The following is a 56,774-nucleotide window of genomic DNA, read 5'->3' as shown; positions in this document are numbered from 1 at the left end:
TTGACTGTCCCATCCGGCTGCATGGCGTCCCAGCGTTCCCAGATGGTGGTTCCGCCCTGCTCCACGGCGTAGAGCCAGGATGGGCATCCCTTTTCCATCAGGAGCGCGTAGGCCGCGTCGAGTGCGCCGATGCTGGTCAGGGCATCGGAGATCAGCGGCGTACCGGCGAAACCGGTGGCAATCCTGTTTCCCCCTTCGGCGACCAGCTGCCTAAGCCGCTCTCCCGCCAGGTGCTTCTGGTCTTCGCTGGGGAAGAGGTCGAAAACGATGGCCAGGGCGTAGGCTGTCTGGGCGTCACCGGCGACCGTGCCGGTGGGGTAGATGTACTCATCAGCGAAGGCCTTTGCTACGGCCCGGCCTAGTTCGGTGTAATGCAGTTCGTCTGCGGTGTTGCCGAGAACGCTGGCGGTCTTGCCCAAGTGGAGGGCTGACCAGGCGAAGTAGGCGGTTGCTACGAGGTAGGGATCGGTTTTCGCGGCGGTGGGATCATGTGGAGGAGCTGTGGGGTCCAGCCAGTCACCAAGTTGAAACCCTGTGTTCCACAGGTGTGTCGGGCCTGCCTTGGTATCCATGAGGTCCACCCAGGCTTTGGCACTCTGGTATTGATTCCTGAGGATTTGCGTGTCGCCGAAGCGTTCGTAGAGGGTCCACGGGGTCAGCACAGCCACGTCGCCCCATACGGCGCCGGGTCGGATGGGGGTCCATTCGTCGCCGCCCGGGATTACCGGGACGTACCAGGGGATGGTGCCGTCGGACAGCTGCTCGACGGCGACGTCCTTGAGCCAGGAGCTGAGCATTCCGGAGCAGTCATAGAGGAAGGATGCTGTGGGGGCGAAGACCTGGATGTCGCCGGTCCAGCCCAACCGCTCGTCGCGCTGGGGGCAGTCGGTGGGGATGTCCACAAAGTTGCCTCGCATGCTCCACCGAACGTTTTCGTGAAGCCGGTTCAGGTCCGGGTTGGAGCTTTCGAACCAGCCGGTCCGCTGCATATCCGTGTGGTAGACGCGGGCCACAACATTGTCTTCAATGTCGTCTCCGGTCCAGCCGTCGATTTCGGCGTACCGGAAGCCGTGGATGGTGAACCGCGGCTCCCACGTTTCGGGTCCGTCACCCGCGATGGTGTAGGTGTCGGTGGAGATGGCACGGCGGAGCGGTCGGGTGAACAGTTCGCCGCCCTGAAGCACCTCTGCGTGGCGGAGGGTAACCTGGTCCCCGGGTTTACCCTGGACGGTGATGCGAAGGCGGCCAACCAGGTTCTGGCCGAAATCCACCAGCAACTTGCCAGCGGGGCTTGTGAACACCGAGGCTGGCGACACTTCCTCGGTACAGCGCACGGGAGGGCCGTCCGGGGCCACGAGCGTGGATGGGCCCCGTTCAACTTCGACGACCTGGCTCCAGCCGGCGTCGTCGAAACCGGGCTGGCTCCAGCCGGGCTGAACCTGCCGGGCATCGTAGCTTTCGCCCTCATAAAGCCCGGTGAACCCAATGGGACCGAATGCGGCCTTCCACTGGGTATCGGTACCCACGACGGTGACCGAACCGTCGTCGTGCGTGATGTGGAGCTGGGCCAGCAGGGCGACCTTGTCACCGTAGAGGTTGCGGTAGCCGTCGTGGAAGCCGATGCGCCCCCGGTACCAGCCATCAGCCAACCAGCTTCCGACGGAGTTATCGCCCTGGTGCACGAGTGCTGTCACGTCGTAGGTGTAGTAGCGCAGGCGCTCACCGTAGACGGTCCAGCCGGGTGAGAGGATATCGGTGCCCACGCGGATTCCATTGATTTCCATTTCATACAGGCCATGAGCCGTTACATGAAGCCTGGCCTTGCTGATCGCACGCGGAACCGAGAAATCCCGGCGGAGCAGCGGCGGGCGGCGGTCCGATTCAGGGTCCTCTTTCCAGGCGGGGGCAACGGCTGTTGCCGTCCAATCCTCGGGGGCAAGGAGCCCTGCTTCGACCGTGGAGGGGGCGCTCCAGTCGCTGGCGTCGACGTCGCCCTCGCCCCATACCCGGACACGAACGGTGACTTCCTCCCCGGAGAGCAACGGGGACGAGGGCCAGGGAACCAGAACCGATTCGCCGGAATCGACGCGCGGGCCTACTTCGACAGCGCCCGCACGGGTGGTCTCGATCTGGTACGCGACCGGGGTCCAGCCAGCCGGGGCAGTGGTTTTCCAGGAAATCCGCGGGGTGCTGTTACCAACGCCGATGGCTTCCCGGTAGTGCTCGAAGGTTACCGGATTAGCGGTCGCTGACATGTGTGTTTCTCCTGGAGGTGTTGCAGGCGGATAGGGCCTTGGATTTGGCGGTCATTAGTGGCGCAAAAGGGTCGATGGTGGGATCTAGCCCTTAACGGCGCCGCCGGCGAGGCCCTTCATGACGCGTTGGTTGAGGAAGAGGTACAGGACAAGCGTGCCGAAGACGTTGATGCAGATCGCGGCGAACAGCGGGCCGTACTGCACGGCCCCGAACTCCCCGGTGAAGTTCAGCAGGCCTACCTGGATGGTGTTCAGCTGAGCGTTGTTGGTAAAGGTCAGGGCGATGAGCAGGTCGTTCCAGATGAAGAAGAACTGGACCAGGGCGACGGTGAAGACCGCGTTGCGGACCATGGGGAAGCCGATGGAGAAAAAGGCGCGGATCATGCTGGCGCCGTCCAGGGTCGCTGCCTCGAAGACTTCCCGGGGCACGGCCCGGAAATAGGTGGCCATCATGAATACGGTCAGCGGAAGCCCGGTGGCGGTGTAGGTGATGATCAGGGGCCAGAGGGTTCCGGTCAGCCCAACCTGGAAGTAGGCGGAAAACAGCGGGAGCAGGATCATCTGGCCGGGAACCATGATGCCGGCGAGGAAGGTCAGCAACACGGCATTGCGGCCTTTCCAGACCAGCACTTCGAGGGCGAAGCCGGCCGCGACTCCGAAGAGCACGATGAGGAACAGGGAGGGGATGGTGGCGATAAGGCTGTTGCCGACGTAGGTGGCGAGGTTGCCGGTTGTCCACGCTTCGGCGTAGTTATCGAAGCTGAAGGTTTGCGGAAAGGCCCAGGCGGGGCTGTTGAGGAACTCATCCTGGGTTTTGAAGGAGCCCAGGAAGAGCCAGACCAGGGGAAAGATCTCCACGATCAGCAGCAGGGCCACCAAGAGGTTGATAGGCATGCGTTTGAGGACTTTGAGGTTTTGGGCGCGGCGGCGTGAGGCCGGGACCTCTCGGCTCGTGTTGATGCGGGCGGGAGACGTAACAGGAGCGGTCATCGTCGGTCAGTCCTTGGTGAGGTCACGTCGTGAGGAGCGGAAGATGAAGAGCGTGACGATAAGGCACAGAATCGTCAGCAGCAGGGCGATGGAGCTGCCGTAGCCGTAGTCCCCGTAGGTGAATGAGGTGCGGAACATGTGCAGGGTCAGCGGCGTTGTGGCACTTCCGGGACCCCCGTTGGTCAACGCCACAATCGAATCGAAGACCTTCAGGGTGCCGTTGATGCTGAAGATGATGGAGGAGAGCAGGACCGGCAGGGACAACGGCAGGATGATGTGACGGATGAGCCGCAGCCCTTGGGCGCCGTCGAGGCGGGCGGATTCCAAGATGTCTTCGGGGATGTCCACGAGCCCCGTGTAGAGGAGGACGGCGTAGAAGCCCATGGATCGCCACAGGTCCATGATGACGATGACCCAGAAGGCCCGGGTTCCGTCGCCGAACCAGTCGATGGAGCCCATGCCAAAGACGTTCAGTGCGGAGTTGACCAGGCCATTCTGCGGTGCGATTTCAAACATTTTCTGGAACAGCAGTGCCACGGCGACAGTGGGCAGCACGACGGGGAAAAACACCAGGGTGCGGATGAGGCTTGAGCCGCGTTTGAGCGCGAAAACGTAGAGCAGGGAGAGCAGGTATCCCAGGAACACCTGCCCTGCGGTGATGATGATGGCGTAGCGGACAGTAAACCAGAGGGCTTCCCCGACGGCGGGGTCGGAGAAGAGTTTTTCGAAGTTGGAGAGCCCGGCAAATGTGAAGCCCGTGATGGCGTTACCGGAGAGGAAGGTGTAGCCGAGGGACCAGAAAACTGGTATCAGCATGGCCAGCGTGTAAACCAGCAGCGCGGGACCGAGCAGGACGACGACAGCCTTCTTGTCTCCCAGGACGTTGTTCATGATGCTTCCTTCATTGCTTGCGTGGGCGGGCAGGAAGCAGGGGCCGGCAGTGCACCGGCCCCTGCGGTCCGGCTACTTCGCAGCCAGGTCGTTCTGGACGAGTTCCATGAACTTCTGCGGCGAGATGCTGCCGGAAGCGAGTCCGGCAGCGTTGGTCTGGCTCGTGGTGGTGGCTTTCGTGCTGAAGAGCGCCTCAAACCACAAAACGCTGTCCTTGGTGCTGTTCACCGTTTCCTGGGTGGACTTCACCAGTGGGTCCAGATTCTCCACCGCAGTGTTGACCTTGAATCCTGAGATAGAGGCCTGGTCCTTCAGGGCAGCGGATCCGTAATTCGTGGCAATGCACTTCAGCCAGGCCGAGGCGTTTTCGTCGTACTTCTTGGCGTTGAAAGTCATTGGCAGCCCGACGTTGGCGGCGTACTGGTTCTCAATGCCCTGACCGCCGGAGACCTTGGGGAACGGCAGGAACCCGATGTTTTCCTCGCCGATCTTGTTGGCTTCCTTCTTTGAGAAGTTGGAAAGGATCCAGCTGCCCATGTAGAACATGCCGGCCTTGCCGGTCAGGAACTGGTTCACGGCGGTGTCGTAATCAATCGAACCGACACCCTCACCGAAGTAGCCCTTGCCGCCAAGATCGGCGACAGCCTGCGCTGCCTTGACGTATTCGGGATCGGTCAGCTTCGCTTCGCCGTCGGCGACCTTCTTCAGCGCGTCAGCGCCGAGATCGCTGAAAAGGTATCCGCTGACGAGACGGGTGAGGGGCCAACCCTGCTTACCGGAAGCGGACAGCGGCTGGACACCCGCGGCCTTGAGCTTCTCGCCCGCAGCCACGAAATCATCCCACGTCTTGGGCGCCTCAATGTTGTTGTCCGCGAAGAGCTTCTTGTTGTACCAGATGCCCTCGACGTTGTACTGGTAGGGCAGGACGTTCACTTTGCCGCCATACAGCGCCTTGATCGTCGATGCAGCTCCGGGAAGGATCGCATCGGACATCTTCAAATCACCTAGGGCCTTCTCGAAGTCCAGGATGTTGCCGGACTTGTCCAGGTCAAGGGTCAGAGCCGGTGCGTTCCCCGCGGCGAACTGCACCGGAAGCGAGTTCTGTCCCGCAAGCAGCTGAAGCTTCTGGTCCAAGCTGGTCTGCGGAACGGTCTCCACCTTCAAGGGAGCCTTTTCATTCTCTGCCTTGCACTGATCCTTGCTCAGCGTCTCCAGCTCACCGCGGATGGTGGTGTTCTCCACATTGGTGAGGTAGGTGAACTCCTTGGAGCCCTGTGCGGTAGCACCGCCACCTCCTGCCCCACATCCGGTAAGCAGCAGAGCCAACGCTCCTGCCGACGCGACCAGTGGAGCAAATACTCGGGCCTTCGGCCGCGACGATACAGAAACCACAGTTCCTCCTTGAAGTGTGCTTCTTTTGAAGCGTTTCAATTACAGTAAGGCGTGACGGCTTTTTGTGTCAACCATCACCTACGTACTTAGCCGGAGGCTTGCAGGGCTTATCGAGCTTTCACGCTATTTTTTCCGCATACTGACTGATTCGTCAGGAATGGAGCGCTTCAACTATCTGGTTCGGTACACGCGCGTAACCGCAGACATCAACGACCGAGGCGGCTATCTCTGAGCTCCCCAAGCTTCCTGACGTGGACGTGCGGCTTGGGTGCTTGAAATTGATCCACGGCAGCCTCATGAAGGTCGGGGCCGTTCTGCGCATGTAGTCGCGGGGTCGGCGGCGGGAAGGGAACCATGGACGGAAGAGGGCCCGCGGGGTCCCTTGCGCTGGCGGCCCTGCCTATCTGAGTGTTCGCGCTCTCTTCGAAACCCGGCAGATCTGCCTACACCCCAACCTGACGTCGGGCAGGAACGAAATATGCGTCTGTATAGGGTCCAATCCGACTCTCTCTGACAGGTCGCCCGCAGAGTCCTAGGCCCTAGTCTGACGATTCGCAAATGGACGGCGGCGCAAACGAAGCTGTAGAACCGCCCGTTAGCAGCTTCTCCGGCTCAGCGCAACGGCACCCTGCAGCGCCCGCACAACTCGCTGGATGGAAACCGCAGGGCCAATGGTCACCGAGGGCGACTGCCGGCTGCGGCTCATGGAGCGGGATGGGACCACCGAGACTGCAACCGATACGACCGGCCGGGCAACCGAACGGCAAGGCTAAGACCCGGCCCAAGGAACTGGACAGACAACAACCGGGGGGCCGTATCCCGAAACCCACGGCACCCCATCCCGGCGACCGCCAGACGTTTCCTAGAGCGCGGCCAAGAGGGTTCGGGCGGAGTCGAGGTATGCCGTTTCGGCGTCCTCTCCGGCCAGGGCGGACTGGATGGCGCAGCCCTGGATCAGGCCCATGACTGCCGGGGCGAGGCGGCGGGCCTGTAATTCCGCGTCTTCGGAGGGGCGAGCGGCGCGCAGCCACGCCTCCAAATATGTCTCGATGTGCCCCCGAATTTGGGTAAGGATGCTGCGCGCCACCTCTCCAAGGCGCTCGTTGCGGACGGCTTCGCCCCACACCTGGACCGCGACCCCGGGGAAGAAATCCATCTGCATCAGTCCGGCCATGAGCGCCACAATGGCCTGCTCAGGCGGCGGGACTGAGTCCTGCCCGCCAAGCCCCTCCAGCGCTGCCATCCGTTCGGCGAAAAGCCGCCGGCCCGCATCAACAATCAGTTCTTCTTTGCTGCGGTAGTACACGTACACGGCACCGGCCGAAAGGCCCGCTTCCGCGATGATGTCCCCCATCGAGACATTCGAAAAGCCCTTTTCCGCCACGCACTCCAGCGCAGCCTGCTGGATACGCTCACGCATGGCAAGCCGGTGTTCTTCGCTCACCTTCGGCATGGGTACATGCTATGACAAAAGAAAACGAATGATCATTCTTGACGATTCGGCGAGGATGGATCCAGAATGAAGAACGAACATTCTTTTTCACCATTACGCCTCGAGGGGCAGCCACTCCATGTCTACACTCACTGAACGCAGCCAGGCTCCCGGCCACCGGCAGGCCCCCACGCCGGGCACTCACACCCCATGGCCGCACGCGCTGCGCACCGCCTTGCTTGCCGCAGCTGCCGTCTGCATCGTCCTGCTGGCCTTTGCCTGGCCAAGCGTCACCGCAAAGGTCCAGAATCTTCCCATCGCGGCGGTGGGACACCCAGACCAGATTTCCCAGATCACCGCCAAGGCTCCCGCCGGAAGCCTCAACGTACGCACGGCTTCAAGCCGCGATGAGGCTGTCAAGCTCATCGAACAGCGCGAGGTGTACGGCGCGATTGTCCTGGGTGCTTCACCCGAGATCCTGGTCGCCAGTGCAGGCAGCCCGGTCGCATCGCAGGCACTGACCCAGATGGGTGCCCAGATGCAGGCCCAGATCCAGAGCCAGGCCATCGCCAAGCTTCAGGAGGCCCTCACCCAGACGGCAACGAAAGCTCAGGGCGGCCAAACGGGGCAGGCCCAGCAAGGCACACCGGTCACGGTCCCCCAGGTAACTGTGACCGACGTCGTACCACTCTCGCCTGACGACGCGCGCGGCACCGGACTCGCCGTTGCAGGCCTTCCGCTGGCCATGGGCGGCATGATCGGGGGCGTGCTCATTTCCCTCCTCGTCTCGGGGACATGGCGACGACTAGGGGCGACCCTCGCCTACGGCGTTATCGCAGGCGCTGGCCTCGCCGGAATCCTGCAGGCCTGGTTCCACACCCTCCAAGGCAGCTACTGGACGAATGCGGGCGCGATCGGACTGGGAATCGTTGCAACGGCCGCCACCATCGTCGGCCTCAATGCACTCATCGGGCAGGCGGGCATCGCGGTTGGCGCGATCATTACCCTCTTCATCGGCAACCCGCTTTCCTCGCTGACCCAACCCAAGGAGTTCCTCCCCGCACCGTGGGGTGATGTCGGCCAATGGCTGGTCCCCGGCGCCTCCGGGACGCTCCTGCGCGACCTCTCCTACTTCCCCGACGCTGCCACCGCGTTCCCATGGCTCGTACTGGCCGGCTGGGCCGCCACCGGGGCAGTCCTGATCGCCGTTGGCCACTTTCGCAACGCCCCGGCCATCGCCGACATCTAGGACTGCCCATGGCGTCACAAGCCGGGCTCAGTGGTTGCCCCGGGAATGCCGGATACACAACTCGTGCAACTATTCGGAACCGTCGTCCGCTGCTTCAAGGTGCTTGGCCATGGCTTCAACTGCCTGGTTCCACCGTAGGGTAAGAGCTTGCCTGCTCAGTGGTTCGAACATGCCGGTCAGGACTTTCTCCAGCGCATCATAAGCGGCGTCTTTGACGCGTTCCTGAGCCGCCGGGCTGTAATAGTTCATACCAATGATTCGAGACTCCACCCGCGAAGGATGGCCGCCTGCGGCCATCGGCCCGGGACCCGTCCGCGGGGGCAGCGGGCACGAATTATCAGTAGAGAGGGCGATACCGTATCGGCCAAGACCTTTTGGAGGGGTGTTCTCGTGACGCGACGATTAACCCAAGCGCCAGCATCGCCCTCACGCCGTCTTGTGATGACGGTAGTCGCGGCCGTATCGATGTTCGCTTTGGCAGGATGCGGTGCGGGTCCTGGTAACCCCGCGTATGGTCCAGGCACGTCGGCAGCGGCCCCAGCTGTTGCAAGCTCCCCACCAGCAGCAGCGCCGTCCGATATTCCCGCTACGGACGCTGGTGGGCCGTCGGGGGCTGCATTGATGGTCTGCGGCGACGAGACGCGGGGCAACATCAGCCGGATTCTGGCCCTTTCCTCCGCTCCAGGGACCACCGCATCCTGGGCGGATAAAATCTACACCTGCACCTATGCGCTTCCGGCCGGGTCCCTCGTACTCTCTGTCAAAGAAGCAGCGGACCCGGATACCGCCCGCGCTACGTTCCAGGACCAACAGCGGACCACACCGGCTGCCGCCCCAATCGAAGGATTGGCCAACCTCGGATTCCCGGCATTCCAAACGCCCGCCTCCGCCGTCTTCGCGAAGGACAACTTCGTGTTAACCGTGGACGCGGCAGCCCTCCCGGAAACAGTGGGACCAAACCAAGTCACGCGCGCCGCGTTCGCCTACCAGGTGGCGACGACAGTCCTTGCCTGCTGGTCCGAATAGCACCGCATTCCCCGGCAGGAACTCCATGCCCGCCTGGTTGGGACGAGGCGTTTCCCGGCAGTGACCAATCCGTGATCCAGGCCACAACGAATTGCTGAAGTCACAGTCATGGGCGTGCCCATCAGGGGAGCGTTCACTGTCAACGGAGGAAACTCGTCATGAAGAAATCCGCTTTCCTGATTGCCCCGGTCCTGGCCCTGGGCGCCCTCGCGCTCTCCACCAGCCCGGCCCTCGCCGCAGACAACACGATGTACCAGGCAAACCTCGCAGCTATCAACGGCAGCAATGCCTCTGGAACCGTCATGATCACCGTCAACGGCGACCAGGCCACCGTGACCGAGAAGGTTTCCGGCCTCGCTGCGATGTTCAACGGCAGCCCCTACCCGCACGTCCAGCACATCCATATCGGTGCCAAGGGAACCTGCCCGGACATGTCAGCTGATACCAGCAAGGACGGCGTCATCAGTACCACCGAGGGCGCCCCCTTCTACGGCGGGATCGGCACCACCTTGTCCACCAGCGGTGACACCAGCCCTGCTGCCGGAACCGACCTGAAGGTCGCCGGGATGGGTGCCTCCTACACCTATAACCGGACCTTCACTCTGGACGCAAAGACGGCTGATTCGCTCAAGGCCGGGACCGCCGTCGTCGTCGTCCATGGCTTGGATCCGGCAACCCTGCCCGCCGCCGCGCAAAAAGAACCCAGCGATCTGGTCCCGTCCCTGCCGCTGGCCGCTACCTCGCCGGCCCTTTGCGGGACGCTGAAGGCAATGCCTGCCGGAGCCCCGGGCACAGGCCTCGCCACTCCGGCCCCGGCTGGCCCGGACCTGGGACTCCTCGCCGCCGGTGGCGGCCTCTTCCTGGCAGCCGGCGGAGCCTACGCGCTGCGCCGCAAGATGGCAGCCTAAGGGCCGAGAAGCAAAGGGAATTTCAGGGCTCTGATGGGATCTGAAACGAGCAGCCGCCGCGGACGCCTTGTCGCGTCTGCGGCGGCCGCCATGCTCCTGGCCGGCGGCATCACCGCCATCGGCCTGGGCCTGCACGCCGAACCACCCAACCCTTCTCCAACCAGCAGGGTGACGGCTGCAGCACCATCTCCCGACCCAACGATTCAGGCGCCCCCTTCGTCGCAGGCGGCTGTGGATCCGGCAGCGACCGACCCGACCATGCTTCCCGCGCCGCCGGACGCCGCCCTGCCGGCCTCCGTCCCGGTCCGGGTCCAAGTCCCCTCCATCGGGGTCGATGCAGGCCTGATTCCACTGGGCAAGCAAGCGAACGGCGAAATCCAGACCCCGTCCGGTGAACCGGGTTCTCCCGGGGGCTGGTACCAGGACTCACCCACCCCCGGCCAAACGGGGTCCGCGATAATCCTTGGCCACGTGAACGCCACCAACAGCGATGTCGGGCTGTTCTACCGGCTTCACGAAGTCACCCCAGGCCAGGACATCACCATCACCCGCGCAGACCACACAGCTGCCGTGTTCACCGTGGACAAGGTCGATGTCTACCGCAAAGCCACGTTCCCCACGATCGAGGTCTACCAAAACGCGGACCGCCCCGAAGTCCGGCTCATCACATGCGGCGGCTACAACCCCGCTACGAGGGAATACCTGGACAACACCGTCGTATACGCACACCTCACCTCCAGCCACCCCGCATCCTGATGCCTGCACCGCCCGCCCGTTCACGGTCGGCCTCGGTCCCAGGGCTTTCCGATGCCGATCCCGAAGGCCAACTCCATGAAGACCATCAAGACCAGCCAACGCCTCACCCTGACCCTGATAGGCGCAGCGACGATCATTGGGGCCAGCGCGTGCGGAACCGCCAGCGGCACAAGTTCATCGCCGGCGTCGTCAACAGCGGCCGGATCCGCCAGCGCCTCCATGGATCCAGGCATGAACATGGGCTCCTCCCCAGTGGCTTCGGCAACACCGTCGTCAATGGGAGAGGCCAGCAGTACCGCCGGGACAGCGGCTGAGATGACGATCCACATCAAATCATTTGCCTACACCGGCGCGGACAGTGTCCTCGCAGGGTCAACGGTGACGGTGATGAACATGGACAACGTGGCCCACACCGTGACCGCGGACGACGGATCCTTCGACGCAGTCGTCAAAGCCGGGACCAGCACTACCTTCACCGCCCCGGCAAAGCCTGGCACCTACACCTACCACTGCACCTACCACTCCAACATGCACGGAACACTGAACATCAAATGAGCCGCAGCTTGCCCTAGCGCAGGGCCCTAAGCATACTGATGAAACACCACTGAATGAGTGCGACAGGAGACACATGAATCTCGAACAGGACCCCTATTCCCGCCTGCCTCAACTTCCCGAGTTCACGCTGTCCAGCACAGACATTTCCGACGGCGACAAGCTTCCGGTTGCGCAAGCGAGCGGCAAAATGGGAATAGAGGGAGGCAAAGACCAGTCCCCCAGCTCGCCTGGGAAGGATTCCCTCCGGAAACCCGCAGCTTTGCGGTCACCGTATTCGACCCAGACGCTCCCACCGGCAGTGGGTTCTGGCACTGGGCGGCGTTTAATCTTCCGGTATCCACCACATCCCTGCCCTCGGGTGCGGCAGATTCCGGGCTGCCAGCCGGCGCCGTGCAGTTGGCCAACGACGCCGGCATGCGCGGTTTTGTAGGGGCTGCTCCCCCACCCGGCCACGGCGTGCACCACTATCACGTCGTCGTTCACGCCGTTGACGTCGAACACCTGGACATCCCGGCCGATGCCAGTCCCGCCTACCTCGGCTTCAACCTCTTTACCCACGCAATAGCGCGGGCCCGGATAGTGGCAACCTTCGAGCAGCCCTAGCAGGCGGCCTGGCGAACGAAACAGGTCACTCCTGTGGGGCAGCCACCCAGCCCGCGGTCAGGCCGGTGACCCGGCTGCCGTCCAGGTCGGCCAGTTTGGTGGCCACGAAGTCGTGCGCCCAGGACGAGGTCTGGATCCGGAAGGCCGGCTCAGCGCCTTCCATGGTGGCCAGCACCACCGCCGCGACATCCGCCGGTTGCTGCGCGCTGCTGCTGGCGAACTGTGTGCTGGTTCGTTCCAGGTAGGCCGAGATGGCAGGGGTGTAGGAGCCGGCCGTTTCCAGCAGGGCCGGGACATCGATCCCGGCGTTCGCCACGAAATTGCTGGAAACGGCACCGGGTTCAATGACGTGCACCCCGACGCCAACGGTCTTGGCCACGGGCTGCAGGCTTTCCAGGAATCCTTCAACGGCAAATTTGGCGGCGCAATAGGCTTCGTTGAAGGGCTGGCCCACTATCCCGCCCACCGAACTGATGGTAACGACGCGTCCGCCGCTCTCACGCAGGTGCGGCAAGGCGGCACGGGTCAGGGCCACCACGCCAAAGAAGTTAACCTCCATGGCGCTGCGGAAATCTTCCAGACCCAGCATTTCCACCGTACCCACCGCCGCACTTCCGGCGTTGTTGACCAGGACGTCCAGCCGGCCGTAGGAACTGATGCAATACGCAATCTCACGGTCGATGTCCGCTGTGTCCGTGACGTCAAGCCGACGAACGTCCAGGGATACTCCGGCCTCATCGGCCGCGGCCCGAAGCGCGTCCGCGCGCTGCAGGTCGCGCATGGTGGCAATGGTGGTCCAGCCTGCCCGCGCGGCCTCCACCGCGGTGGCAAGGCCTATGCCCGTGGACGTTCCGGTAATCAGCACCACACCCTTGGCCGGCGTAGGTGACGGGGCAACGTTCTGTTCGCTCACGGGCGCTCCTAGGTGCTGCTGGTGCTTGGGCCATTGAATGCCTTCAGTTTCTCCGGCGTCCCCGGATCCAGCAAGGTGCAGGCTGCCTTACCCCTTCCGCTCCGCCCGGTACGCGCTGGGGCTGACCCCGTGCAGCCGGCGGAACTGGCGGGAAAAGTAGAACTGGTCCTGCAGCCCCACCTCGCGGCCCACCTGCGCGATAGTCAGGTCCGTGGTATCCAGCAGGTGCCGCGCCCGCGCCATTTTCAGGGCCGTGTGGTGTGCCAGCACTCCCCCGCCGGTCGCCTCCCGGAACAGCTTGCTTAAGTGCGGCGACGAGATACCCACCAGCGCGGCCAGGTCAGCCAGCCGGATGGCGCCGTCCGCCCGTTCCTCCAGGTAGTTCATGGCCTGCTGCAGCGGCGTCCCCTTCTCCGGAACCCGGCGGTCCACGGCCAACGTGGCCAGCAGCTTCCATGCCATTCCTGCCGTGGCAACCAGGCGGGCGGGTGACTGGTCCTTCTCCAGGGCGCTGACGATCTCATCCAGCATCGCTGTCAGCCGGTCTGCCGCCACCATAGGAACAATGCACCGGCCGGGCCTGACCCCGGCTCCCTCAACCAGCTCCGCCGCATCCGTTCCGCGGACGTGGCACCACCAGATCGTCCATGGATCATCCGCGGCGGCCCCATACGCGTGGGCCTCGCCCGTGCCGCCGGGAAGGACGACGGCGGTCCCCTTGCCGACGTCGGTCCGCGCACCGGCGGTTTCCACCCACCCGCGTCCGTCAACGCACAGGATGACGATGGTTTCGTCCGCACCCTGCGGCCGGTAGCGGCCATGGTCCGCTGCGGCGGGAAACAATCCTGCGTCGGTGACTACCAGGCGCCGGGTGATGGGACGGTTGAGGGCTTCGAGGACCAAGGGCCGGGGAACCACCACCAGCCGCTGATTCTGGAATCCATGCGCCCGTTCCACCTGCGTCCCCTCCGTCACGAAACGTCCATCCTACGACGGCGGGAGGGCTCAGCCCAGGTCTTCCCGCCAATCGGACCAGCACACCAGCTGCACCCTTTCAACGGCAAGCAAGTCCCCAGACGTGGCGTCCCGCAGGCGCTGGGCCGCGGCGGGCAGCCCCACCTCTGCATCCTTGGAAAGCGGCAGGACCTGGAGCAAGACCTCCGAGCCGGCGCGGATGCCGGCATCACCGGTGTCGATGACCCACGCCGATCCGTCCCAGAAGCGGTCGGCCACCACACGACCGTCCACGAGCAGCCGGGCAACGTCACCCGCCCAGGTGATCTCCAGCTCGGTGGACGCACCGCCGGTGGCGGCGTCCGTCGTCGGAAGTTCAATCCTGTACTCCGCGGAGAGCTCCGCCATCGCTTCCCGGCCCGGCGCGGCAGCCCGGCCCGCCAGCGAGCCGAAGGACGCCGGAATGGCGGCGGCAGCGCGGACCGGCACCAGGGGAACGTCGCGGCGGGCAGGTGCCCTCAACTGCATTGCGGCAGATACAGCCTCAAACCGCCCGGTTTCGCGTGCATACCGCCGGACCGAGGGCGCGCCCAGCGAGCGGCCCGCCAGCAAGCCGCCGGCGTCCATCCACGCCGGTTCGGCGGACAGCACCAGCTCCCGGCCGCGCGGCGTCTCCAGCACCCACGCCTGGTCCGCCAAGGAAGCGGGGAGGACCAGGATCTTCAAGGCACCCCCGGAACACGTCGCCGTCAGCGGAGCCAGGGAGGGGCGGACAGCCCAGGTATTCCCGCCCAGCGGAGCAGCCTCGCCTTCCAGGACCGTTCCCTCCGGCAGGCACAGCCGCGGTTCGATGCCGGCTTCTGCGGCGAGCACCAGCGTCGGCGATCCCCCGGGATCGAGCACTGTTAGCGCGGACGCGGTGGCCCAGAGCAACCGGACGCCCCCAACCTCCAGGTTCACCGGCCAGGCGGCGATGGTGCCTGCGGGGATGTCGACGGGAACGTCGGGAACCGTCACAGGCCCATCTGTCAGACCCAGGCGGAACTGCGCACCACTATATGCCGGAAGCGGTATATGCGGCTGGTGCCAAGTGATGAACACAAAGCCGGACGTCCCGTCGGCGCGCAACGCCCAGCGCAGCATCTCCGTGTCCTCCACGCCGGACGGCTCCCGGTCCGGCAGGGTGGACGGCATCGACGCCAGGAGCTCCCCGAACGCGGCGAGGAACGCGTGGTGCCGGCGCAGCAGGGCAAAGCCCGGCGCCAGCCTGCCGGATGCGCCGATGGGCGCATGGAAGTCGTAATCGAATTCCGGGAGGTCATTTGGGTAGCCCGTCGCCTGGGACTCCTGCAGGCCGGCCGCGGGGTTCGTCCCGCCGGCGAACATGTAATAGCCCTGCCAGCCGGAGCCGCTGCCGATCTTGTTGTTGGCCACGGCCGCCACGTCCTTGCCCGCTGGCCATGGCCGTCGTTGATAGGCCGTGGCCATGCCGCCGGTCAGCTCGCAGGTGGCCGCCGGATAAAGGTCGGAGGTGGACCGGGGCGGCGCGGCCTCGTTTCCGGACAGGTGTTCGCGGAGGTCGGCCCCGATGCCGGGATCGTCCCACTGGTGGCTGAAGAAGTAGTGCTGGCGGAAGGTCGGATCCCACGGCGCGCCGGCATCCACCCAGAATCCGTCCCCGTAACCGCCGAAGACCGGCAGCACCTCGGCCCCGGGCAGGTCCGCCCCGCCCCACGCGGTCGCGGTCCAGAGGGGGGCGCCGAGCCCGGCCGCCCTGGCCAGCTCCTTCAACCGGGAAAGATGGGCCGGCTGGTCGTAGAGCTCGTTTTCCAACTGGATGCCGATCACGTTGCTGTCCGGCCCGCACAAGCCGCGCAGTTCGGCCCCCAGCCGGTTGTACCAGCGCTCCACCATGTCCAGGTAGGCGGGATCATTGGTGCGGTGGCGGACGGGGGCCGCCTGCACCCAGTCCGGAAAGCCGCCGTTGCGGACCTCGCCGTGGGCCCAGGGCCCGATGCGCAGGACGACGTCCAGGTCCAGCGCGGCACAGAGCCGCACGAACGCCGCAACATCGAGGTTGCCGTCAAAGCGCGCACCACCTTCCACCGGCTCGTGGTGGATCCAGAAGACGTAGCAGGCCACTACGGTGATACCGCCGGCTTTCATCAGGCGGAGCCTGTCCTCCCAGCGGTTCCTGGGCAGCCTGCTGAAGTGGATTTCCCCGGAGACCGGGATGGCCGGACGTCCGCCACACTCCAGGTAGTGGTTGGTGACCCGCCACCTGCCGTGCGGATCCTCGGTGTTGCTCATGGCCGGCCGCAGCAAGGCATTGCTGTGCGGCCGGTGGGTGGCGGTCAGGAGGTCAAGGTCCGTGTTCGGGGAGGGCATGGCGGCGTCTTTCAGGTCACGGGTGCGGTACGGATCAGGTGGTTCATGCGGCGCTGCCAGTCTTCGTCGGCCCACAGCGGGTGGTGCGGCGCAGCGTTGGAGCACAGCACCATGCCCCACACGCCGTGCTCCAAGGCGGTGCGGATGCCGTGTTCGGCGAGGTCGCGGCCCACCGGCCCCTCCTCGAAGGTGCCGAGCAGCGGTGTGTAGCCGATCCAGCCCTCGCCCACCACCGCGGGGACGTCCTTCCAGCGGGCCCACGCGGCGATGGCGGTCACCCGCGATTCAATCTCGCGCCGCATCACTTCCCGGTAGGGTCCGTATTCGTTGTACAGCCAGGTGTCCCAGGCATCGGGATCGATCCAGTCGTAGCCGTAGAACATCTGGCCGGTGACCACGGTGGCGCGGTACTTCCACTCGGCCAGCCGGCCGTACTCCGCGACCGACGGAGCGCCAGGCTTCAGCAAAGCCCGCAGGGCCTGGTTGGGAAACCCGCCGCTCCCTTCGGAACGGATGTCGATCTGCTGCTGAAGGGCGTCCAGCACCCCGTAGCTGTACACGTGGAACTGCGCCGCGCCCAGGCCATCGGGCAGGGTGTGCATGGCAAGATGCGGCGGCTTTCCGTAGCTGGCCGTGATCAACAGGTCCGGATGCAGCGAGCGCAGCCGTGCCACTTCACCACTGCCGTTGGCGAGCGCGGGGAGGATGGAGAAGTCCACCTCGTTGTGCAGTTCCACCAGGGCGATGCGGTCCCGATGCCCGGCATCTGACACCTCGCCGATCAACCGGTCCCAGGCGTCGGCCAGGACACGGTACCGATTTTCCAGCGGGACTGCGTCGATGGCTTCGAACCATTCCGGCGATTCTGCGAAGGCGGGTGACTGCTGGTACTCCCAGCTGGCCAGGATCACCACCAGCCCGTGCCGTGCGGCGGCCTCGAACAGGTCCAGGAGCCGCGTCCGCAGGTTGATGCGGTACCCGCCGGGAACGTCATACCAGCGGGTCCCCCTGCCATACATCCCGCCGTCGGACGCCTTTCCCAGTCCTTCGATCACCAGGTCCTCCGCGAGCGCCTCCAGCCCCAGGCCGCCATGGAGCAGCAGCGGTGCGGCGCAGATGCGGACGGCGTTGTATCCGAGCCCGGCGGCCCGTGCGCAGGCAGCGTCCAGGTCCGCGTAGGGTCCGCCCGCCTCGGCGCGGGTATACCAGGAGAAGTCCCAGAGGCTGATGGCCAGGCGGGGCGGAAGGTGCGACGGCGGGACTCCCGTCAGGGAGCACGTGTCCACAGGGACCGTTCCGGAACCGAGGTAACGGGGTTCTGCACTCACAGGGCACCCGTTCCTTCGAGCTGCGGGCTGCGGGCCAGCAGCCGGCCCTGCCCGGCCAACTCCCGGAGTGACGCAGCCGCCGCGCGGCGGGACTCGGCGGTGTCGGTGGCGAACAGCAACAGTTCGGGCAGCGATGTGGCGAAATAGTCGGGCGCGGCGGGGGCAGCTTCCAGTTCGTCGGCCCGTTCCTCCAGCAGGCGCCATAGGATTTCAGCGGCGCCGCCCCTGCCCAGGCGGGACATGGCGACGCCGCGCCAGTAGTCGGCCGGGCCGGCCGGGCCGGGGTCAACGGCCAGGGGGCCGGCCTGCCTGCAGGCCCGAGTCCAGGCCTCCACCGCGGCCGGAGTATCCCCGGCACGTTCCAGCGCATCACCGAGCGCCACGAAGCGTTCAGCCATGCTGTCCCGGGGATGCCGGCCCTCGCCCAGGTTCGCGGGCGCTTCGACGCCCGTGCGCAGCAAGGTGATGGCCGCCGTCGGGTCCTGCCCCATCAACGTCCGCGCATGCTGCACCGCTGCCCGGTCGTAGGCGGCGAGCACCAGGCCCTCACCCCCCTCGAACGGCTGGAACGTGCGGGATCCCAGGAGCGCCAGGGCTTCCTGCGGCCGCCCCGCGTCGGTCAGCAGGTTGGCGTAGAGAACGGCAAGATCGTCCCGCGCCAGGACGGCCGGACCATGCTGTTCGATGGCGGCGAGCCGCTCCTCCGCAGGCAACCCGCGGAGCTTCCGACAGGACGGACCGTTCGAAGACGAGCCGCGCGTCATCCGGGCTCAGTTCCAAGGCCCGCGCAAAATACGCATCAGCGGCGGCGGGATCCCCACCGGAATTGACCGTGGCCAGCGCAGCATTGCGCCACACCACGGGATCGGTGGACCCGTGGATCATCGCTTTCTGCAGGTGGCCCAGCGCATCCTTGGTCCGTTCCGCGTCAAGCAGCCAACAACCCAGCAGCCCGTGCGCCACGGGATCACGCGGGTCGGCTTCGAGGGCCCGGTGCAGCGCATCGAACTCGTCCAGGCCGTACGGGAAGGCATGGGTGGTGTCCGCCCGCCGCGCCTTTGCCCGTTGCGCGGCAGCCTCCTGCGGGTCCAGCAATTCTTCCAGCCACCCGGCGCGCAAGTAGTGGCGGATGGGCGTGGGGTTGCCGAAGGCCGGGTCAGCACCTGCGGGCGGCGCGCTCTCGGTGAGGTCCAGGGCGAGCTGCCACTGGCCTGCGCGGGCCAGCCAGCAGGCGACGGCCAGGCCGGTCTTGGGGTCTGCGACGTCAAGGGATCCGGCGAGCGAGAGGGCCACGGGATCGAGTGGATCCGCGGCCAGGATGTCCTGCAGCAGCCCGGCGCTGTCAGCCGTGCGGCCCAGGTTTTCCAGGGCCAGGTACCGGAGATGCCTGGCTTCCGGGCTGGTTGATTCCAAGGCCAGCGCGGCATCGGCATGACGGAGCGCGGTGGCCGGCTCACCTTCCCGGAGGGCCAGTCGGGCCAAGGCCAGGCGGGCAGGGTGCGCCCAGGCCCTGTCCCAGGCGGCCTTCCCGAAGCGTTCACGGGCCTCATCGAGCCGGCCCGTACGTTCCAGGACCAGGCCCAGCCGGTAGCTTGCCTCCCCGCTGGGCGGGTTCAGGTTGCGGCCGGTCAGCCGGTCCAGGGCGGTTTCAAGGAGTTTCCGGACCCCGGCATAGGCCCCGGCCCGATACTGGGTGGCAGCAAGGGCGGTGGCGGCGCGGGAATCCCCTGGATCCCGGCGGAGCATCTCCTCAAGGTAGGGCTGGGGCCTCCTGGTGGGGTGCCGGTTTTGGGCCAGGTGGGTTGCGGTGACATGGAGCTCGTCAGCGCTTTCGATCTCCCGCGGAGGCGCTGGTTCGGTGGCTGCCCAGGGCTCTGCGGGACGGTCCGTTGGCTGCCGTGGGGTCCAGGAGATGAGTTCCCTGGCGCCTTCCATGACGCTGAGGGCCAGGTCCGTTTCCTCGGCCGGGGCGGGCAGCTGAACCGTGGCGGTGAAGGGCCGGTCCGGGGATAGTCCGGCGGTCCACGTGTGGAGGGTTTCGCCATGCAGGGCCAGGACCACCGTGGCATTTTCCGTATGGCCCGTGCCGGCAACACCCACCGTGGCGGTCCGGCCGGCGTCGTCAAGGGTAAGCGCGACGGCGGCCTCCAGGTTCGCCTGGTGCGCCGGGCCGATGTGCCGGATGGGGTACCAGTACTGGCTGAAGGTGCGCATCTCGCCAGGAGCGAGGTAGCTGAAGTCCGGCTGGTTGTCGGTGAAGACGCCGGCCATCAACTCGACGTACGGGCCGTCGTCGTCCGTTAGGTGCTTGTCCCAGGCCTTGCCCACGGAACCGTTCCCCCACGTCCACTGTTTCTTGCCGGGTGCAATGCTGCGGTCCGCCCAATGCACGAAGCCGGCCTTGGCGTCGTGGTCGTATCCGCCGAAGAAGCTGTCAGCCGTGTCTGTGACCATGTAGGACGTGGGGACGGGGATGTTGGCGTAGAAATCGAGCCGGTCGGCATCCGGGGTTCCATGCTGTCCGGCGAGCGCGGGGTAGTCCACGCCGTAGTAGGGCCGGTCGGCGCGGGGGAAGGCCGTGATGGCGCGGCGTGCATGGTCCGCCACGTGGGACACGTCGGTGGGGAAGAAGGACTGGTAGTTCCCGTGCACGCGGGCGGCGGCGTTCGCCCACCACAGGAAGGTTTGGGGCTCGTCCGTACGGTTGTAGAGCCGGGCCTCCACCTCGATGAGGGAGCTTGCCTGGCCGGAGGCGGACGCCATGGGTTCCGCGCATCCGCTGCAACGGGTCCAGGTCCGTGTGCCAGGCGGTGACGCTGCCGTCGCCGGCAGGCTCCACGGCGGTTTCCACCGGCAGGAACGTGCCGGGCCGGTGGTGCTGGGGCCAGTTGAATTCCACTCCGCCGGAGATCCAGGGCCCGGCCAGTCCCACCAGCCCGGGCTTGATCACGTTGTTCCGGTAGAAGAAGTCATAGCCTGCGGTCTTGTCATATCCCACGTGGATGCGGCCGCCGATTTCGGGCAGCAGCATTAGGCGGACGTACCGGTTTTCCAGGTGGATGGCCTGCCACAGCCTGGGCTTCTTGTCCGGTTCGATGCTGTCGATGAACGGCATGGGGTACACCTTGCCGCTGGATCCCTGGTACACCCGCCGGTCAAGGAACAACGGATACCGGTCCGGCTCCCCTGGGGCGTAGGTGTCGATAAGGACGGGTTCGCTCCAGCAGGCCACGCCGCCTGCATCCAGGATGTCCTGCTGGTCCTGCGGCGCGTCGGGCAGCACAATCCTGCCCGGCGGGGTAAGTTCGTTGGTCACCCCCCCAAGGCTATGAAGGCGCCCTAGGCGGTGGCCATGGCAAAAACGCGCGATTATATGGACGATCGTGTACGCGGCGTTGGCCCCGATGAGCCTAAAGCGCCAGCCGCGGCCCGTCCCCGGCGGGATGGACCGACGGCATGACCGGCAGGGACCCGGTAAGGGCTTCCACCACAGCGAGCTGGCCGGTGCCGTCCGGAACCCCCGGGTACTGGACCTGCGCCGGTTCGAGGGAGGGGGCCGGGTCTTCCTGCCGCATCCGGACCAGCGCCACCGCGGAGATCAGGAACCAGGCCACGTTCGTGACAACGGACGGCCATGCCCCGTGCAGGGTTCCGTTGATGATGAAGGCAACGGAACCGAACAGGTTGGCCGTCTGGAAGCCCTTGCCTGCCTTCAGCCAGCCCATGGAAACGGCCAGGTACGCACTGAGTATCGCAACCGCGCCTGCCCAGTCGGCAATTTCCCACAGCAGTTCCATGGCGTCCTTCCAAGGTGGTGCCTGCGCAGTATCCGGGCAGGGCTCAAGATGGTGAATCAAGGTTTGGTCTCGCCGCGTGCCGGACCCGCAGGACCGCTCACATCCAGCTCTGCGTTGCCTCAAGCCCTGTTCGGGCGAGGACCTCATACGCTGGCCGGCGGCATAATCATACCCCGCACCCCGAGGCACTTTTGACGCCCGTTTCCCCGCCGCCGAGGAGGGTGGACAAGACCCCCGCGGCGTAGCACGATCGGAGCTGTGACCAGCAGTCCAGCCGCCGATCCCTACCTCCGGGAACTCACCCAACTCCGCCGCGTCAAGGACCGGATGGACCGGGAGTACGCGCAGCCGCTGGACGTTGAATCCCTCGCCAGGGACGTGCACATGTCCGCCGGCCACTTCAGCCGCCGGTTCAAGCTCGCCTACGGGGAATCCCCCTACAGCTACCTCATGACCCGCCGCATTGAACGCGCCATGGCGCTGCTCCGCATGGGGGACCTCAGCGTGACGGATGTGTGCTTCGCCGTCGGCTGTTCCTCGCTGGGGACCTTCAGCACCCGCTTCAGCGAACTGGTGGGGATGCCGCCCAGCGTCTACAAGCAGGAGGCAGCGAACTCGACGGCGGGCATCCCGGCATGCGTGGCGAAGCAGGTCACCAGACCGGTCAGGAATCGAGAAGCGCCCGCCCCTGAGCCGTTACTAGCATGACTGCCATGGACATCAACATTTCCTCAACCTTCCTTCCTGCCACCGATCCCGACGCCTCGCTGGCGTTCTACCGCGACGCCCTGGGCTTCGAAATCCGCAACGACGTTGGCAGGGGCACCATGCGGTGGATCACCGTGGGACCTGCCGGCCAGAAGGACGTCTCCATCGTCCTGCATCCACCGGCGGTGGACCCCGGCATCACCGACGACGAGCGCCGCACCATCGCTGAAATGATGGCCAAAGGCACCTACGCCACGATCGTCCTCTCGTCCTCTGACGTGGACGCGGCGTTCGCCAAGGTGGAGGCGACCGGCGCGGACGTCGTGCAGGAACCCATTGACCAGCCCTACGGAATCCGCGACTGCGCCTTCCGCGACCCGGCCGGCAACACCGTGCGCATCAACCAGCAGCCTTAGGCATATAACCAGCAACGTATATAACAGACGACGCCGCGGGAGGCTGCCAACGCAGCCTCCCCGCAGTGCCGCCCAAGACACAGGGGGACACCTTGAGCACCGACACCAGCACCGACGCCGCGCACACCGGAATGCATCTGGCCGACAGCCACGACCTCATCCGTGTCCAGGGCGCACGGGAAAACAACCTCAAGGGCGTCAGCCTTGAGCTGCCCAAGCGGCGTCTCACCGCGTTCACGGGAGTATCCGGGTCGGGCAAGAGCTCCCTGGTGTTCGCCACTATCGCCGCCGAATCGCAGCGCATGATCAACGAGACCTACAGCGCGTTCGTCCAAGGCTTCATGCCCAGCCTGGCCCGGCCGGACGTGGACCGGCTGGAGGGGCTGACGACGGCGATCATCGTGGACCAGGAGCGCATGGGCGCCAACCCGCGGTCCACCGTGGGTACCGCCACTGATGCCAACGCCATGCTGCGGATCCTGTTCAGCCGGCTGGGCCAGCCCTACGTCGGGCCGCCCACCGCCTTCTCCTTCAACGTGCCCACCCGCAAGGCCAGCGGCGTCATGAGCACCGAAAAGGGCGGCCGGGTGGAAAAGAACGTGGTCCGCCAAGTGACCTACCTCGGCGGCATGTGCCCAAGGTGCGAGGGCATGGGCAACATCAGCGACATCGACCGCACCGCCCTGTACGACGATTCGAAGTCCCTGGCCGAGGGCGCCCTCACCGTCCCCGGCTACTCCATGGACGGCTGGTACGGCCGGCTGTTCGAGGGCATGGGCCTGCCCATGGACAAACCGATCGCGACGTTCACGGCGAAACAGCTGGACACGATGCTGTACGCCGAGCCCACCAAGATCAAGGTGGAGGGCGTCAACCTCACCTTCGAAGGGATCATCCCCAAGATCCAGAAGTCCATGCTGTCCAAGGACGTGGAGGCCATGCAGCCGCACGTGAAGCGGTTCGTGGAACGGGCGGTCACGTTCGCCACCTGCCCGGACTGCGGCGGCACGCGCCTCACGCCGGAGGTGCTCGACTCACGGATCAACGGCAAGAACATCGCGGACCTGTGCACCATGCAGATCAGCGACCTCGCGCACTGGATCCGCGGCCTGGACGAGCCCACGGTGCGCCCGCTGCTGGCCGGGCTGCGGGACCTCCTGGACTCCTTCGCGGAGATCGGCCTGGGCTACCTTTCGCTGGACCGTCCGGCCGGCACCCTCTCCGGCGGCGAAGCGCAGCGGACCAAGATGATCCGGCACCTGGGCTCGTCCCTCACCGATGTCACCTATGTCTTCGACGAGCCAAGCATCGGCCTGCACCCGCACGACATCGAGCGGATGAACACGCTCCTGCTGCAGCTGCGGGACAAAGGCAACACCGTCCTGGTGGTGGAGCACAAACCGGAGATGATCGCGATCGCCGACCACGTAGTCGACCTCGGTCCGGGCGCCGGTGCCGGCGGTGGTGAGATCGTCTACGAGGGCGACGTCGACGGGTTGCGTGCCAGCGGCACCATCACCGGGCGGCACCTGGGTGACAAGTCCCGGCTGAAGGACTCCGTCCGGGCGGCCCGCGGCGCGCTGGAGGTCCGCGGCGCCTCCACCAACAACCTGCGCGACGTGGACGTCGACGTGCCGCTGGGCGTGCTGTGCGTGGTGACGGGCGTCGCGGGGTCCGGCAAGAGCTCCCTGATCCACGGCTCGTTGGCGAAGCGTGACGGGGTGATCGTCATTGACCAGGGCGCCATCAAGGGGTCCCGGCGCAGCAATCCGGCCACCTACACCGGGCTGCTGGAACCCATCCGCAAAGCCTTCGCCAAGGCCAACGGGGTCAAGCCCGCGCTGTTCAGCTCAAACTCCGAGGGCGCCTGCCCCACCTGCAATGGAGCCGGCGTGATCTTCACCGAACTCGGCGTCATGGCCACGGTGGAGTCCACCTGCGAGGAGTGCGAGGGCCGCCGGTTCCAGGCCGCCGTCCTGGAGTACACCCTGGGCGGGAAGAACATCGCCGACGTCCTGGACCTTTCCGTGGACGCGGCGCTGGCGTACTTTGCCGACGGCGAGGCCAGGACACCCGCGGCGCACAAGGTCCTGGAGCGGCTTGCCGATGTCGGGCTGGGCTACATCACCCTGGGCCAGCCACTGACCACGTTGTCCGGCGGCGAGCGCCAGCGGCTCAAGCTCGCCTCGCAGATGGCCGAGGCCGGGGAGATCTACATCCTGGACGAGCCCACGGTGGGCCTGCACCTGGCCGACGTCGAACAGCTCCTCGGCCTGCTGGACCGGCTGGTCGACGCCGGGAAGTCCGTTATCGTCATCGAGCACCACCAGGCGGTCATGGCGCACGCGGACTGGATCATCGACATCGGACCGGGAGCCGGGCACGACGGCGGCTCGATCGTTTTCGAGGGGACGCCGGCGGATCTGGTGGCCGGCCGGGCCACGCTCACCGGGCAGCACCTGGCGGCCTACGTCGGAGCTTGATCCGGGCGGTGCCGGCGGTTGCGCCCGCCGGCGGTTGCGCCCGCCGGCGGTTGCGCCCGCCGGCGGTTGCGCCTGCCGGCGGTTGCGCCTGCCGGTGGTTGGCGCCTGCCGGTGGTTGAGTCTGTCGAAACCTAGCTCCGCTGGAGCTGCCCCAGGAAGGACACGGTAGCTGCAGCGATCTGCTGCTGTGCGGCCTGCCGGCTGATGCCGGGTTCGCCGTCGCCGGGCTGCGCCCCGTAGTCGCCAAAGAACGCGTGCACCCCGCCCTGGACCGCGGCGAACTCCGTATCCACGGGGAGGAGGTCCCGGGATGCCTGAATCTTGGCGGGGGTGCTGAGTCCGTCCTGGCTGCCGGAGACGGACAGGACGGACAGGCCGGTCCGCCCGCGCAGGGATTCGATCGGGTAGGAAGCGTAGAGAACCAGCCCGCTGACATCGGTGTTGGCCAGGGCGAAGGACGATGCTGATACCCCGCCAAGTGAGTGGCCGCCCACCGCCCAGGTCCTGATGTCCGGGTTGTCGGCCATGGCGCTCCTGGCCTGGCTTCCGTCCAGCAGGCTTAGCCCCAGCGGTTCCTTCAGGATGACCACCCGGTATCCGGCCCCCACGGCGGGGGCCAGGATGTCCTGGTACGCCTTGGCGTCCACCCGGGCACCCGGGTAGAAAACCAACCCCTTGGTGGCAGTCCTGCCCTCAGGTGACATGGTGATGGCGGTGGCTGACTCGGTGACGGCGAGGTCCGACGTCGGGCCCGCCTCCGCTGCCTGGCCCGGCTGGTAGGCGAAGGGGCTTAGCCAGGCCAGGCCGGCGGCGAGCGCCAGCACGGCGATCCTGCCCGCCCAGGCGCCGACGGCCCGGACACGGGAGCGGGGCCGCGGAACATCGCGGCGCACCCACAGCAGGATGGCCCAGACGACGCCGGACGCAGCCGCCACCAGCAGGATGCCCGGCAGCAGGGGGTGTCCGCCCAGGACTGCGAGATTGCCGGCAAGCATCCACGCGGGAACCAGGATGAGGGCGGCGGCACAGGCCACCGACGCCCAGAAGAGGACGGTCCTGTGCCTGGCGGGCAGAACCCGGGCTGCGGTTGATGAGGTATCCATGGGTCTGATCTTTCCACCGGGCGGCCGGATTGCGGGGAACGGCATACGCTGGCGGTATGGCTGAAAGCTTCCGGTACGACGTCGAGATCCTGCACCTGCTGGTGTCCCCCGCGCACGCCTACTTCGGCCGTGCCCGGGACGGTGCCGCCGATGTTCCGACCGAAGATGCTGCACAGGCTGAGGTGGTGGCCGGGAAGGGCATCGTGGGCGACCGGTTCTTCGGCAAGGCCGCCCACATGGACGCCGCGGTGACCCTGTTCGCCGTCGAATCCCTTGAGGCGATCGCCGCCGAGCTGGGCGCGCAGCCGTTCGATCCCCTGCTGACCCGGCGGAACGTGGTGCTCCGCGGGGCGCAGCTGGCGCCGCTGCTGGGCCACGATTTTTCGCTGGAGTCCGGCGGGGACGTGGTGGAGTTCCATGGCGGCAGGCATGCCCAGCCCTGCGCGTGGATGGACGGGGTGCTCGCCCCGGGCGCCCACCCGGCCATGCGGGGCCGCGGCGGCATCCGGTGCCGCGCCCTGACCGGCGGGTTCCTGCACCGGGGCCCTGCCGTGCTGGCCAGTCCGGTACCGCTGGATCCGGGCCGGGCCGGGGAGTCGAGCTTCCTGCGGCCCTCGCGGCTTCCCTAGTAACGCGTACGACGGCGTCACGCACGGCACGCTTTCGGCCCGCCATCGGCGGGGAAGCCCCGGAAACCCGGCCCACCGCCGTCGTGCGCTGCCTGAAAGCGTGCCCCGCGTGACGCGGGTGCGGCCTAGCTGGCTTTTTGGCCCTCGAGGTCCTCAAGCGACTTGCCTTTCGTGTCCGAGGACATCAGGGTGGCCACGGCGGACACCAGGCAGATCCCCAGCGTGGTCAGGCCAATGGTGAGCGGCACGTTGGTGGAACCGGGAGGAGCGATCGCAGTGAAGATGCTCGGGAAGAATGAAGCGATCATCAGCCCGATGTTCTGCGAGACGGCGAAGCCGGTTACCCGCATCCGCATGGGGAACTGCTCCTGGAAGAACGTGGCGAAGGTGGCGTTCCACATCTGGAAGAAGATGCCCTGCACGATCACGACGCACACGAAGACCAGCGGCAGGCTGCCCTGCTGGATCGCCCACAGGTACCCGGTGACCAGCACGCCGCCAATGACGCCGCCGGCCGCCATGAGCATCCGCCGGCCGATCCGGTCGGACAGTGCACCGAAAAACGGAATGGTGATCACGGCAGCGATGTTGGCCACCAGGGTCACCCAGAGGAACTCGCTGCTGGAGAAGCCGTTGCCGTAGCCCTTCTGGGTGGCGTAGGAGACGCCGAAGATCAGCGTGGCCATGCCGATCACGTTGGTGAACGTCATGGCGACGCAGCGGACCAGGACGCCGGGGCGGGTGCGGAGGAGTTCTATGAGCGGGAAGCGCTGCTTGGCGGGGGCCGCTCCGGACTGCGCGGCGTACGCAGGGGGTTCGGTCACGCGGCGGCGGATCAGGTACCCGGCCAGGATGACGACGGCGCTGAGCAGGAACGGGATGCGCCAGCCCCAGGAGCTGAACTGGTCCGCCGGGAGGAGGGCGGCGAGCGGGAGCAGGACGGCGGTGGCCAGGATCGAGCCCACCTGGGTGCCCTGGAGGCTGAAGCTGGCGAAGAACCCGCGCTTTGCGTCAGGGGAATGCTCCACGATCATGGCGCTGGCACCGCCCAGTTCACCGGCAACGGCGAAACCCTGAATGAGCCGGAGGATCACCAGCAGAGCAGGCGCCAGGAGGCCCACCTGGCCATATGTGGGGAGCAGGCCAACAGCGAACGTCGCGAAGCCCATGAGCAGCATCGCGAAGACAAGCACTTTCTTGCGGCCGTGCCGGTCACCATACGCGCCGAGCACCACGGCGCCGATGGGACGGGAGACGTAGCCGACGGCGTAGGTGGCCAGGGAGGCGATGATGGCGACGGTCGGGTTCCCGGACGGGAAGAAGATGGCGGGAAAGACCAGGGTTGCCGCCAGGGAGTACAGCGCGAAGTCGTAGTACTCGAGGGCGCTTCCGATCCAGCCGCTCATCGCGGCCTTCCTGGGGTCCCGAACGCCGGCTCCAGCCCCTTGGCTGGTGAGGGGCGCGCGGGTGGGGGTGGTGCTCATGTGCTTGTCCTTCGTCTTCATTGGCAAGGAACCGGAACCGCTGGTGGGCAATGTTCAGGGTTTGATGTGCTGCGCCGGAGCCGGATCGGGGCAGGAGAGCGGCAACTCTTGAATCGATTCATCCAATATAGAAGGTGACGCGGACAACGTCAACGGCAAGCGCTATCCCGACGGGCTGGGGCGCCCTGGAAAGGAGCCCTGCTACCTGCTGGCATGATACGCGGCGGCCATGTCCTGCTTGGCGCGGCCCTGGTCCGCCACCCGGTCAAGCCGGGCGGCAGCGGCCTCGGCTCCGTCGAGTTTCAGGCCTTCGGCTGCGGCGGCATCGACAATGAGGTGGGCGTCCTTGCGGGCGGTGTCCACGGCGAAGGACGCCGGCTCCAGGCCGTCGTCAAGGATGAGTCCCATCTTGGTGCGCAGGTAGGGCAGGTCCAGCGGACCGCCGTCGAGCACGTTGAGGAACTGCCCGGGATCGACGGCCAGCGCCTGGGCAAGCGCCACCACCTCGCCCGCGGCGTTGGAGGCGGCAATGACCCAGCTGTTGACCACCAGCTTGAGCCGGGCAGCCGAACCCTTGGCGGGGTCGTCGCCGGTCCAGATGGTGCGTTCGCCGATGGCATCGAGGACCGGCGCTACGCGGGGGCGGATGGCTTCGGGGCCGGCGGCGAGGACCAGCAGCTGGCCCGCCTCGGCGGGGGCGCGGGTGCCGGAGACAGGTGCTTCCACCAGGTCCAGGCCGAGGTCGGCGGCCAAGGCGGCGAGAACGGGAACGTCCTGCACTCCCACGGTGGTGGACTGGAGCCAGGCCGTGCCGGAGCGAATGCCGGGCGCCGCCTGCCGCATGACCTGCGCCACCGCGGCGGCGTCGTACAGCATGGTGAGGACAACGTCGGCGGCTTCCACGGCTTCGGCAGGGCTGGAGGCACGCACGGCACCCTCGGCGGTGAGCGGCTCGGCTTTGGCCGGGTCCCGGTTCCACACCGTCACTTTGTGGCCGGCCCGAAGGAGGTTGCGCGCCATGGCAGCCCCCATGATTCCGGTCCCCAGCACCGCCACGCTCATCCTGTTGTCCATGCGTCCATTCTCCTGCCCCTGCCCTGCTCAGGGCAGACGAACAGCAGGTACCCATGCCGGGATGAGCCCAAACGCGTGAGAATGCGCGTCACATACGGGAGAGGCGCCGCAGGATTGGCGGCAAAGAAGTGGCTACCAGGCCTGGTGTTCCCGGGTGAGGCCGAAGGGGACCGCCTCGCTGAGGGCAACGGTGAATTTGTCCACGCCGTGCCGGGTGACGAGGATACCGTGCCGCTTGCCGGTGAGGGCGTGGGCCTTGGCGGCTGCGACGGCGGCGTCGAGTTCGCTGTCCATGCTCTGGCGGTCGGACACGGTGAGGGTCAGGGGGAAGTTCATGTGATGGTGCCTTATGTCTTTCGTGGGGTTGGGGTGGTCATATGACGCCCTGCGCTCCCCCTGGCTGCATAGGCGGTGGGCACTCACGTGCCTCGCACCATGGTGCCTGAGCAATTAAGTGCCAGCAACTTTAGATAAAGGCCGCAGGTCAGGCGCGTGGAGTCCCGGGCTTGTCCTGACAATTATTGGCGGAGATGCGCCGTGAATTAGAGTTGAACGGGACTGGAACCCGAAATCCAAGGCCTCCAATCTCCATGAGACCCGCTTCGGGGCACGACCCGAGCCATTTTGCGCCGCCGCTGACTGTGCAACGACCTGACAAGGAATCCGCCATTTCCACCGACGCTCTCTTCGGCAACCTCACCCGGATCCGCGACGTCATCCTCCCGGCGAGGGTGCGTACGGCGTTGAACAGCGGGCGCGGGCTGCTGGGCGGCTTCATTGTGGTGCACCTGGTCTTCCTGGTGTTCGGCGCATCCTTGTCCCTGCGCGGCGAGGCCTTCAGCGACACCTTCATTTACCGCGAGTGGGCCATGGCCGGCTTCAACGACGCGAACCTCTCCGGCGGCCCCAGCCCCTGGGTCTACCCCATCCTGGCGTTGATCCCCATGGCTATCGCGGGCGTGGCGGGACCGGGGCCGTTCTTCTTCCTCTGGGTCCTCATGACCACGCTCCTCAACGGCTGGGCGCTGCTGAAACTCACGGCGCGGGGCCGCAACACCAACGCCATCCCCGCCGGCTGGTGGTGGCTGGCCTTCACGTTCCTGATGGGCTGGCTGGGATTCGCCCGCGTGGACGGACTCACCGCCCCGCTGGTCCTGGTAGCCCTGGCGTACGGGGTCCAGCGCCCGTTCGTGGCCTCGGTCCTGCTGGCCATCGGCACCTGGGTGAAGGTGTGGCCGGCAGCCATCATGCTGGCCCTCTTCGCGGTGGTAAAGAGCCGCCTGCTGGTGGTGCTGGCAGGAATCGCGACGACGGCGGGCGTCGTGGCGCTGGCGGCCGCCCTGGGCAGCGTTTCCAAGCTCCTGAACTTCCTCACGCAGCAGGGCGACCGCGGCATGCAACTCGAGGCCACCTTCACCACCCCTTGGCTCTGGCTGTCCGTCCTGAACGCGGGCGGTTCCCGGATGTACATGAACACGGACATCAACTCCATGCAGGTGGACGGCCCGGGCACCGCCACCATGTCCGTGCTGATGCAGCCGCTCCTTGTCCTGGCCGCCCTGCTGGTGGCAGGCCTGGCCTTCTGGGCGCTCCACAACGGCAAGCAGCACAAGGTGGCCGGCGGTGTTGACCGCACGGAACTGCTTCTCGCCGGCGCCCTCGCCCTCGCCGCCGCCTTCGTGGTCTTCAACAAAGTGGGCTCCCCGCAGTTCATGGTGTGGCTGGGACCCGCCGTCGCCGTCGGCCTGGCCCACAGCTGGCGCGAATGGCGCGTTCCGGCGGCGATGCTGATCGCCATCGCCGTGGCCACGTACTTCATCTACCCGCTGTTCTACGACGCCCTCAGCCACAACAACCCGTGGATGGCCCTCGTCCTGACCATCCGCAACGTCCTGCTCGTGGTCCTGTTCCTGTGGAGCGTCCGGCGCCTGTACTCCCTGGGCAGGAAGACCGCAACACCTGCCCCCGCGCTCAAGGAGACCTGAAATTTCCACGAGGTTCTTTGACCGCCTGGTGACGGTCCGCAGCAAAGTCCTCCCGGCCGCCGTGGTGGACTGGTTCGCCAGACCGTCCAGCGTCTGGTGGGGCTTCGCCGTCGTGCACATGTATTTCCTGGGCTGGATGGCGTCCTTCTTCCTGAACGGCAATACGTTCAGCGACACCGAGCAGTACCGTCAGTGGGCCATGGCCGGCTACAACCCGGCGGACCTGACCGGGAAGATCAGCCCCTGGGTCTACCCGGTGCTGGCGCAGATCCCCATCTTCCTTGCCAACATCGCCGGGCCCGGCCCCTACCTGCTGGTCTGGTTCCTGATCATCACGGCGCTGAACGCCGTCGGACTGCTCTACCTGACCCGCGGACCGCGGACCGTCACCGGTGTTGCTCCTGCCTGGTGGTGGCTGTTCTTCACGGTCTTCATGGGGTACCTCAGCTTTGCCCGGGTGGAAGGGATTACCGCCCCGATCGTCCTGATCGCGCTGCTCTATGTGGCGGAACGGCCCGTGGTGGCAGGCGTGCTGCTCAGCATCGCCACCTGGATCAAGGTGTGGCCCGCGGCTGTGCTGGTGCCTATCGTGATCGCCAGCCACAAGCGCGTCCAGGTGGTGCTCGCCGGCGCCGCCGTGACCGCCGTCGTCGGCCTGGGAACCTGGCTGACCGGCGGCCTGCCGCACATCATGGACTTCCTCACCAACCAGGGCGAGCGCGGCATGCAGCTCGAAGCCACGTTCTCCACCCCCTGGGTGTGGCTGAGCGTGTTCCAGATTGCCGGCTCGAAAATGGCCGACAATACCGCCATCAACTCCACCGAGGTCTACGGCCCGGGAGCCAGTACCGCGGCGTTCCTGATGCAGCCGCTGCTGGTCCTGGCGGCCGTCACCGCAGCCATCCTGCTGGTGCGTGCCCTGCGGCGCGGCGCCGAGCGGGAAGAACTGTTCCTCGAGGGTGCCCTGATGATGGTCACCGCGTTCATCGTCTTCAACAAGGTGGGCTCCCCGCAGTTCATCATCTGGCTGGCGCCGGTGATCATCGCCGGCCTCACCCACGACTGGGAGCGCTGGAAGGTCCCGGCAGCGTTGCTGATGGGCATCGCCATGACCACGTTCGTGATCTACCCGCTGTTCTACACGCCGCTCATCCACGCCCACCCGGTCATGGCGGCCATCCTCACCACCCGCAACGTTCTCCTGGTGGTGCTGCTGTGGTGGTCGGTGAAGCGCACCGCGGGCTGGCCGGAAAACCACCGCGCAGGTACCGGCAGGAGCCTAGGGGGCCTCGGAGCGGTCGACGGCGGCGCGGGCTTCAGCCCGTCGCGCAGCCCGGCGTTCCAGTGCCCACGTCCACGCCCGCCGCGCCACATCCAGCGGCCGGCCTTCGATCAGCAGTTTCCGGGTGTGGACATCCAGGACCAGCAGGTAGAACGTGAAGGCCAGGGCGGTGAAGAACGCCAGGGACGAGGCGTCGATGGGCAACTCCACGAAGGACCAGACCGAGAGCTGGTCCTGGGCGCCGAACACCACGAAGAACGTCACGCCCACGTACAGCGAGCGGATCTGCCAGTCGTCCCGGATGCCGGTGACGGCCAGGAACGGCAGGAACCACAGGATATACCACGGCTGGATGATGGGGAAAGCATTACGACGGCGGTGAACGCCAGGGCCATCCGCCGCACCGCCCGCGAGTAGTCGCCGCGGAACATCAGCAGCAGGACCAGGCCGATGGCTGCCCACTTCATGCCGGTCCGCAGCAGGGTGGCCAAGGTTCCGCCCGGCAGGCCCAGGGCGTTGGCCAGCATCTCCACCTGCTGGCCCAGGAAGCCGGAGGGGGAATAACCCGTATAGCCGGGGGTGGGGTCCATGATGGCCCAGGTCCAGCCGATACCCAGGTTGAACGGGATGCCGCTGAGGGCCAGGACGCCAAAACTGATGCCCGCCGTGGCCGCCCACATGAGGAACTTCCGCGGCCAGGTGGCCCCCGGGCCGGCCCACATGAGGCCGATGAAGGGCAGCAGCAGCACCGTGATGGGCTTGATGCCGATCGAGGCGGTCACCAGGAGGATGCCCAGGAGGTACCGGCGGGTGGCGGCCAGGTACACGCCGGCGACGGCGAGCCCCACCATGAGCGCGTCGTTGTGCGCGCTGGCGATGAAGCTGATGAGGAACAGCGGGTTGGCCACGGAGACCCAGAGTGCGCGCGCCCCGTTGATGCCGTGCAGCTCGGCGAGCTTGGGCACGTAGATGACGCAGAGCAGCACGCCGACGCCGGCCAGCAGGCGGAACAGCAGGACGGATGCGTCCGGTTGGGCGCCGGTCAGTCCCACCACCCCGCGCGCCAGCCACAGGAAGTAGGGGCCGTAGGGTGTCCGGTTTTCCGCCCAGGCGGGGTCGGCGCCAAGCGCGAACCAGTTGTTGAGGGTGGAGATGCCAACCTCGTAGGGGTTTTGGCCTTCCATCACCAGCCGGCCCTGGCCCGTGTAGGCGTAGACGTCGCGGGAGAAGACCGGGACGCAGAACAGCAGGGGCAACGACCAGGCGGAGATGGCCACCACCACGGACCGCAGCGACGAATGGCCCCAGTCCCCCAGCCGCTGGCCCAGCCGGAGCCAGGAGCGCATCAGCAGCATGGCCCCGGCGGTCAACAGGACGGTGGAGACCGCCACTCCCCACCCCTCGGTGCGGAGCGCGATCACAACGGGCTGGCGGATCATGGGTGAGCCGTTGGCAATCCAACCCGTGCCGATGGAACCGACGAACATCATCAGGGCGCCGATGAAACCTTCAATGGTTGCCAGGTAGGCGCGGCCCTTGGCAGGCACGGAAGCATTGGCCGGTTCGCCCGGCCGGCTGTCCGATGTCCTGAGGTGTGACCCGCCTGCCGTCATGATGTGTGTGGTCCCCTACCTTGTTACGGCCCTGGCTCAACCAGCTTCAAGGCCGCCCTGCAACCCGGCCATTTTATCAGCCATGCTTATTGCTGCCCGGGCCATCCTGCCGGGCACGAAGCAGCGCAAGGAATTCGTCGGCCATGCCGAGTTGTTCCTCCAGCTTGGCCCGGCGCCGGGCAGCCTCCTCGATGAATTCGTTCAGTTCGGACCTGACACTTGCGTCCTCCACGCCCGGTTCGGCCGCCTCCAGCGCGTCGATGACCCGCAAGAGGCCGGACATGGCCTCGAGCGTGAACCCGAGTGGCTTCATCCGGCGGATCAGGAGCAGGCGCGTGAAGTCACGCTCGGTGTACAGGCGGAACCCGCCTTCGGTGCGCCCCGACGGTTTGAGCAGCCCAACCTCGTCGTAGTGGCGGATGGTCCGTAACGACATCTGGGAACGGTCGGCCAGCTCCCCGATATGCATCGTGGCCACCACTTCTTCAGCGGTCATTTCGTTCACCATCACGTCACCAATCCGGCTCAACCCTCACGTTAGGGTAGTGTTGCAGATGCAGCCGAGAGTTCCCGGCGCATTCTCTCTCCATCCCCATTGTCTTCCATGACCGGGCTGGACCCGCGCGCACCGTGGCGCGCAAAACGTTGACCACCCACCCTCCCTTGAGGGCCCACGTCCCTGGAGCCGCCCCTTGTCCGTCGCCGACAATCCCCGCCTTCTTCGGAAGCCGGTCACGGTCCTGACCGCGCTGCGCTCCCCGCGGCAGCTTTCCCGCGAGGTCCTTGCCGGCATGGTGACCACCCTTGCGCTGGTCCCTGAAGTCATTTCGTTTTCTATCGTCGCCGGTGTCGATCCGATGGTCAGCCTGGTGGCCTCCATCGTGCTGGCCCTGACCATGTCGGTCCTCGGCGGCCGTCCGGGCGTGGTGACGGCGGCGGCGGGCTCCGTAGCCTTGGTGATCGCGCCGCTGGTCCACGAGCACGGCGTCGAGTACGTCCTGCCCACGGTGCTCCTCGCCGGCGTCATCCAGATCGTCTTCGGCCTGGCCGGCCTGGCCCGGCTGATGCGGTTCATCCCGCGTTCAGTGATGATCGGCTTCGTCAACGCCCTGGGCGTGCTGATCTTCATGGCGCAGGTGCCGCACGTCCTCAACGTCCCCTGGCTCGCCTACGTCCTGTTCGGCCTGACGTTCGCGATCATCTTCATCCTGCCGCGCTTCACCAAGGCGGTCCCGTCGCCGCTGGTGGCGATCGTCGTTGTCACCGCCATCGCCATCATCGCCGGCCTCGCCGTTCCGAACGTCGCGGACGAGGACCCGCTCACCGGCAAGATGCCCGGGATCACCCCATTCCAGTTTCCGCTGACCCTGGAGACATTCCAACTGGTTCTGCCCACCGCGCTGAGCGTGGCGTTCGTCGGCCTCATGGAAACCCTGCTCACGGCCAAGCTCGTCGACGACATCACGGACACCCCGTCGCACAAGGGCCGCGAGTCCTGGGCCCTGGGCGTCTCGAACATCTTCGCCGGCCTCTATGGCGGGATCGCCGGCTGCGCCATGATCGGCCAGACCGTCCTCAACGTGAAGACCGGGCAGGCCCGCACCCGCATCTCGACGTTCGTGGCGGGGATCTTCCTTTTGGCCCTGGTGACGGGGCTCAGTTCGATCATGGGACAGATCCCCATGGTGGCGCTGGCGGCCGTGATGATGGTGGTCGCCGTGACCACCGTGGACTGGCACAGCGTCAAACCGTCCACCCTGAAGCGGATGCCGGTCCCCGAGACGCTCGTCATGGGTGTCACGGTCGCGGTCGTGGTCCTGACCGGGAACCTTGCCTATGGGGTCCTGGTGGGCGTGATCCTCGCCATGGTGCTGTTCGCACGCCGCGTGGCCCATGTCATCACCGTTGAGCGGACCTTGGCGGTCGACGGCGGAAGCGTCCGCTACGAGGTGGTGGGGCCGTTGTTCTTCGGCAGCAGCAATGACCTCGTGGAGCACTTCGCCTACGCCGACGACCCCGCTTCCGTGACCATCGACCTCAGCCGGGCCCAAATCTGGGACGCTTCAACGGTTGCCGCCCTGGACTCGATCGAGACGAAGTACGCGGATCATGGCGCCGAAGTGGCCATCGAAGGCCTGGACGAGCGCAGCACCCGGTTCCACCGCCGCCTCACGGGGCATTTGGGCGCCTGATTCCGGACGGCATCCGGTCCGGCAGGCGCAGGCAAAGGGGCGGAGCCGCACTCAGCACGGCCCCGCCCCTTTGACCCGGCCTAGGAGAAGCGTCCCGGCCGGAAGGTGGCCAGCATGGGGTGCTTCCTGCCGGTCAGGATTTCCCCGGCCAGGAGCTCACCGGCAATGAGTCCCAGCGTGGCGCCGGAGTGCGTGAAGGCAACGAAGCATCCGGGCACCTGGCCCAGTTCGCCGAGGACGGGTTCGCCGTCCCCGGGAATGGGCTTGTAGCCCATCTTCCAGGAGGCGGGCTTGAGTTCCGGATTGCCGGCAACAAGCTTCGATGCCTCATCGGCCAGTTCCTGGACCACCTCATCGGGGATGCTGAAGGAGCCGTCCGAGTGCTCGGTAATGCGTTCCTCGTACCAGTCGTGGTCCAGGGCAAACGTCCCGCCCGGGTTGGGCCGCAAGGCTGCGCGCGGGGTGTTCATCACCGCGGCCACATCGTGCTGCACCTGCTTGGTCACCACCAGCATGGACACGGGAGAGCCGTTCGGGATCTGCACTCCCAGGGGTTCGACGACGGCGGGCGTCGCTGCACCGCAAGCCACCAGCACCGCGTCGGCCTGGTATGTCCCGCCCGACGCTGTCTCCACGCCGGAGGTGCGGCCGCCTTCCACCATGACGGAGGCTTTTCCCGCGTTCAGGACCAATTCGCCGCCGCGGGCGTGGAACTCCTCCATGAGGAAGTCGATCAGGTCCGGCAGGCTCACCCAGCCCTCGCCGGGATTGAAAATGGCATTCTCCGGCACGGCGTCCGCATCAATGCCGGGGGTGGTGGCTGCGATATGGCTGGGGGCGAGAAGCCGGGAGTCGTAGCCGATGGACTTTTCGTAGGCGTGCCGGCCCGCCGTGGCCTCGCCCTGCCCGGCAGCATTCCACATCAGGCCGCCGCCAAACTGCAGCCAGTCGCGGCTGGGGTCCGAGGCGAAGAGGGTGCGGTAGCGGTCAACACCGGCCACACGCAGCTGGTGGTACGGGGTGGACCGTTCGCCGGCGGAGTTGAGCCAGGACAGCGAGCGGCCGCTGGCCTCGCTGGCGAGCCCGCGCTCGGTCAGCAGGATCACGGACGCTCCTTCGCGGAGCAGGTGGACTGCGGTGGAGACCCCGAGGATGCCGCCGCCGATGACGGCAACGCGCTTGGTCGCTGGAAGAGAGGACATGTTGTCCCTTTCTGTGAAATTCGTGGTTGCGGAAGACGCTGACGATGTGTCAGGGGAAGTTGGGGGTGGCGTCAGGCCAGGGCGTGGATGCCCTCGATGACCTTCAGCACCTCAAGCGGTTCGGCGGGATCCACCGGCAGCGGCCCGTTTCCGTGCAGGGCGGTGGCCAACTGGACGTAGAACTGCGGGTAGGCGCCGCGTTCGGCGCGGACCGGCGCGGTTGCCCCGTCCACCCCCACGAGCCCCCAACGCTCCTGGGGTTCCACGCCATAGGCGGGGTCCGACGGCGGCATCCCGGCAGCGAGGGCAGGTTCTTGTCCGTCCAGGCCCCACTTGGTGTAGCCGGCGCGGGAACCGAGGACGTGGAACCGCGGCCCGGCCTGGGCGGCCATGCCGTTCATCCAGAGCCGCGTGCGGACGCCGGAGGCGTGCAGCAACGACACGAAGGCTTCGGTATCCGCCGCGTCCGGATGCGGACCGCGATTGGCAGTTTCGCCGTAGCTCCGTTCCACCGGGCCGAAAAGGTGGATGGCCTGGTCGATCAGGTGCGCGCCGAGGTCGTGCAGGATGCCGCCGCCCTCGGAAAGGGACACCGTGTCACGCCAGTTGCCGAAGCCTTCGGGCCGCCACCATTCGAACCGCGATTCGAAGCTGGTGATCCTGCCAAGGCCTCCGGACGCCAACACTTTCTGGAGGGTGAGGAAGTCTGCATCCCACCGGCGGTTCTGGAACACCGTCAGCTGCACCCCGCCGTCGGCCGCCCTGCTGATCAGCTCCGCGCCCAAGTCGGAGGTGGGGACGAAAGGCTTGTCCACCACCACGTGCAGGCCGTGGGCGATGGCTGTCGCGGCCAGGCCGTAGTGCGTGTGCGGCGGGGTTCCCAGGATGACCAGGTCCAGGTCCGCTGCCAGGGCGAACAGCTCCTCCGGGGTGCCGGCAATCCGTGCCTGCGGATAGAGGCGTGCCGCCTCCGCCGCACGGTCCGGCTGGGCCGTGACGATGACGTCCAGCGAGAAGTCCGGGTTGGCCGCGACCAGGGGCGCGTGGAAGACCTTGCCGGAGATTCCAAAGCCGACGACGGCGGTCCGGATGGGTGCCGCTGCAACCGCACCCATCAGAGCACCTCGGAGAGGAAGCGCTGGAGGCGTTCGCTGCGGGGGTTGTCGAAGAGTTGGGCGGGTGTCCCGGCCTCCACCACTTCGCCTTCATCCATGAAGACCACCTGGTCTGCCACTTTCCGGGCGAAGCCCATTTCGTGGGTGACGACGAGCATGGTCATGCCGCGGCGGCCCAGGCCGGCCATGAGGTTCAGGACGCCTTTGACCAGTTCGGGGTCCAGGGCGCTGGTGGCTTCGTCGAAGAGCATCACTTCGGGTTCCATGGCCAGGGCGCGGGCGATGGCGACTCGTTGCTGCTGGCCGCCGGAGAGGTCACGGGGGCGGTGGTCGGCACGTTCGGCGAGGCCAACCTCGGCGAGCCGTTGGCGGGCGCGTTCCATGGCCTGGGCCTTGGGCATGCCTTTGACACTCCAGAGGGCGAGTGCCACGTTTTCCTCGGCAGTGTGGTCCGGGAAGAGGTTGAAGTGCTGGAACACCATGCCGATGCGGGTGCGGAGGGTGTCCGGGTTGACGGTCAGGGTGCTGTCGCCCGCGAGCAGGACGTTTCCGCTTTTTGGTTCGTGCAGCCGGTTGACGCCGCGCAGCAGGGTGGATTTGCCGGATCCCGAGGGGCCGATGATGCAGGTGGTGGTGCCCGGCGCCACGGTGAGGCTGACGTTGCGCAGTACCTCGATGTCGCCGTACGCCATGGTGAGGTTGCGCAGTTCCAGGCTTGAGCCGCGGAACGACTGCGCCTCAGGAGTGGCGGTATTCATGGTGGTGGGGGTGGGGGTGTTCATGTGTTGCTCCCGGCTGTGAGCGGCGAGGCCGCGTCGAGTTCCTTGACTTCCTTCAGTCCGCTGGTGGGTGGTGCGGCGCGGCGGCGGCCGGTGCGGAACTTGTTGTCGAAGTGGTTCACCAGGTGCGTCAGCGGGACGGTGATCACCAGGTAGAGGAGGCCGGCGGCCACCAGGGGTGAAAGGTTCCCGGACAGCACGGCGGCGTCCTGGCCCACGCGGAAGAGTTCGCGTTCGGTGACCAGCAGGCCCAGGAAGTACACCAGGGAGGAGTCCTTGACGATGGCGATGAACTGGTTCACCAGCGCCGGGAGGACCCGGCGGACACCTTGGGGCACCACCACCAGGGCCATGGACTTGGCGTAGCTCATGCCCAGGGCACGGCAGGCCTCGCCTTGGCCCTTGTCCACGCTGAGGATCCCGGCGCGGAAGATCTCCCCAATGTAGGCGCTGGCGATCAGGCTCAGCGCGATGATGCCCAGCGGGTAGGGGGACGGGCCGAAGATCGACTGGCTCAGGCGGGCAAAGCCCTGGCCAATCAGCAGGATGGTGAGGATGGCCGGCAGGCCGCGGAAAAGGTCCGTGTAGATCCTGGCCGGGACGCGCAGCCACTTGGACGGTGAAATGCCCATGACGGCCACCACCATTCCCAGCACCGTGCCAAGGACGGTGGCGGCAATGGAGATGATCAGCGTGTTCAGCAGGCCGACCGTCAGGAGTTGGGGCAGGACCTCGGCCATAGCGCCGAAGTCAAAGAAGGTACGGATGATGGTGTTGAGCCAGTCCATGGTTGCTCTCAGACGTAGATGAAGGGGAGGTGCCGGGCAGTCCGCGTAAGGCGGCCCGCCCGGCCAGGTGGCCCGAAGCCTGCCAGCCCGGCAAATGATGCTTGGGGCTTACTTGCTCGGCGAGGGTGATGCGGTCTGCTCAGCCTTGGGCAGGTACTGCTCGGGCATCGGTGAGCCCGGGAACCACTTCTGGTAGAGCTTCTTCCAGGTGCCGTCTTCCATGGCTGCGGCCAGGCCCTTGTTCAGGGCTTCCTTGAAGGCCGTCTTGCCCTTGGCCACCGCAAACCCGGCCGGGGCGTCGAAGGACGGGATGTCCGCGGCGCTGACCAGGCCGTGCTGCTCCTCATAGGCCTTGGCGGCCTCGTAGTCCAGGAAGTGCGCGTCCACGGTTCCGCTGTTCACGGCGGCGATAGCGGTGTTGTTGTCAGGGAAGCGGACCAGGCTGGCCGAGGTGAAGTTCTTCACCGCGTAGGCTTCCTGCAGGGTTCCCTGGACCACACCCAGGCGTTTGCCGGCCAGCCCGTCCGCGCTGGTGATGCCGGAGGTCTTGGTGGTGATGACCGTGAGGTAGCCGGCCAGGTAACCGTCCGAGAAGTCCACGGTTTCTTTCCGCTTGTCGGTGATACCGATGGCCGCGACACCGGCATCAAACTGTCCGTTGGCCACAGCGGCGAGGAGGCCCGAGAAGTCCTGCCCGGTGAAGACTACGTTGTCCACACCGGCCCGGTGGGCCACGTCCTTGAAGAGTTCGACGTCGAAGCCGGTGAAATTTCCGGAGGCATCAGCGAACGTGTACGGCTTTGAGTCACCGAGGCTTGCCACCCGGATGGTGCCGGGCTGGATAAGTCCGTAGGGGTTGTTTTCGGTGGTGGAGGCGGCCGAGGTGGAGCCGCAGCCGGAAAGTGCCAGGACCGCGGCAAGGGCTGCTGCGGCAAATCCGGCAGGTCGGAGGTTCTTGTTCTTCACAGCGTTGTCCAATCGTTGGTGGGAAGGCGGTGCTGTCAGGGCCGCCGAAGAAAGTCGCCGATGGTCTTGTTGAGTCCGGTCTCACACCATAAGATTGAGACCGGACTCACATCGATGGATAGAAATGTAGCTGAAGTCACAGGGGGCGTCAACACCCCCTCGAAAGGTGAAGATGAACGGTGATGGAGCACGACGGCGGGACGTAACCGTTGCCGACGTCGCAAAAGCTGCGCAGGTCTCCAAGGCGCAGGCCGCACGGGCGCTGGGCAATTACGGCGCTGTCAGCGACGACGTCCGCGAGCGCGTCCTCGCGGCCGCCGAAGCGCTTTCGTACCGGCCCAACGAGCTGGCCCGCAGCATGAACACCGGCAAATCGCACACCATCGGCGTGGTGGTGGGTGACATCGAAAACCCGCATTTTGGGCTTGCCACGCGGGGCATCACGGACACGGCCAAAAAAGCCGGCTACAACGTCATCCTGGTCAACACTGACGAGGACCGGGCCGCAGAAGTGGACGCGGTGCGGGTTTTGCTGGACAAGCGGGTGGACGGCCTTATCGTCGCCCCGGCGTCATCCGTGGACACCGAACACCTGCAGGATGTCCACCGGTCCGGACGCCCCCTGGTGTTCATCGACCGCACCGCCGGCGACCTTGAGGTGGAGACCATGGCCGTGGACATGGTGAGGATTTCCCTGGAGGCCACACAATATCTTCTCGAGGCAGGGCACCGGCGCATCGCCTTCATTTCCACGCTGCGGACCGACTCGCCCTATACGCCGGGCATGACCTTGGAGTCCTCCCAGATTGCGGACCGCATTGAGGGGATGCGGCAGGCTTTCCTTGCTGCGGGACTGCCATTCCCGGAAGACCTTGTCAGGTTGAATGCGGGCGACGAAGACTCCATCCGCAGCATCACCCGCGAAGTACTGCGGGATCCCAACCGCGCCACAGCCGTGGTCGCATCGGATGGCCTGATCGCCCTCAGCGTGGTCGAGGCCATCCAGGAACTGGGACTGTCCATTCCGGCCGATGTTTCGTTCCTCATGTATGACGACTTCGCCTGGACCAGGCTCGTGAGCCCACCCCTTACCGTTATTGCCCAGCCCGTCTACAACATGGGCGTTGCAGCGGCCAAGGCGCTCATCCGCCAGATAGAGGGCCTACCCTCCGCCGCTCCGGCACAGTTCACTGCCACCTTGGTGCGGCGCGGATCGGTGGGACCGCTCCAGACGGGAGGGGACCGGGCAGACCTGCAACCGTCCGGACTGGGTCTACCCTGAGCCATGAGCCTCCAACAAAAGACCTGGCACGAGAAACACAAAGCTTCCCTGAGCAAGGGACAGCGTGCCGCTGACATCATGCGCAACGGGATGGGAAGCTGGCCCTTCGTTGGCAGCTTCATCGGCTTCATGCTCATTTGGGCCGCGATCAATACCGTGGCACTGGCCGCCAACGCCTGGGATCCGTATCCCTATATCCTGCTGAACCTTTTGCTTTCCATGCTCGCCGGACTGCAGGGCGCCATTTTGCTCATCGCCGCCAAGCGGCAGGACGCCATTGCCGCCGCCATGGCCCAACACGACTACGACACCAATGTCGAGGCGAAAAAGGAGATCGAGCTGCTGATCTCCATGAACCGGGTCCAGCTGGAAATCCTGCAGGAATTGAAGAAGGCGGCTGCCCGGTAGGCCGGTGCCCTACTGGGCGGCGTCGTAGCCTGCCAGCAGGCGCCGGGACGCTGTCTGCATGTGGGAGCGCATGGTGGCGGTCACGGCGTCTGCGTCACGGGCCGCCAGGGCTTCGTGGATCATGGCATGCTCCTTGAGGGCGGCCGCAGCATGGCCCTCATCAGTGAGGGCGCGGTCCACCCAGATCCGCAGCAGCGAGCGGATACTTTGCAGGAGCTCCTGGAGGACCTGATTGCCTGAAGCCGCAGCGATTTCACGGTGGAAGGCTGCGTCCGCCTCGACGAAGGCGCCGAGGTCATCCAGGGTGCGGGCCATGGTGTCCAGATTGTCGCGCATCCGTGCCAGCGCTTCAACCGTAATGCGCTCCGCGGCCAGCTGGGCAGCCTGTACTTCCAGTCCGCTGCGCAGCTCCACGAGCTCGCGCGTGCGTGGGGCGCCCAGCATCATGCCCCAGCTCAGGGTGCGGGGCAGAAGCTCCGAGACGCCGTCCCGAAGATAGGTGCCGGACCCCGGCCGGACCACCACAATGCCCAGGATTTCCAGCGCAGCGAGGGCCTCCCGCACCGCTGACCGGCCCACGCCAAGGGAGGCAGCCAGCGTGCGCTCGGCAGGGAGCCTGGTTCCCGGTGCAATGTCACCGCTCGTAAAGAAAGCCAGCAGGCGCTCGGCCACTTCCGACACCACTGAACCCTGCCCCAGAGAACCCAGGGCGGCGCTGATCTTGGCCGTCGAGGCGGCGGATTCTACGGACACCACCCAAGCGTAACAACTGGTTGACCACGCCCCGCCGCGCGCGGCGTACACATGACCGCCGCCATCCAGAAACGATAACTAGTCAACCGGTTGACCAATTTACGTTTTGGTCCTATGGTGGAACTCACAGCTTCACGCACCGCGGCGCCTCCCAGTCCGCGCGTATATGAGACCACCCCACGCCTCCAGTGACGGATGCGGCCGGGGCACCAACATCTAGGAGTCAATGTGGACACCACACAATCGGTGGTCGAAAAATCCGCAATCAGGAAAGTGGCGATCCGGCTTGTCCCGTTCGTCGCACTGATGTTCTTCATCAACTACCTCGACCGCACGGCCATCTCTTTTGCCGGCCCCAACGGCATGAACACGGACCTGGCGCTCAACGCCGCCCAGTTCGGTTTCGCCTCGGGCGTCTTCTTCATCGGCTACATCCTGCTTGAAGTCCCCTCCAACCTGGCCCTCCACAAGTTCGGCGCCCGCCGCTGGCTGGCCCGCATCATGGTCAGCTGGGGCATCGTCTCCCTGCTGTTCACCTGGGTGGCCAACGTTGAACAGCTCTACATCCTGCGCTTCATCCTGGGTGTGGCCGAGGCCGGCTTCTTCCCCGGCGCCATCCTCTTCCTGAGCCTCTGGGTTCCCGCACGGCACCGCAGCAAGATCCTGGCACTGTTCTACCTGGCCCAGCCGCTGACCACCGTGGTCGGCGCCCCGCTGGCAGGCCTCCTGATCCAGCAGCACGGCCTCTTCGGCCTTGAAGGCTGGCGCGTCATGTTCCTCGGCGTGGCCATTCCCGCCATCCTGATCGGCATCATTTCCTGGTTCTACCTGGCCGATTCCCCCGCGAAGGCCAAGTGGCTCTCCGCCGAGGAAAAGACCTGGCTGACGGGCGCCCTGGAAAAGGAAAAGAACGAAACGGCCGCCGGCAACAAGCACGTCAGCGTCCGCACCGTGTTCGGCAACGGCCGCGTCTGGATGCTCTCCCTGATCTACTTCGGCTTCATCTACGGCCTGTACGCACTCGGCTTCTTCCTGCCCACCATCATCTCCGGCTTCGAAGGCATTTACGGCACCAAGTTTGACGTCCTCCAGAAGGGCCTGATCACTGCCATCCCGTACCTGCCGGCAGCCTTCGCCCTCTACTTCTGGTCAAAGGACGCCACCAAGCGCGGCGTCAAGACCTGGCACATTGCGGTTCCGGCACTGGTGGGTGGACTTAGCATCCCGCTGGCACTCTTTGCGGGAAGCCCGGCAGCCACCATCGCCGTCATCACCATCACGGCCATGGCCATCTTCGCGGCACTCCCCAACTTCTGGACGGTTCCCACCCAGTTCCTGACCGGTGCGGCAGCGGCAGCCGGCATCGCCCTGATCAACACCGTGGGCAACCTGGCAGGCTTCAGCGCCGGCTACATCACCGGCTGGCTCAAGGACTGGACAGGCGACTACACCGTGCCGATGTTCGTCGTGGGCGGGTTCATGCTCCTGTCCGCCGTCCTGATGGTGGCCCTCAGCCGTTCCGGCCGTGCCAGCGAGGGCGTCCGCACTGAGGCACTGGACCCCGCCGGCGCCGCACAGCACGCCGAACCGTAGCAGGCCCGGGGGCATCCGCCTCATCCGCGGATGCCCCCGTACCACCCCCCGAACCAGATCGTCCCCCCGTTAGGCCCAGGAGCTTTCCCATGACCCGCCTCTTCAACGAACCTTCAGCCTTCGCTGACGAAATGATCGAGGGCTTCGTCGCCTCCCACGGACGCTGGGTCAAACGCGTTCCTGGCGGCGTGGTCCGCAGCACCAAGAGCACCCCGGAGACGGTGGCACTGGTGATCGGCGGGGGCTCCGGCCACTATCCCGCATTCGCGGGCCTGGTGGGCCAGGGCCTGGCGCACGGCGCCGCGATGGGCAACCTGTTCGCGTCGCCGTCGGCACAACAGATTTACAACGTGGCCAAGGCGGCCAACAACGGCGCCGGGTTGCTCTTGGGCTACGGCAACTACGCCGGCGACGTCCTGCACTTCACCCAGGCCCGGGAGAAGCTGCGCAGGGAAGGCATCGATTGCCGCAGCATCGCCGTCACCGACGACGTGTCTTCCGCCCCGATCGAAGAGCACACCAAGCGCCGCGGCATTGCCGGGGACCTGACCGTATTCAAGGTGGCGGCCGCCGCCGCGGAAGCACGCTACGGAATGGACGCGGTGATGGAAATCGCAGAACGCGCCAACCACCGCACCCGTTCCTTCGGGGTGGCCTTCAGCGGATGCACCCTGCCGGGAGCCACCCAGCCCCTGTTCTCTGTCCCCGAGGGTCGCATGGCCGTCGGCATGGGCATCCACGGAGAGCCGGGCATCGACGAAACGGCGATTCCGACGGCGGATGAGCTCGCCGGACTCCTCGTCGCCAAGCTCTTGACCGAGGTGCCGGAGGGCGTGGACCCCAAGGGTGCACGCGTGGTCCCCATCCTGAACGGCTTGGGCAGCGTGAAGTACGAGGAGCTGTTCGTGGTCTACCGCCGCGTGGCGCAACTCCTCGCCGAGGCCGGCCTGCAGGCAGTGGATCCGCAGGTGGGCGAGCTGGTCACCAGCTTCGACATGGCCGGCACGTCCCTGACGCTCTTCTGGCTCGACGACGAACTCGAAGCCCTCTGGAACGCCCCTGCCGACGCCCCGGCCTTCCGCCGCGGTGCCGTCACGGCCGAAGCGCTGGAAGAGACCGTCGACGATGTGGCCGACGTCGAACTTCCCATTCCCGAGGCGACTCCCGCGTCCCGTGCCGGGGCCGTCCGTGTCCTCGCAGCGCTCGGCGCGGCCAAGGACGTGGTGGACGCCAACGCAGGCGAACTGGGCCGCATCGATGCGGTCGCCGGTGACGGCGACCACGGCATCGGCATGGAGCGGGGCGTCGGGGCCGCCGTGAAGGCCGCGGCAGACGCCGTCGCCCGCGGCGCCGGGGCTGCCACCACCCTCTACTTCGCCGCAGACGCCTGGGCGGACAAGGCCGGTGGCACCTCCGGCGCCCTGTGGGGCATGGCCCTGCGCGCCGTCGGTGACGCCGTGGGCGATGACAAAGCTCCCGACGCCGGTGCTGTCGCCACCGGAGTGGCCGGCGCCGCCGCAGCCATCATGGACTTCGGCAAGGCCACGGTGGGCGACAAGACGCTGGTGGACGTGCTGGTTCCCTTCCGGGATGCCCTCACCGCCGGCGTGGACAGCGGAAAGCCGCTGTCCGGAGCCTGGGACGCTGCCGCCACCGCCGCGCAGCAGGCCGCCGAGGACACCGCCAACCTGCTGCCGCTGATGGGCCGGGCACGTCCGCACGCGGAGAAGAGCCTCGGCACCCCGGACGCGGGCGCCGTCTCCATGGCCCTGATCGTGCGGGCCATCCACAACACCCTCAGCCGGAACACCACCATCAAGGAGAACGCATGAGCGCCAAACTGCGCCTGGTCATCGGAGCCGACGACGCCGGTTTCGACTACAAGGAAGCCCTCAAGGCCGACCTCGAGGCCTCCGACCTGGTCGAGTCCGTCACCGACGTGGGCGTGGACGCCATTAGCCACGCCCCTTATCCCTCCGTCGCCATCGCGGCAGCGGAACTCATCGCCGCAGGACGGGCCGACCGCGCGCTGCTGGTCTGCGGAACCGGGCTCGGCGTCGCCATCGCAGCGAACAAGGTTCCCGGGGTCCGCGCGGTGACCGCCCACGACAGCTTCTCCGTCGAACGCGCCATCCTGAGCAACAACGCCCAGGTCCTGACCTTCGGCCAGCGCGTCGTCGGACTTGAACTCGCCCGGCGCCTCGCCAGGGAATGGCTCACCTACACCTTCGACGAAGCCTCCGCCTCGGCAGAGAAAGTTTCCCTGATTAAGGACTACGAAGGTGTCACTTCCTGCTAAGCCCCGCACCGGACCCACGGCCATCATCGGCGTCAGCCTGAAGATGTACTTCGGCTACGCCCGCTCCGTGGACTACTGCCGCGACGTCGCATCCCTCGCCTTCGCCCACCCCGCGGTGCAAAGCGGCGACATCGAACTCTTCGTCCTGCCCATCCTTCCGGCACTCCCGGAAGCGGCACGGATCCTCGGTCCGGCAGGTGCTGCCACCGGAGCGCAGGACATCTTCTGGGAAGACGAAGGCGCGTTCACCGGCGAAGTCGGCGGCAAAACAGTAGCTGAACTCGGCGGCCGGTACGCCGAGGTGGGCCACGCTGAACGCCGCCGGATCTTTGACGAGGACCAGCGCGTGATCGGACTGAAGACCGCTGCGGCCTACCGCAACGGCCTGACCCCCGTCCTGTGCGTCGGGGAACTGCACCGCGGATCCGTTGAGGAAGCCATTGCCCAGTGCACGGCCGAAATCGATGGCATCCTCAAACGCGCGTCATCGCTGGCAGCGGCCGCCAGGACCATCGTGGCATACGAGCCGCAGTGGGCCATCGGCGCTCCGGAGCCGGCCACGCCCGGGTATATCAACGCCGTCATTTCGGGCCTTGACGAGCACCTGCGCAGCCTCCCGGGGCAGGAAGACAGCCGCGTCATCTATGGCGGCAGCGCCGGGCCGGGCCTGATCACCCAGCTCGGTCCCGCCGTCGCCGGCCTGTTCCTGGGCCGCTTCGCCCATGACCCCACAGCACTGAAGGCCGTCCTTGACGAAGCCGCGGCGCGGCTGCAAACGATGGCGGTGCCGGCATGACCTCACGGATTGGGCTGAGCAGTTACGCCTTCTTCTGGCAGCTTTCGGAGAGGGTCTCCCAGCCGCTGAGCCTTCATGATGTCCTGGAGCGGACCGCGGAACTGGGCGTGGACCTGTTCCAGGTTTGCGACTACGCACCCCTGGAAGCCATGGCTGACACGGAACTCCGAGCCGTGCGGGACACCGCGGACAGGCTGGGAATCTCCCTGGAGCTGGGCACCAAGGGCATCCGACCGGACCACCTGCGAAGGTTCCTGCACATCGCCGGCATCCTCGGCTCGCCGCTGCTGCGCACCATGTTCAACGCCCCCGGCCACAGCCCCACCACCGAGGAAGCGGTGGCGATCTTCAAGGACGTGCTGCCGGAATTCGAGGACGCCGGGGTGAAGATCGCGGTGGAAACCTACGAACAGGTCCCCACCGCCCGCATCCTGGACGTGGTCCGCGGCGTGGACAGCCCGTACCTGGGGATCTGCAGCGACCCCGCCAACACCGTCGCAGCGCTGGAAATGCCCCGCGAGGTGATTGACGCCGTCGCCCCCTACGTCCTGAACATGCACATCAAGGACTTTGCCTTCAGCCGCAAGGACGGATGGGTGGGTTTCACCTACTCCGGCGCGCCGCTTGGCGAAGGCCTGCTCGACTACGCGTACATGGTCGAAAAAATCCGGCCGCACGAACGAAACATCAACCAGATCGTCGAACACTGGCTGCCCTGGCAGGACACCGAGGCGGGCACCATCCGGCTCGAAAACCAGTGGACCCGGCACAGCATCGAATTCCTAAGGAGCAAGTGAAATGTCAGCAGAAACTTTGACCGTCGCCGTCATCGGAGCCGGAGGCAAGATGGGGATGCGCGTTTCCCGCAACCTCCAGAAGTCCGGCCACACCGTCTTCTACAGCGAGAACTCCCCCGCCGGCCAGGAACGCGTCCAGGCGGAAGGCCGCCAGATCACTGCCACGGACGACGCCGTCAAGGGCGCCGACGTGGTGATCCTCGCCGTCCCGGACACCGTCCTGGGCATCGTCTCCGAAGGTGTGGTGCCGCAGCTGAAGGCCGGCGCCATCCTGCTCACCCTTGACCCCGCCGCCGCGTACGCGGGCCTGCTGGCCAAGCGCGACGACGTCGTCCAGGCAGTCGCGCACCCGTGCCACCCGTCGGTGTTCCTGGAGCGCACCACCAAGGAGGAATGGGCAGACACCTTCGGCGGCGAGGGCGCCCCGCAGAACGTCGTCGCCGCCATCGACGACGACGCGCCGGCAGCCACCCGCGACTCCGCGGAAGCCGTCATCCGCACCATCTACGCGCCGGTCATCGACGTGCACTGGGTCACCGTCAAGCAGCTCGCCATCCTGGAGCCCACCCTGGTGGAAACCGTGGCCTGCATGATCGGCACGCTGCTCAACGAGGCGCTGCACGAGACCGTCCACACGGCCGGCGTGCCGGAGGCGGCGGCGAAGGCCATGTTGTTCGGCCACGTCCAGATCGCCCTGACCAACGCCCTGCGCGGGTCCAACCCCTTCTCGGAAGCCTGCGAAATCGCCATCCAGTACGGCAAGGACACCATCATCAAGGACGACTGGAAGAAGATCTTCGACGACTCCGAACTCGACGGCGTCATCGCCAAGATGCTCAAGCTCGAAGCCGTCAAACGCTAGGAATCCCACCCGCACGGCGGCTGCCACCCCGGTCTTTTCGGCCGGGTGGGCGGCCGCCCGTCGTTTAAATCCTGGACCGGGCCAGGCCCCGTGCTCGCCGTCAGTCCGCGGGAGGTGCAGTGGATTCCCGGACGATCACCTGCGTGGCCAGTTCCACGCGGTGCGAATCCAGGACCTCACCGCGTGCTTGCCGCAGCAGCGACCGCAGGGCAGCCCGGCCCATCTCCTCCAGCGGTTGGGCCACGGACGTCAACGCCGGGACGGACTCTTCACCCTGGATGGTGCCGTCGAACCCGATGAGGCTGATGTCCCCGGGGACCCGGAGGCCGTGGTGTGCAGCTTCGGCCAGAACCCCCAGGGCAATGCTGTCGCTTCCGGCGAAGATGGCCGTGGGGCGGTTTTCGAGGCGGAGCAGTGCCTTCAGGCCGGCAACTCCGCTATCCCGGCGGAACCTGCCGCCGGTGACGATGTATTGGGGATCCACGGGCACGCCGTGGGCCGTCAAGGCCGCCATGTAGCCGTGCAACCGGGCCTGATTGCACTCCGCCCGCTCGATTCCGCCGATGTAGGCAATGCGCCGGTGGCCCAGGTCCAGGAGGTGCTCGGTGGCGGCCTTCCCCCGGCCCAGTTCGTGGCACCGATGCTGACCACGTCCGCCGGCGGCGGATTGAGCGGATCGATGACGACGACGGGAATGTGGCGCCGCCGGAAGGCATGCAGCTGCGCCTCGCTGAAGGCCGAGGTCACCACGATCATTCCCGCCCTGCCATCGTCGACCATGCGCTGGGCCCGGCGTTCAGCGCTTTGGGCGGAGGGTGCCGTGGGGCCCGTAACGCTCAGCATGACCTCGACGTCCTCGGCTGCGGCGAAGTTCAGTACTCCCGCCAGGACTTCGGAGGTATAGGCGGATGTGAGGACATCCACCACCACTTCGATCACCGTGCCTGTCCTGGTGGCGGTACGCCGCTGCACCGGCGACTGGTATCCGGCTTGTTCAAGTGCCCGGAGGATCCGGGCCCGGGTATCCGGTGCCACGTCCTCACGGCCGTTGACCACCTTCGAAACCGTGGGAGTCGAAACCCCTGCCTGCAAGGCAACTGCCGCCAGAGTCGCCTTTTGCGTGCGCTCAGTCCTTACCAAGGGACCATCCCATCCTTCGAAACATTTCGACTACGGCAATCTTGCACCCCATAACCCGAGGGGTCAATGAAGTCCCTGTAAGAATGCAAAAAGAGGCTGCGTGTGGCCCTTGACTGTGACGCGGCTCACCGATACATTTTGACAACCGGCCGCAAGTTTTCGAAATATTTCGAGCTATTGTCGGTGCGACCATCAACCGAATCGATGTGGGTGATCCGCCTCGGAGCCGAGGCAATGCCTGCTTCATACGTTACCGGGACCCAGCGTTGAGCCCGGAGGATGAACGGAAACGACATGACATTTCGAAAGTTGCGTTCGGCAGCCGTGGCAATCACTGCGGCAGGACTGGCAGTCAGCCTCGCCGCCTGCGGTTCTTCAGGACCGGCAGGTTCCAGCGTCAGCAGCGACTCGGCCAGCATGTGGGGCCTGACCGGCGGCAACCAGCCTGTCCTGCAGAAATCGGTGGACGATTGGAACCAGGCAAATCCGGACAAGTCGATCAAACTCGATTTCTTCGCCAACGACGCGTACAAGACAAAGGTCCGCACGGCCATCGGCGCCGGTGAAGGACCCACGTTCGTCTACGGCTGGGGCGGCGGCGTGCTGAAATCGTACGTCGATGCCGGCCAGGTGGATGACCTGTCCACGTTCGTCAAGGACAACCCGCAGGTCAAGGACCGCTACCTTCCATCGGTGCTCAAGAACGGTGAAGTAAACGGCAAGACCTACGCGTTGCCGAACAACAACGTCCAGCCGGTCGTCCTCTACTTCAACAAAGACGTCTTCGACAAGGTCGGTGCCCAGCCGCCCAGGACCTGGGACGACTTGATGGCCCTGGTGCCGAAGTTCAAGCAGGCCGGCATCGCTCCCTTCTCCCTGGGCGGCCAATCGAAGTGGCCGGACCTTATGTGGCTCGAGTACCTCGTGGAGCGCATCGGCGGCCCTGAAGTCTTCGCCAATATCGCTGCCAACAAGCCCGGTGCCTGGTCTGATCCTGCCGTGAAGGAAGCGCTCACGAAGATCCAGGAGCTGGCCGGCGCGGGCGGGTTCATCAACGGCTTCTCTTCGGTGGCTGCCGACAGCAACGCGGACCAGGCCCTGATGTACACGGGCAAGGCAGCCATGATCCTGCAGGGCGGCTGGATCTACCAGGGCATGAAGAAGGACGCCGCGGACTTCGTCAAGAGCGGGAAGCTTGGCTACACCACCTTCCCCACCGTCTCCGGCGGCAAGGGAGACCCGGCGAACGTCGTCGGAAATCCCTCCAACTTCTGGTCCATTTCAGCCAAGGCGACTGACGCCCAGAAGAAGGCCGCCTTGGACTATGTCAAGGACGGCATGTTCACCGACGCGAATACCGACGCCCTCATCAGTTCCGGCGCTGTGCCGGTGGTCAAGGGAATTGAAGACAAGCTGGCCGCCTCGCCGGACAAGGATTTCCTGACCTTCGTCTATGGCCTGGCCAAGAACGCCCCCAGCTTCACTCTCTCCTGGGACCAGGCGCTCAGCCCGGCCCAGGGAGACGCCATGCTGTCGAACCTGGACCAGATCTTCCTGCAGAAGATCAGCCCGGACCAGTTCATCAGCACCATGAACGCCACGATAGGAAAGTAAGCGGCCATGGCGGTTCTTGGTTCTACCAACCGGGGGGTCCGTGACTCGGGCCCTTCGGGGTGGCTCGCGGTCCCGGCGCTGGTCTTCTTCCTCGCCTTTGCCGTCATCCCGCTGATCGGCGTTGTCTTCCTCAGCTTCACAAGCTGGAACGGACTGGGCGAGATCAAGCTGCAGGGCCTGGCCAGCTGGACGACGATACTGACCGATCCGGTAACGGGCAACGCGCTGGTCGTGACTGCCAAAGTCATGTTCTTCTCGTTCATCGTCCAGGCCCCCGTCAGCCTGCTGCTGGGGGTCTTCACCGCCGGCGGCCAAAAGTACCGGGCGGCCCTTGCCGTCCTCTATTTCCTGCCGTTGCTGCTGTCGTCAGCGGCAGTTGCCATCGCCTTCAAAGCCCTGCTCGATCCCAACTTCGGCCTGGGCCCCGGATTCAACCTGCCCATCCTCGCCCAGGACTGGCTTGGCAACTCGGATCTGGTCCTCTTCGTGGTGGTCTTCGTCATTGCCTGGCAGTTTGTCCCGTTCCACACACTGATCTACCAAGGCGGCGTTCGCCAGATCCCGGCCTCGCTCTATGAGGCAGCCGAGATCGACGGCGCGGGCCGGTTCCGCCAGTTCTGGAACATCACCCTGCCGCAGCTGAAATACACCATCATCACCTCCTCCACCCTGATGGTGGTGGGCAGCCTGGCCTACTTCGACCTGATCTTCGTGCTGACCGGCGGCGGACCGGGCTACAGCACCCGGCTCCTTCCGCTGCATATGTACCTCACGGGCTTCAAGGCCAATGACATGGGCGCGGCGAGCGCCCTCGGCGTCATGCTGATCGTCATCGGCCTGGGACTGGCGCTCCTGCTCCAGCGCCTCGGCGGAAAGAACCGCAACGCGAGCCAATTGGAAGGTGCCTGATGGCGTCCACGACACAACTCCCGATTCCCCCGTCGCCGGCCACCGGAACCATCGCGGAAAAAACGGCTGTCCGGCCCAAGGGGCCGGGCCGGATGCGGCCAAACCTCCTGGGCGGCTTGGGCGGCTGGCTTTGGCTCGCCGTCATCATCGTGCCCATCTATTACGTGGTGATCACCAGCTTCAAGAACCAGGCGGGGTTCTTCACGTCCAACCCGATGCTGCCGGCAACGGAACCTACGCTGGATAACTACAAGCTGGTGCTGGACAACAACTTCGCCAGGTACTTCACCAACAGCCTGATCGTCACGCTGGGCACGGTGCTGCCGGCGCTGCTGGTCTCCTTCATGGCCGCGTATGCCATCGTCCGCGGACGGGGAAAGTTCCTGAGCCTGACGAACAACCTTTTCCTCCTGGGCCTGGCCATCCCGCTGCACGCCACGATCATCCCCATCTACTGGATGATCACCAAGGCCCACATGTACGACACGTTGCTGGCGCTGATCCTGCCGTCCGTGGCCTTTGCCATCCCGGTCAGCGTCCTCATCCTGTCCAACTTCATGCGGGACGTCCCCAATGAACTGTTTGAGTCGATGCGCCTGGACGGTTGCTCGGACTGGGCCATGATGTGGCGGCTTGCGCTTCCCATGACCAAGCCCGCCGTCATTACGGTGGGCATCTACAACGCCCTCCACGTCTGGAATGGCTTCCTCTTCCCGCTGATCCTGACGCAGAGTCCCGCCACCAGGGTGCTGCCCCTGTCGCTGTGGACCTTCCAAGGCGAGTTCAGCGTGAACATCCCCGCCATTCTCGCCTCCGTCGTGCTGGCCACCCTTCCACTCCTCGTGGTGTACGTCATCGCCCGCCGGCAGCTGCTCAGCGGCCTGACCGCCGGCTTCAGCAAGTAGAAAGGACCGATGCCATGAGCACCGCCAAACCCCTCCGCGTGGGCATGGTGGGCTACGCCTTCATGGGTGCCGCCCACTCCCACGCCTGGCGCACCGCGCCACGGTTCTTCGACCTGCCGCTGCAGCCACGGCTCACCGCAGTGGCCGGGCGGAATGCCGACGGCGTCCAGGCGGCCGCAGACAAGCTGGGATGGGAGTCGGTGGAGACTGACTGGCGCCGCCTGATCGAACGCGACGACATCGACCTCATCGATATCTGCACGCCCGGCAACACCCATGCGGAGATCGCCATCGCGGCCCTCGAAGCCGGCAAGCACGTGCTGTGCGAAAAGCCGCTGGCCAACTCTGTGGAAGAAGCCGAACGGATGACCCTGGCCGCGGAGACCGCCGCCAAGCACGGCGTCCTCTCCATGTGCGGCTTCAGCTACCGCCGCACCCCGGCCCTGGCACTGGCCAGGCGGTTTGTGGAGCAGGGACGGATCGGCGACATCCGGCACGTCCGGGCCCAATACCTGCAGGACTGGCTTTCCGACGCCAACGCCCCCATGACCTGGCGGCTGGACAAGGCCAAGTCCGGATCCGGGTCCCTGGGCGACATCGGAGCACACAGCATCGATGCCGCCCAATGGGTCACGGGACAAAACATCGGCGGCGTTTCGGCACTGATGGAAACCTTCGTCCCGGAACGCCCGCTCGCCGGGGACCTGGTGGGCCTGGGCGGCCACGGCGACGTCAGCAGCGAGGCCCCGCGCGGGAGGGTCACCGTCGATGATGCGGCCATCTTCAGCGCAAGGTTCGACGGCGGCGCCTCCGGAGGCGCGATCGGCGTCTTTGAAGCAACCCGGTACGCCCTGGGCCGGAAGAACGCCATGCGGCTGGAGGTGAACGGCACCAAGGGTTCCCTCGCCTTTGACTTCGAGGACATGAACGTCCTCTCCTACTACGACGCGGCCGAATCGCCCGATGCAGGATTCCGCCGGATCTTCGTCACCGAGCCCGAGCACCCGTACGTCGGAAACTGGTGGCCCACCGGTCACGGCCTCGGATACGAACACGGCTTCACCCACCAGGTGGTGGACCTTGTCACCGCCATCGGCGAAGGGCGGCAGCCTGAACCGTCCTTCGCCGATGCCCTGCAGGTACAGCGGGTCCTCGCCGCCGTGGAGTCCAGCGCCGCGAATTCGAGCCAATGGCAAAAAGTCTGAGCGATCCACAGCTCCAAGAACCCAAGGAACACCCAATGACACGACCAATCACGCTGTTCACCGGCCAATGGGCCGACCTGCCCTTCGAGGAAGTGGCCCGGCTTGCCGGCGAGTGGGGCTTTGACGGGCTGGAAATCGCCTGCTGGGGCGACCACCTGGACCCCCGCCGGGCAGCGGAGGACGACAACTACCTCCAGGGCCGGCTGGACATCCTCGAGAAGAACAACCTCCAGGTGTTCGCGATCGCCAACCATTTGACCGGCCAGGCCGTCTGCGACGACCCCATCGATGAGCGCCACCAAGGCATCCTGTCGGCGGAGGTCTGGGGCAATGGTGAGCCTGAAGGGGTGCGCCGGCGGGCGGCGGAGGCCATGAAGGACACCGCGCGGGCGGCCGCACGGCTTGGCGTCAAGACCGTAACGGGGTTCACCGGCTCCTCCATCTGGAAGGCCGTCGCCATGTTCCCGCCCGCCACGCAGGCAATGATCGACGGCGGCTACCAGGACTTCGCGGACCGGTGGAACCCCATCCTGGACGTCTTCGACGACGTGGGAGTCAGGTTTGCCCTGGAGGTCCACCCGTCCGAGATCGCCTACGACTACTGGACCACGAAGCGGACCCTTGAAGCTATTGGCCACAGGGAAAATTTTGGGCTGAACTTCGATCCCTCCCACTTCATCTGGCAGGACCTGGATCCCGTGATGTTCCTCCAGGACTTCGCGGACAGGATCTTCCATGTGCATGTGAAGGAGTCCGTCCGGCAGCTGGATGGGCGCAACGGCCGGCTGGGTTCACACCTCGCCTGGGCGGACCCCCGCCGGGGCTGGGACTTCGTCACGGCAGGACACGGTGACGTGCAGTGGAACCGGATCTTCCGGACACTGAACGCCATTGGCTACGAGGGTCCCACCAGCATCGAATGGGAGGATGCTGGAATGGACCGCCTCATCGGCGC

The 56,774-nt window shown here is 66.1% G+C and carries 48 protein-coding genes and 5 pseudogenes (2 of these 53 cut by a window edge); 26 read left to right on the top strand and 27 right to left on the bottom strand.

The window, feature by feature from the left end; genetic code table 11:
* From ACX5I6_RS05210 to ACX5I6_RS05190, 5 genes are all read right to left on the bottom strand, one after another.
* Positions 1 to 2,255, bottom strand: partial view of a family 78 glycoside hydrolase catalytic domain gene (locus ACX5I6_RS05210; protein WP_461839716.1) — the 5' portion only. The gene continues 328 nt to the left of window position 1, outside the view; only the first 2,255 of its 2,583 coding nucleotides appear in the window; its start codon is at positions 2,253 to 2,255; its stop codon lies beyond the left edge, outside the window.
* Positions 2,256 to 2,339: 84 nt separating this feature from the next.
* Positions 2,340 to 3,245, bottom strand: coding sequence for a carbohydrate ABC transporter permease (locus tag ACX5I6_RS05205; protein ID WP_461839715.1), 906 nt, complete (start codon positions 3,243 to 3,245; stop codon positions 2,340 to 2,342).
* A 6-nt stretch (positions 3,246 to 3,251) separates the two neighbouring features.
* Positions 3,252 to 4,136, bottom strand: a complete 885-nt coding sequence (locus ACX5I6_RS05200; RefSeq protein ID WP_461839714.1) for a carbohydrate ABC transporter permease — start codon at positions 4,134 to 4,136, stop codon at positions 3,252 to 3,254.
* Between the two features lie 72 nt (positions 4,137 to 4,208).
* Entirely contained in the window at positions 4,209 to 5,462 is a 1,254-nt protein-coding gene (locus tag ACX5I6_RS05195) for an ABC transporter substrate-binding protein (protein ID WP_461839713.1), read from the bottom strand.
* A 928-nt stretch (positions 5,463 to 6,390) separates the two neighbouring features.
* Entirely contained in the window at positions 6,391 to 6,981 is a 591-nt protein-coding gene (locus ACX5I6_RS05190) for a TetR/AcrR family transcriptional regulator (RefSeq protein ID WP_461839712.1), read from the bottom strand.
* Between the two features lie 118 nt (positions 6,982 to 7,099).
* Between ACX5I6_RS05190 and ACX5I6_RS05185 the strand changes: the two genes are divergently transcribed.
* The gene (locus ACX5I6_RS05185) at positions 7,100 to 8,209 is read left to right on the top strand and encodes an ABC transporter permease (RefSeq protein WP_461839711.1); all 1,110 of its coding nucleotides are present in this window, start codon (positions 7,100 to 7,102) and stop codon (positions 8,207 to 8,209) included.
* A 69-nt stretch (positions 8,210 to 8,278) separates the two neighbouring features.
* On the opposite strand, the gene ACX5I6_RS05180 is transcribed toward ACX5I6_RS05185, so the two are convergent.
* Complete coding sequence (locus tag ACX5I6_RS05180) at positions 8,279 to 8,458, bottom strand: hypothetical protein (RefSeq protein WP_285246593.1); 180 nt, start codon at positions 8,456 to 8,458, stop codon at positions 8,279 to 8,281.
* Positions 8,459 to 8,830: 372 nt separating this feature from the next.
* On the opposite strand from ACX5I6_RS05180, the gene ACX5I6_RS05175 reads away from it, so the two are divergent.
* The 3 genes from ACX5I6_RS05175 (at position 8,831) to ACX5I6_RS05165 (ending at position 10,899) form a co-directional block, all read left to right on the top strand.
* The gene (locus ACX5I6_RS05175) at positions 8,831 to 9,235 is read left to right on the top strand and encodes a hypothetical protein (protein ID WP_461839710.1); all 405 of its coding nucleotides are present in this window, start codon (positions 8,831 to 8,833) and stop codon (positions 9,233 to 9,235) included.
* Positions 9,236 to 9,393: 158 nt separating this feature from the next.
* Positions 9,394 to 10,143, top strand: a complete 750-nt coding sequence (locus ACX5I6_RS05170) for a hypothetical protein (RefSeq protein ID WP_285318870.1) — start codon at positions 9,394 to 9,396, stop codon at positions 10,141 to 10,143.
* Positions 10,144 to 10,176: 33 nt separating this feature from the next.
* Positions 10,177 to 10,899: a class F sortase gene (locus tag ACX5I6_RS05165; protein WP_285318872.1), complete on the top strand. Its 723-nt coding sequence runs from the start codon at positions 10,177 to 10,179 to the stop codon at positions 10,897 to 10,899.
* Positions 10,900 to 10,919: 20 nt separating this feature from the next.
* On the opposite strand, the gene ACX5I6_RS05160 is transcribed toward ACX5I6_RS05165, so the two are convergent.
* On the bottom strand, positions 10,920 to 11,228 hold the full coding sequence (locus ACX5I6_RS05160) for a hypothetical protein (protein WP_461839709.1): 309 nt from the start codon (positions 11,226 to 11,228) through the stop codon (positions 10,920 to 10,922).
* Between ACX5I6_RS05160 and ACX5I6_RS05155 the strand changes: the two genes are divergently transcribed.
* The gene (locus tag ACX5I6_RS05155) at positions 11,215 to 11,454 is read left to right on the top strand and encodes a cupredoxin domain-containing protein (protein WP_285246588.1); all 240 of its coding nucleotides are present in this window, start codon (positions 11,215 to 11,217) and stop codon (positions 11,452 to 11,454) included. The genes ACX5I6_RS05160 and ACX5I6_RS05155 overlap by 14 nt on opposite strands.
* Positions 11,455 to 11,527: 73 nt before the next feature.
* Positions 11,528 to 12,057: pseudogene (locus ACX5I6_RS05150) on the top strand (YbhB/YbcL family Raf kinase inhibitor-like protein).
* A gap of 25 nt (positions 12,058 to 12,082) precedes the next feature.
* On the opposite strand, the gene ACX5I6_RS05145 reads toward ACX5I6_RS05150, so the two are convergent.
* The 7 genes and pseudogenes from ACX5I6_RS05145 to ACX5I6_RS05115 all read right to left on the bottom strand — a co-directional run bounded on the left by ACX5I6_RS05145 (position 12,083) and on the right by ACX5I6_RS05115 (position 21,437).
* Positions 12,083 to 12,970: an SDR family NAD(P)-dependent oxidoreductase gene (locus ACX5I6_RS05145; protein WP_461839708.1), complete on the bottom strand. Its 888-nt coding sequence runs from the start codon at positions 12,968 to 12,970 to the stop codon at positions 12,083 to 12,085.
* 87 nt (positions 12,971 to 13,057) lie between these two features.
* On the bottom strand, positions 13,058 to 13,945 hold the full coding sequence (locus tag ACX5I6_RS05140; protein WP_461839707.1) for a helix-turn-helix domain-containing protein: 888 nt from the start codon (positions 13,943 to 13,945) through the stop codon (positions 13,058 to 13,060).
* 30 nt (positions 13,946 to 13,975) lie between these two features.
* The gene (locus tag ACX5I6_RS05135) at positions 13,976 to 16,312 is read right to left on the bottom strand and encodes a beta-galactosidase (protein WP_461839706.1); all 2,337 of its coding nucleotides are present in this window, start codon (positions 16,310 to 16,312) and stop codon (positions 13,976 to 13,978) included.
* A gap of 11 nt (positions 16,313 to 16,323) precedes the next feature.
* Positions 16,324 to 17,640 (bottom strand): cellulase-like family protein, encoded by a 1,317-nt coding sequence (locus ACX5I6_RS05130; RefSeq protein WP_461839705.1) that lies wholly within the window; start codon positions 17,638 to 17,640, stop codon positions 16,324 to 16,326.
* A gap of 546 nt (positions 17,641 to 18,186) precedes the next feature.
* Positions 18,187 to 20,403, bottom strand: coding sequence for a DUF5107 domain-containing protein (locus ACX5I6_RS05125; RefSeq protein WP_461839704.1), 2,217 nt, complete (start codon positions 20,401 to 20,403; stop codon positions 18,187 to 18,189).
* Between the two features lie 70 nt (positions 20,404 to 20,473).
* Positions 20,474 to 20,755: pseudogene (locus ACX5I6_RS05120) on the bottom strand (DUF5107 domain-containing protein); the annotation flags it as partial.
* 295 nt (positions 20,756 to 21,050) lie between these two features.
* Positions 21,051 to 21,437, bottom strand: coding sequence for a CBU_0592 family membrane protein (locus ACX5I6_RS05115; protein ID WP_461839703.1), 387 nt, complete (start codon positions 21,435 to 21,437; stop codon positions 21,051 to 21,053).
* Positions 21,438 to 21,695: 258 nt separating this feature from the next.
* Between ACX5I6_RS05115 and ACX5I6_RS05110 the strand changes: the two genes are divergently transcribed.
* The 3 genes from ACX5I6_RS05110 (at position 21,696) to ACX5I6_RS05100 (ending at position 25,044) form a co-directional block, all read left to right on the top strand.
* Positions 21,696 to 22,145 (top strand): helix-turn-helix transcriptional regulator, encoded by a 450-nt coding sequence (locus ACX5I6_RS05110; RefSeq protein ID WP_133831393.1) that lies wholly within the window; start codon positions 21,696 to 21,698, stop codon positions 22,143 to 22,145.
* On the top strand, positions 22,142 to 22,561 hold the full coding sequence (locus tag ACX5I6_RS05105) for a VOC family protein (protein WP_461839702.1): 420 nt from the start codon (positions 22,142 to 22,144) through the stop codon (positions 22,559 to 22,561). Before ACX5I6_RS05110 ends, ACX5I6_RS05105 begins: the two co-directional genes overlap by 4 nt.
* A gap of 92 nt (positions 22,562 to 22,653) precedes the next feature.
* On the top strand, positions 22,654 to 25,044 hold the full coding sequence (locus ACX5I6_RS05100; RefSeq protein WP_461839701.1) for an ATP-binding cassette domain-containing protein: 2,391 nt from the start codon (positions 22,654 to 22,656) through the stop codon (positions 25,042 to 25,044).
* 131 nt (positions 25,045 to 25,175) lie between these two features.
* Here the strand turns inward: ACX5I6_RS05100 and ACX5I6_RS05095 are convergent, their stop codons facing one another.
* Positions 25,176 to 26,147: an alpha/beta hydrolase gene (locus ACX5I6_RS05095; protein WP_461839700.1), complete on the bottom strand. Its 972-nt coding sequence runs from the start codon at positions 26,145 to 26,147 to the stop codon at positions 25,176 to 25,178.
* 56 nt (positions 26,148 to 26,203) lie between these two features.
* On the opposite strand from ACX5I6_RS05095, the gene ACX5I6_RS05090 reads away from it, so the two are divergent.
* The gene (locus tag ACX5I6_RS05090; protein WP_461839699.1) at positions 26,204 to 26,776 is read left to right on the top strand and encodes an MOSC domain-containing protein; all 573 of its coding nucleotides are present in this window, start codon (positions 26,204 to 26,206) and stop codon (positions 26,774 to 26,776) included.
* Between the two features lie 125 nt (positions 26,777 to 26,901).
* On the opposite strand, the gene ACX5I6_RS05085 is transcribed toward ACX5I6_RS05090, so the two are convergent.
* The 3 genes from ACX5I6_RS05085 to ACX5I6_RS05075 form a co-directional block, all read right to left on the bottom strand.
* Positions 26,902 to 28,260 carry an MFS transporter gene (locus tag ACX5I6_RS05085; RefSeq protein ID WP_461839698.1) on the bottom strand — a complete coding sequence of 453 codons (1,359 nt, stop codon included), beginning with the start codon at positions 28,258 to 28,260 and terminating at the stop codon, positions 26,902 to 26,904.
* Between the two features lie 201 nt (positions 28,261 to 28,461).
* Positions 28,462 to 29,334: an NAD(P)-dependent oxidoreductase gene (locus tag ACX5I6_RS05080; protein ID WP_461839697.1), complete on the bottom strand. Its 873-nt coding sequence runs from the start codon at positions 29,332 to 29,334 to the stop codon at positions 28,462 to 28,464.
* A gap of 132 nt (positions 29,335 to 29,466) precedes the next feature.
* The gene (locus ACX5I6_RS05075; protein WP_018763349.1) at positions 29,467 to 29,670 is read right to left on the bottom strand and encodes a hypothetical protein; all 204 of its coding nucleotides are present in this window, start codon (positions 29,668 to 29,670) and stop codon (positions 29,467 to 29,469) included.
* 305 nt (positions 29,671 to 29,975) lie between these two features.
* Between ACX5I6_RS05075 and ACX5I6_RS05070 the strand changes: the two genes are divergently transcribed.
* A complete protein-coding gene (locus ACX5I6_RS05070; protein WP_461839696.1) occupies positions 29,976 to 31,319 on the top strand; it encodes a glycosyltransferase family 87 protein in 1,344 nt (447 codons plus the stop codon).
* 28 nt (positions 31,320 to 31,347) lie between these two features.
* Positions 31,348 to 32,602 (top strand): annotated as a pseudogene (locus ACX5I6_RS05065) (glycosyltransferase 87 family protein).
* Here the strand turns inward: ACX5I6_RS05065 and mptB are convergent.
* Together mptB and ACX5I6_RS05055 are read right to left on the bottom strand one after the other, a co-directional pair.
* A pseudogene (mptB, locus tag ACX5I6_RS05060) lies at positions 32,599 to 34,214 on the bottom strand (polyprenol phosphomannose-dependent alpha 1,6 mannosyltransferase MptB). The pseudogenes ACX5I6_RS05065 and mptB overlap by 4 nt on opposite strands.
* A 76-nt stretch (positions 34,215 to 34,290) precedes the next feature.
* Entirely contained in the window at positions 34,291 to 34,722 is a 432-nt protein-coding gene (locus ACX5I6_RS05055) for a MerR family transcriptional regulator (protein ID WP_461841675.1), read from the bottom strand.
* A 184-nt stretch (positions 34,723 to 34,906) separates the two neighbouring features.
* Here ACX5I6_RS05055 and ACX5I6_RS05050 point away from each other — a divergent pair, with 184 nt between their 5' ends.
* Positions 34,907 to 36,406, top strand: coding sequence for a SulP family inorganic anion transporter (locus tag ACX5I6_RS05050; protein ID WP_461839695.1), 1,500 nt, complete (start codon positions 34,907 to 34,909; stop codon positions 36,404 to 36,406).
* 80 nt (positions 36,407 to 36,486) lie between these two features.
* Here ACX5I6_RS05050 and ACX5I6_RS05045 read toward each other — a convergent pair whose 3' ends face one another.
* The 5 genes from ACX5I6_RS05045 to ACX5I6_RS05025 form a co-directional block, all read right to left on the bottom strand.
* Positions 36,487 to 37,608: an NAD(P)/FAD-dependent oxidoreductase gene (locus ACX5I6_RS05045; protein WP_461839694.1), complete on the bottom strand. Its 1,122-nt coding sequence runs from the start codon at positions 37,606 to 37,608 to the stop codon at positions 36,487 to 36,489.
* A gap of 71 nt (positions 37,609 to 37,679) precedes the next feature.
* Positions 37,680 to 38,723 (bottom strand): Gfo/Idh/MocA family protein, encoded by a 1,044-nt coding sequence (locus ACX5I6_RS05040; protein WP_461839693.1) that lies wholly within the window; start codon positions 38,721 to 38,723, stop codon positions 37,680 to 37,682.
* Complete coding sequence (locus tag ACX5I6_RS05035; RefSeq protein WP_461839692.1) at positions 38,723 to 39,505, bottom strand: amino acid ABC transporter ATP-binding protein; 783 nt, start codon at positions 39,503 to 39,505, stop codon at positions 38,723 to 38,725. The genes ACX5I6_RS05040 and ACX5I6_RS05035 overlap by 1 nt, the downstream gene beginning before the upstream one ends.
* Complete coding sequence (locus ACX5I6_RS05030; RefSeq protein WP_461839691.1) at positions 39,502 to 40,290, bottom strand: amino acid ABC transporter permease; 789 nt, start codon at positions 40,288 to 40,290, stop codon at positions 39,502 to 39,504. Before ACX5I6_RS05030 ends, ACX5I6_RS05035 begins: the two co-directional genes overlap by 4 nt.
* Before the next feature lie 108 nt (positions 40,291 to 40,398).
* Entirely contained in the window at positions 40,399 to 41,256 is an 858-nt protein-coding gene (locus tag ACX5I6_RS05025; RefSeq protein WP_461839690.1) for an ABC transporter substrate-binding protein, read from the bottom strand.
* 172 nt (positions 41,257 to 41,428) lie between these two features.
* Here ACX5I6_RS05025 and ACX5I6_RS05020 point away from each other — a divergent pair, with 172 nt between their 5' ends.
* Positions 41,429 to 42,538: a LacI family DNA-binding transcriptional regulator gene (locus ACX5I6_RS05020; RefSeq protein ID WP_018763360.1), complete on the top strand. Its 1,110-nt coding sequence runs from the start codon at positions 41,429 to 41,431 to the stop codon at positions 42,536 to 42,538.
* Positions 42,539 to 42,541: 3 nt separating this feature from the next.
* Positions 42,542 to 42,946, top strand: coding sequence for a DUF1003 domain-containing protein (locus ACX5I6_RS05015; protein WP_018763361.1), 405 nt, complete (start codon positions 42,542 to 42,544; stop codon positions 42,944 to 42,946).
* 9 nt (positions 42,947 to 42,955) lie between these two features.
* Here the strand turns inward: ACX5I6_RS05015 and ACX5I6_RS05010 are convergent, their stop codons facing one another.
* Positions 42,956 to 43,699 (bottom strand): FadR/GntR family transcriptional regulator, encoded by a 744-nt coding sequence (locus ACX5I6_RS05010; protein WP_461839689.1) that lies wholly within the window; start codon positions 43,697 to 43,699, stop codon positions 42,956 to 42,958.
* A 228-nt stretch (positions 43,700 to 43,927) separates the two neighbouring features.
* Here ACX5I6_RS05010 and ACX5I6_RS05005 point away from each other — a divergent pair, with 228 nt between their 5' ends.
* From ACX5I6_RS05005 to ACX5I6_RS04980, 6 genes are all read left to right on the top strand, one after another.
* Positions 43,928 to 45,292, top strand: a complete 1,365-nt coding sequence (locus ACX5I6_RS05005) for an MFS transporter (protein WP_461839688.1) — start codon at positions 43,928 to 43,930, stop codon at positions 45,290 to 45,292.
* Positions 45,293 to 45,381: 89 nt separating this feature from the next.
* On the top strand, positions 45,382 to 47,124 hold the full coding sequence (locus ACX5I6_RS05000; RefSeq protein ID WP_461839687.1) for a dihydroxyacetone kinase family protein: 1,743 nt from the start codon (positions 45,382 to 45,384) through the stop codon (positions 47,122 to 47,124).
* On the top strand, positions 47,121 to 47,591 hold the full coding sequence (locus tag ACX5I6_RS04995) for a ribose-5-phosphate isomerase (protein ID WP_461839686.1): 471 nt from the start codon (positions 47,121 to 47,123) through the stop codon (positions 47,589 to 47,591). Before ACX5I6_RS05000 ends, ACX5I6_RS04995 begins: the two co-directional genes overlap by 4 nt.
* The gene (locus ACX5I6_RS04990; RefSeq protein WP_461839685.1) at positions 47,575 to 48,387 is read left to right on the top strand and encodes a triose-phosphate isomerase family protein; all 813 of its coding nucleotides are present in this window, start codon (positions 47,575 to 47,577) and stop codon (positions 48,385 to 48,387) included. The genes ACX5I6_RS04995 and ACX5I6_RS04990 overlap by 17 nt, the downstream gene beginning before the upstream one ends.
* Positions 48,384 to 49,184 carry a sugar phosphate isomerase/epimerase family protein gene (locus ACX5I6_RS04985; RefSeq protein WP_461839684.1) on the top strand — a complete coding sequence of 267 codons (801 nt, stop codon included), beginning with the start codon at positions 48,384 to 48,386 and terminating at the stop codon, positions 49,182 to 49,184. Before ACX5I6_RS04990 ends, ACX5I6_RS04985 begins: the two co-directional genes overlap by 4 nt.
* A gap of 1 nt (position 49,185) precedes the next feature.
* A complete protein-coding gene (locus ACX5I6_RS04980; RefSeq protein ID WP_461839683.1) occupies positions 49,186 to 50,046 on the top strand; it encodes a phosphogluconate dehydrogenase C-terminal domain-containing protein in 861 nt (286 codons plus the stop codon).
* A 100-nt stretch (positions 50,047 to 50,146) separates the two neighbouring features.
* On the opposite strand, the pseudogene ACX5I6_RS04975 reads toward ACX5I6_RS04980, so the two are convergent.
* Positions 50,147 to 51,153, bottom strand: a pseudogene (locus ACX5I6_RS04975) (LacI family DNA-binding transcriptional regulator).
* Between the two features lie 327 nt (positions 51,154 to 51,480).
* On the opposite strand from ACX5I6_RS04975, the gene ACX5I6_RS04970 reads away from it, so the two are divergent.
* The 5 genes in view from ACX5I6_RS04970 to ACX5I6_RS04950 are tightly spaced (at most 35 nt apart) and all read left to right on the top strand, a layout consistent with a single transcriptional unit that may run on beyond the window.
* Positions 51,481 to 52,800, top strand: a complete 1,320-nt coding sequence (locus tag ACX5I6_RS04970) for an extracellular solute-binding protein (protein WP_461839682.1) — start codon at positions 51,481 to 51,483, stop codon at positions 52,798 to 52,800.
* Between the two features lie 6 nt (positions 52,801 to 52,806).
* A complete protein-coding gene (locus tag ACX5I6_RS04965) occupies positions 52,807 to 53,709 on the top strand; it encodes a carbohydrate ABC transporter permease (RefSeq protein ID WP_461839681.1) in 903 nt (300 codons plus the stop codon).
* Positions 53,709 to 54,614 (top strand): carbohydrate ABC transporter permease, encoded by a 906-nt coding sequence (locus tag ACX5I6_RS04960; RefSeq protein WP_461839680.1) that lies wholly within the window; start codon positions 53,709 to 53,711, stop codon positions 54,612 to 54,614. The genes ACX5I6_RS04965 and ACX5I6_RS04960 overlap by 1 nt, the downstream gene beginning before the upstream one ends.
* Before the next feature lie 14 nt (positions 54,615 to 54,628).
* Positions 54,629 to 55,819: a Gfo/Idh/MocA family protein gene (locus ACX5I6_RS04955; RefSeq protein WP_461839679.1), complete on the top strand. Its 1,191-nt coding sequence runs from the start codon at positions 54,629 to 54,631 to the stop codon at positions 55,817 to 55,819.
* Between the two features lie 35 nt (positions 55,820 to 55,854).
* On the top strand, positions 55,855 to 56,774 hold the 5' portion of the coding sequence (locus tag ACX5I6_RS04950; RefSeq protein ID WP_461839678.1) for a sugar phosphate isomerase/epimerase family protein. Its footprint extends 85 nt past the window's final position; only the first 920 of its 1,005 coding nucleotides appear in the window; the start codon lies at positions 55,855 to 55,857; its stop codon lies beyond the right edge, outside the window.

The organism is Arthrobacter sp. MMS24-T111, from assembly GCF_054888995.1.
The sequence above is the reverse complement of the archived record's forward strand: the minus strand, read 5'-3'. Positions and strand labels throughout refer to the sequence as shown.

What these genes read in the sequence shown, in the direction of transcription:
- ACX5I6_RS05055 (WP_461841675.1), bottom strand. Translation starts at nt 34,722, where the DNA reads ATGGTGAACGAAATGACCGCTGAAGAAGTGGTGGCCACGATGCATATC.
- ACX5I6_RS05170 (WP_285318870.1), top strand. Translation starts at nt 9,394, where the DNA reads ATGAAGAAATCCGCTTTCCTGATTGCCCCGGTCCTGGCCCTGGGCGCC.
- ACX5I6_RS05030 (WP_461839691.1), bottom strand. Translation starts at nt 40,290, where the DNA reads ATGGACTGGCTCAACACCATCATCCGTACCTTCTTTGACTTCGGCGCT.
- ACX5I6_RS05000 (WP_461839687.1), top strand. Translation starts at nt 45,382, where the DNA reads ATGACCCGCCTCTTCAACGAACCTTCAGCCTTCGCTGACGAAATGATC.
- ACX5I6_RS05080 (WP_461839697.1), bottom strand. Translation starts at nt 29,334, where the DNA reads ATGGACAACAGGATGAGCGTGGCGGTGCTGGGGACCGGAATCATGGGG.
- ACX5I6_RS04980 (WP_461839683.1), top strand. Translation starts at nt 49,186, where the DNA reads ATGTCAGCAGAAACTTTGACCGTCGCCGTCATCGGAGCCGGAGGCAAG.
- ACX5I6_RS05095 (WP_461839700.1), bottom strand. Translation starts at nt 26,147, where the DNA reads ATGGATACCTCATCAACCGCAGCCCGGGTTCTGCCCGCCAGGCACAGG.
- ACX5I6_RS05155 (WP_285246588.1), top strand. Translation starts at nt 11,215, where the DNA reads ATGACGATCCACATCAAATCATTTGCCTACACCGGCGCGGACAGTGTC.
- ACX5I6_RS04995 (WP_461839686.1), top strand. Translation starts at nt 47,121, where the DNA reads ATGAGCGCCAAACTGCGCCTGGTCATCGGAGCCGACGACGCCGGTTTC.
- ACX5I6_RS05205 (WP_461839715.1), bottom strand. Translation starts at nt 3,245, where the DNA reads ATGACCGCTCCTGTTACGTCTCCCGCCCGCATCAACACGAGCCGAGAG.
- ACX5I6_RS04960 (WP_461839680.1), top strand. Translation starts at nt 53,709, where the DNA reads ATGGCGTCCACGACACAACTCCCGATTCCCCCGTCGCCGGCCACCGGA.
- ACX5I6_RS05090 (WP_461839699.1), top strand. Translation starts at nt 26,204, where the DNA reads ATGGCTGAAAGCTTCCGGTACGACGTCGAGATCCTGCACCTGCTGGTG.
- ACX5I6_RS05040 (WP_461839693.1), bottom strand. Translation starts at nt 38,723, where the DNA reads ATGGGTGCGGTTGCAGCGGCACCCATCCGGACCGCCGTCGTCGGCTTT.
- ACX5I6_RS05035 (WP_461839692.1), bottom strand. Translation starts at nt 39,505, where the DNA reads ATGAACACCCCCACCCCCACCACCATGAATACCGCCACTCCTGAGGCG.
- ACX5I6_RS05175 (WP_461839710.1), top strand. Translation starts at nt 8,831, where the DNA reads ATGGTCTGCGGCGACGAGACGCGGGGCAACATCAGCCGGATTCTGGCC.
- ACX5I6_RS04965 (WP_461839681.1), top strand. Translation starts at nt 52,807, where the DNA reads ATGGCGGTTCTTGGTTCTACCAACCGGGGGGTCCGTGACTCGGGCCCT.
- ACX5I6_RS04955 (WP_461839679.1), top strand. Translation starts at nt 54,629, where the DNA reads ATGAGCACCGCCAAACCCCTCCGCGTGGGCATGGTGGGCTACGCCTTC.
- ACX5I6_RS05045 (WP_461839694.1), bottom strand. Translation starts at nt 37,608, where the DNA reads ATGTCCTCTCTTCCAGCGACCAAGCGCGTTGCCGTCATCGGCGGCGGC.
- ACX5I6_RS05105 (WP_461839702.1), top strand. Translation starts at nt 22,142, where the DNA reads ATGACTGCCATGGACATCAACATTTCCTCAACCTTCCTTCCTGCCACC.
- ACX5I6_RS05115 (WP_461839703.1), bottom strand. Translation starts at nt 21,437, where the DNA reads ATGGAACTGCTGTGGGAAATTGCCGACTGGGCAGGCGCGGTTGCGATA.
- ACX5I6_RS05125 (WP_461839704.1), bottom strand. Translation starts at nt 20,403, where the DNA reads ATGGCGTCCGCCTCCGGCCAGGCAAGCTCCCTCATCGAGGTGGAGGCC.
- ACX5I6_RS05185 (WP_461839711.1), top strand. Translation starts at nt 7,100, where the DNA reads ATGTCTACACTCACTGAACGCAGCCAGGCTCCCGGCCACCGGCAGGCC.
- ACX5I6_RS05180 (WP_285246593.1), bottom strand. Translation starts at nt 8,458, where the DNA reads ATGAACTATTACAGCCCGGCGGCTCAGGAACGCGTCAAAGACGCCGCT.
- ACX5I6_RS05200 (WP_461839714.1), bottom strand. Translation starts at nt 4,136, where the DNA reads ATGAACAACGTCCTGGGAGACAAGAAGGCTGTCGTCGTCCTGCTCGGT.
- ACX5I6_RS04970 (WP_461839682.1), top strand. Translation starts at nt 51,481, where the DNA reads ATGACATTTCGAAAGTTGCGTTCGGCAGCCGTGGCAATCACTGCGGCA.
- ACX5I6_RS05190 (WP_461839712.1), bottom strand. Translation starts at nt 6,981, where the DNA reads ATGCCGAAGGTGAGCGAAGAACACCGGCTTGCCATGCGTGAGCGTATC.
- ACX5I6_RS05085 (WP_461839698.1), bottom strand. Translation starts at nt 28,260, where the DNA reads ATGAGCACCACCCCCACCCGCGCGCCCCTCACCAGCCAAGGGGCTGGA.
- ACX5I6_RS05135 (WP_461839706.1), bottom strand. Translation starts at nt 16,312, where the DNA reads ATGCCCTCCCCGAACACGGACCTTGACCTCCTGACCGCCACCCACCGG.
- ACX5I6_RS04985 (WP_461839684.1), top strand. Translation starts at nt 48,384, where the DNA reads ATGACCTCACGGATTGGGCTGAGCAGTTACGCCTTCTTCTGGCAGCTT.
- ACX5I6_RS05020 (WP_018763360.1), top strand. Translation starts at nt 41,429, where the DNA reads ATGAACGGTGATGGAGCACGACGGCGGGACGTAACCGTTGCCGACGTC.
- ACX5I6_RS05165 (WP_285318872.1), top strand. Translation starts at nt 10,177, where the DNA reads ATGGGATCTGAAACGAGCAGCCGCCGCGGACGCCTTGTCGCGTCTGCG.
- ACX5I6_RS05075 (WP_018763349.1), bottom strand. Translation starts at nt 29,670, where the DNA reads ATGAACTTCCCCCTGACCCTCACCGTGTCCGACCGCCAGAGCATGGAC.
- ACX5I6_RS05015 (WP_018763361.1), top strand. Translation starts at nt 42,542, where the DNA reads ATGAGCCTCCAACAAAAGACCTGGCACGAGAAACACAAAGCTTCCCTG.
- ACX5I6_RS05160 (WP_461839709.1), bottom strand. Translation starts at nt 11,228, where the DNA reads ATGTGGATCGTCATCTCAGCCGCTGTCCCGGCGGTACTGCTGGCCTCT.